This window comes from Mesorhizobium sp. BR1-1-2, from assembly GCF_020165435.1.
In the GTDB taxonomy this organism is placed as follows: Bacteria; Pseudomonadota; Alphaproteobacteria; order Rhizobiales; family Rhizobiaceae; genus Mesorhizobium.
Map to the genome: position 1 here is coordinate 57,065 of NZ_JAIUID010000008.1, position 57,671 is coordinate 114,735.

Annotated in this window: 50 protein-coding genes (1 of these 50 cut by a window edge); 27 read left to right on the top strand and 23 right to left on the bottom strand. The window is 65.0% G+C overall.

All coding sequences use genetic code 11. The features are described 5' to 3' along the window. The 7 genes from LB551_RS19325 to LB551_RS19355 all read left to right on the top strand — a co-directional run. Window position 1 carries a 1-nt sliver of a glycosyltransferase family 2 protein gene (locus tag LB551_RS19325; RefSeq protein WP_224660145.1) on the top strand. Its footprint begins 1,022 nt before the window's first position, so only 1 of the gene's 1,023 nt is visible here; the start codon falls outside the window, past its left edge; only part of the stop codon is in view: it crosses the left edge, with 1 base visible at window position 1. A gap of 223 nt (window positions 2-224) precedes the next feature. Beyond that, window positions 225-626, top strand: coding sequence for a hypothetical protein (locus LB551_RS19330; RefSeq protein WP_140497183.1), 402 nt, complete (start codon window positions 225-227; stop codon window positions 624-626). Between the two features lie 136 nt (window positions 627-762). Further along, entirely contained in the window at window positions 763-1,638 is an 876-nt protein-coding gene (locus LB551_RS19335; RefSeq protein WP_318012740.1) for a family 16 glycosylhydrolase, read from the top strand. A gap of 73 nt (window positions 1,639-1,711) precedes the next feature. After that, complete coding sequence (locus LB551_RS19340) at window positions 1,712-3,043, top strand: UDP-glucose dehydrogenase family protein (RefSeq protein WP_140880610.1); 1,332 nt, start codon at window positions 1,712-1,714, stop codon at window positions 3,041-3,043. Window positions 3,044-3,136: 93 nt separating this feature from the next. Continuing rightward, window positions 3,137-4,579, top strand: a complete 1,443-nt coding sequence (locus tag LB551_RS19345; RefSeq protein WP_224660146.1) for a GMC oxidoreductase — start codon at window positions 3,137-3,139, stop codon at window positions 4,577-4,579. 14 nt (window positions 4,580-4,593) lie between these two features. Next, the gene (locus tag LB551_RS19350) at window positions 4,594-5,040 is read left to right on the top strand and encodes a hypothetical protein (protein ID WP_224660147.1); all 447 of its coding nucleotides are present in this window, start codon (window positions 4,594-4,596) and stop codon (window positions 5,038-5,040) included. 68 nt (window positions 5,041-5,108) lie between these two features. After that, window positions 5,109-6,188 carry a glycosyltransferase gene (locus tag LB551_RS19355; protein ID WP_224660148.1) on the top strand — a complete coding sequence of 360 codons (1,080 nt, stop codon included), beginning with the start codon at window positions 5,109-5,111 and terminating at the stop codon, window positions 6,186-6,188. Between the two features lie 211 nt (window positions 6,189-6,399). Here the strand turns inward: LB551_RS19355 and LB551_RS19360 are convergent, their stop codons facing one another. Beyond that, on the bottom strand, window positions 6,400-7,422 hold the full coding sequence (locus tag LB551_RS19360) for a phosphoribosyltransferase family protein (protein ID WP_318012741.1): 1,023 nt from the start codon (window positions 7,420-7,422) through the stop codon (window positions 6,400-6,402). Between the two features lie 49 nt (window positions 7,423-7,471). Continuing rightward, complete coding sequence (locus LB551_RS19365; RefSeq protein ID WP_224660150.1) at window positions 7,472-8,968, bottom strand: lipopolysaccharide biosynthesis protein; 1,497 nt, start codon at window positions 8,966-8,968, stop codon at window positions 7,472-7,474. A gap of 189 nt (window positions 8,969-9,157) precedes the next feature. Here LB551_RS19365 and LB551_RS19370 point away from each other — a divergent pair, with 189 nt between their 5' ends. The 6 genes from LB551_RS19370 to LB551_RS19395 all read left to right on the top strand — a co-directional run bounded on the left by LB551_RS19370 (window position 9,158) and on the right by LB551_RS19395 (window position 16,833). Next, window positions 9,158-10,330: a glycosyltransferase gene (locus tag LB551_RS19370; protein WP_224660151.1), complete on the top strand. Its 1,173-nt coding sequence runs from the start codon at window positions 9,158-9,160 to the stop codon at window positions 10,328-10,330. A 15-nt stretch (window positions 10,331-10,345) separates the two neighbouring features. Then, complete coding sequence (locus LB551_RS19375; protein WP_224624791.1) at window positions 10,346-11,335, top strand: glycosyltransferase family 2 protein; 990 nt, start codon at window positions 10,346-10,348, stop codon at window positions 11,333-11,335. Then, complete coding sequence (locus LB551_RS19380; RefSeq protein ID WP_140550268.1) at window positions 11,335-12,285, top strand: glycosyltransferase; 951 nt, start codon at window positions 11,335-11,337, stop codon at window positions 12,283-12,285. Before LB551_RS19375 ends, LB551_RS19380 begins: the two co-directional genes overlap by 1 nt. Next, complete coding sequence (locus tag LB551_RS19385) at window positions 12,275-13,243, top strand: glycosyltransferase family 2 protein (RefSeq protein ID WP_224660152.1); 969 nt, start codon at window positions 12,275-12,277, stop codon at window positions 13,241-13,243. Before LB551_RS19380 ends, LB551_RS19385 begins: the two co-directional genes overlap by 11 nt. 74 nt (window positions 13,244-13,317) lie before the next feature. Next, window positions 13,318-14,214, top strand: coding sequence for a UTP--glucose-1-phosphate uridylyltransferase (locus LB551_RS19390; RefSeq protein WP_224660153.1), 897 nt, complete (start codon window positions 13,318-13,320; stop codon window positions 14,212-14,214). 237 nt (window positions 14,215-14,451) lie between these two features. Then, window positions 14,452-16,833 (top strand): polysaccharide biosynthesis tyrosine autokinase, encoded by a 2,382-nt coding sequence (locus LB551_RS19395; protein WP_140550265.1) that lies wholly within the window; start codon window positions 14,452-14,454, stop codon window positions 16,831-16,833. Window positions 16,834-16,923: 90 nt separating this feature from the next. On the opposite strand, the gene LB551_RS19400 is transcribed toward LB551_RS19395, so the two are convergent. The 4 genes from LB551_RS19400 to LB551_RS19415 form a co-directional block, all read right to left on the bottom strand. Then, complete coding sequence (locus LB551_RS19400) at window positions 16,924-17,289, bottom strand: VanZ family protein (protein ID WP_224660154.1); 366 nt, start codon at window positions 17,287-17,289, stop codon at window positions 16,924-16,926. 152 nt (window positions 17,290-17,441) lie between these two features. Next, window positions 17,442-18,524 carry an acyltransferase family protein gene (locus tag LB551_RS19405; protein ID WP_224660155.1) on the bottom strand — a complete coding sequence of 361 codons (1,083 nt, stop codon included), beginning with the start codon at window positions 18,522-18,524 and terminating at the stop codon, window positions 17,442-17,444. A gap of 188 nt (window positions 18,525-18,712) precedes the next feature. Continuing rightward, window positions 18,713-20,620 carry a propionyl-CoA synthetase gene (locus tag LB551_RS19410; protein WP_224660156.1) on the bottom strand — a complete coding sequence of 636 codons (1,908 nt, stop codon included), beginning with the start codon at window positions 20,618-20,620 and terminating at the stop codon, window positions 18,713-18,715. Window positions 20,621-20,860: 240 nt separating this feature from the next. Then, window positions 20,861-21,550, bottom strand: coding sequence for a PIG-L deacetylase family protein (locus LB551_RS19415; protein ID WP_224660157.1), 690 nt, complete (start codon window positions 21,548-21,550; stop codon window positions 20,861-20,863). A gap of 27 nt (window positions 21,551-21,577) precedes the next feature. On the opposite strand from LB551_RS19415, the gene LB551_RS19420 reads away from it, so the two are divergent. The 5 genes from LB551_RS19420 to nhaA all read left to right on the top strand — a co-directional run bounded on the left by LB551_RS19420 (window position 21,578) and on the right by nhaA (window position 28,573). Beyond that, window positions 21,578-22,468 (top strand): DMT family transporter, encoded by an 891-nt coding sequence (locus tag LB551_RS19420; RefSeq protein ID WP_224660158.1) that lies wholly within the window; start codon window positions 21,578-21,580, stop codon window positions 22,466-22,468. 47 nt (window positions 22,469-22,515) lie between these two features. Next, complete coding sequence (hrpB, locus tag LB551_RS19425; RefSeq protein WP_224660159.1) at window positions 22,516-24,978, top strand: ATP-dependent helicase HrpB; 2,463 nt, start codon at window positions 22,516-22,518, stop codon at window positions 24,976-24,978. Window positions 24,979-25,136: 158 nt separating this feature from the next. Beyond that, window positions 25,137-26,468 carry an ActS/PrrB/RegB family redox-sensitive histidine kinase gene (locus tag LB551_RS19430; protein WP_140550259.1) on the top strand — a complete coding sequence of 444 codons (1,332 nt, stop codon included), beginning with the start codon at window positions 25,137-25,139 and terminating at the stop codon, window positions 26,466-26,468. A gap of 63 nt (window positions 26,469-26,531) precedes the next feature. Continuing rightward, window positions 26,532-27,095 (top strand): ActR/PrrA/RegA family redox response regulator transcription factor, encoded by a 564-nt coding sequence (locus LB551_RS19435; RefSeq protein ID WP_140497143.1) that lies wholly within the window; start codon window positions 26,532-26,534, stop codon window positions 27,093-27,095. 290 nt (window positions 27,096-27,385) lie between these two features. Next, on the top strand, window positions 27,386-28,573 hold the full coding sequence (gene nhaA, locus LB551_RS19440) for a Na+/H+ antiporter NhaA (protein WP_224660160.1): 1,188 nt from the start codon (window positions 27,386-27,388) through the stop codon (window positions 28,571-28,573). Window positions 28,574-28,600: 27 nt separating this feature from the next. Here nhaA and LB551_RS19445 read toward each other — a convergent pair whose 3' ends face one another. The 5 genes from LB551_RS19445 to cueR form a co-directional block, all read right to left on the bottom strand. Then, window positions 28,601-29,635, bottom strand: a complete 1,035-nt coding sequence (locus LB551_RS19445) for an RNA polymerase subunit sigma-70 (protein WP_224660161.1) — start codon at window positions 29,633-29,635, stop codon at window positions 28,601-28,603. 42 nt (window positions 29,636-29,677) lie between these two features. Beyond that, window positions 29,678-30,424, bottom strand: a complete 747-nt coding sequence (locus tag LB551_RS19450; RefSeq protein ID WP_224660162.1) for an SDR family NAD(P)-dependent oxidoreductase — start codon at window positions 30,422-30,424, stop codon at window positions 29,678-29,680. Window positions 30,425-30,602: 178 nt separating this feature from the next. Beyond that, entirely contained in the window at window positions 30,603-31,103 is a 501-nt protein-coding gene (locus tag LB551_RS19455) for an MmcB family DNA repair protein (RefSeq protein WP_224660248.1), read from the bottom strand. Window positions 31,104-31,142: 39 nt separating this feature from the next. Further along, a complete protein-coding gene (locus LB551_RS19460; protein ID WP_224660163.1) occupies window positions 31,143-31,562 on the bottom strand; it encodes an OsmC family protein in 420 nt (139 codons plus the stop codon). Between the two features lie 52 nt (window positions 31,563-31,614). Next, window positions 31,615-32,034 (bottom strand): Cu(I)-responsive transcriptional regulator, encoded by a 420-nt coding sequence (cueR, locus tag LB551_RS19465; RefSeq protein WP_224660164.1) that lies wholly within the window; start codon window positions 32,032-32,034, stop codon window positions 31,615-31,617. 225 nt (window positions 32,035-32,259) lie between these two features. Here cueR and LB551_RS19470 point away from each other — a divergent pair, with 225 nt between their 5' ends. Beyond that, window positions 32,260-32,877 (top strand): L,D-transpeptidase, encoded by a 618-nt coding sequence (locus LB551_RS19470; RefSeq protein ID WP_140550252.1) that lies wholly within the window; start codon window positions 32,260-32,262, stop codon window positions 32,875-32,877. Window positions 32,878-33,076: 199 nt separating this feature from the next. Here LB551_RS19470 and LB551_RS19475 read toward each other — a convergent pair whose 3' ends face one another. The 3 genes from LB551_RS19475 to trpS all read right to left on the bottom strand — a co-directional run bounded on the left by LB551_RS19475 (window position 33,077) and on the right by trpS (window position 35,455). Then, window positions 33,077-33,646: a NifU family protein gene (locus LB551_RS19475; RefSeq protein ID WP_140497133.1), complete on the bottom strand. Its 570-nt coding sequence runs from the start codon at window positions 33,644-33,646 to the stop codon at window positions 33,077-33,079. Between the two features lie 146 nt (window positions 33,647-33,792). Continuing rightward, the gene (locus LB551_RS19480; protein ID WP_140497131.1) at window positions 33,793-34,284 is read right to left on the bottom strand and encodes a universal stress protein; all 492 of its coding nucleotides are present in this window, start codon (window positions 34,282-34,284) and stop codon (window positions 33,793-33,795) included. Between the two features lie 103 nt (window positions 34,285-34,387). Next, window positions 34,388-35,455, bottom strand: a complete 1,068-nt coding sequence (gene trpS, locus LB551_RS19485) for a tryptophan--tRNA ligase (RefSeq protein WP_224660165.1) — start codon at window positions 35,453-35,455, stop codon at window positions 34,388-34,390. A 232-nt stretch (window positions 35,456-35,687) separates the two neighbouring features. On the opposite strand from trpS, the gene LB551_RS19490 reads away from it, so the two are divergent. Then, window positions 35,688-35,933: a type II toxin-antitoxin system VapB family antitoxin gene (locus tag LB551_RS19490; RefSeq protein ID WP_140550250.1), complete on the top strand. Its 246-nt coding sequence runs from the start codon at window positions 35,688-35,690 to the stop codon at window positions 35,931-35,933. Further along, complete coding sequence (locus LB551_RS19495) at window positions 35,933-36,337, top strand: type II toxin-antitoxin system VapC family toxin (RefSeq protein WP_140550249.1); 405 nt, start codon at window positions 35,933-35,935, stop codon at window positions 36,335-36,337. The genes LB551_RS19490 and LB551_RS19495 overlap by 1 nt, the downstream gene beginning before the upstream one ends. Here the strand turns inward: LB551_RS19495 and murJ are convergent. Together murJ and LB551_RS19505 are read right to left on the bottom strand one after the other, a co-directional pair. Beyond that, window positions 36,312-37,910, bottom strand: a complete 1,599-nt coding sequence (gene murJ / locus LB551_RS19500; protein WP_224660166.1) for a murein biosynthesis integral membrane protein MurJ — start codon at window positions 37,908-37,910, stop codon at window positions 36,312-36,314. The two genes, LB551_RS19495 and murJ, sit on opposite strands and share 26 nt — an antisense overlap. A 46-nt stretch (window positions 37,911-37,956) precedes the next feature. After that, window positions 37,957-40,758, bottom strand: coding sequence for a [protein-PII] uridylyltransferase (locus LB551_RS19505; protein ID WP_224660167.1), 2,802 nt, complete (start codon window positions 40,756-40,758; stop codon window positions 37,957-37,959). A 186-nt stretch (window positions 40,759-40,944) separates the two neighbouring features. Here LB551_RS19505 and LB551_RS19510 point away from each other — a divergent pair, with 186 nt between their 5' ends. The 3 genes from LB551_RS19510 (at window position 40,945) to LB551_RS19520 (ending at window position 44,810) form a co-directional block, all read left to right on the top strand. Beyond that, entirely contained in the window at window positions 40,945-43,449 is a 2,505-nt protein-coding gene (locus LB551_RS19510) for a heavy metal translocating P-type ATPase (protein ID WP_224660168.1), read from the top strand. 43 nt (window positions 43,450-43,492) lie between these two features. Continuing rightward, window positions 43,493-43,885 (top strand): DUF305 domain-containing protein, encoded by a 393-nt coding sequence (locus LB551_RS19515; RefSeq protein ID WP_224660169.1) that lies wholly within the window; start codon window positions 43,493-43,495, stop codon window positions 43,883-43,885. A gap of 79 nt (window positions 43,886-43,964) precedes the next feature. Beyond that, window positions 43,965-44,810: an aldo/keto reductase gene (locus tag LB551_RS19520; RefSeq protein ID WP_224660170.1), complete on the top strand. Its 846-nt coding sequence runs from the start codon at window positions 43,965-43,967 to the stop codon at window positions 44,808-44,810. A gap of 62 nt (window positions 44,811-44,872) precedes the next feature. Here the strand turns inward: LB551_RS19520 and mutS are convergent, their stop codons facing one another. Continuing rightward, complete coding sequence (mutS, locus tag LB551_RS19525; protein ID WP_224660171.1) at window positions 44,873-47,635, bottom strand: DNA mismatch repair protein MutS; 2,763 nt, start codon at window positions 47,633-47,635, stop codon at window positions 44,873-44,875. A gap of 217 nt (window positions 47,636-47,852) precedes the next feature. Here mutS and LB551_RS19530 point away from each other — a divergent pair, with 217 nt between their 5' ends. Further along, the gene (locus tag LB551_RS19530) at window positions 47,853-50,132 is read left to right on the top strand and encodes an NADP-dependent malic enzyme (protein WP_140497115.1); all 2,280 of its coding nucleotides are present in this window, start codon (window positions 47,853-47,855) and stop codon (window positions 50,130-50,132) included. 50 nt (window positions 50,133-50,182) lie between these two features. Here LB551_RS19530 and LB551_RS19535 read toward each other — a convergent pair whose 3' ends face one another. Further along, window positions 50,183-50,884, bottom strand: a complete 702-nt coding sequence (locus LB551_RS19535; protein WP_224660172.1) for a hypothetical protein — start codon at window positions 50,882-50,884, stop codon at window positions 50,183-50,185. 520 nt (window positions 50,885-51,404) lie between these two features. Next, entirely contained in the window at window positions 51,405-52,397 is a 993-nt protein-coding gene (locus LB551_RS19540; RefSeq protein WP_224660173.1) for an adenosine kinase, read from the bottom strand. Window positions 52,398-52,612: 215 nt separating this feature from the next. Here LB551_RS19540 and LB551_RS19545 point away from each other — a divergent pair, with 215 nt between their 5' ends. After that, on the top strand, window positions 52,613-53,497 hold the full coding sequence (locus LB551_RS19545) for an EamA family transporter (RefSeq protein WP_224660174.1): 885 nt from the start codon (window positions 52,613-52,615) through the stop codon (window positions 53,495-53,497). A 315-nt stretch (window positions 53,498-53,812) separates the two neighbouring features. Beyond that, a complete protein-coding gene (locus tag LB551_RS19550; RefSeq protein ID WP_224660175.1) occupies window positions 53,813-54,526 on the top strand; it encodes a sulfate transporter family protein in 714 nt (237 codons plus the stop codon). Between the two features lie 11 nt (window positions 54,527-54,537). On the opposite strand, the gene LB551_RS19555 is transcribed toward LB551_RS19550, so the two are convergent. The 4 genes from LB551_RS19555 to dut form a co-directional block, all read right to left on the bottom strand. Beyond that, entirely contained in the window at window positions 54,538-55,536 is a 999-nt protein-coding gene (locus LB551_RS19555) for a proline racemase family protein (protein ID WP_224660176.1), read from the bottom strand. Window positions 55,537-55,549: 13 nt separating this feature from the next. Beyond that, window positions 55,550-56,350: an isocitrate lyase/phosphoenolpyruvate mutase family protein gene (locus tag LB551_RS19560; RefSeq protein WP_140550236.1), complete on the bottom strand. Its 801-nt coding sequence runs from the start codon at window positions 56,348-56,350 to the stop codon at window positions 55,550-55,552. A 149-nt stretch (window positions 56,351-56,499) separates the two neighbouring features. Then, window positions 56,500-57,159 (bottom strand): HAD family hydrolase, encoded by a 660-nt coding sequence (locus tag LB551_RS19565; protein WP_224660177.1) that lies wholly within the window; start codon window positions 57,157-57,159, stop codon window positions 56,500-56,502. Then, on the bottom strand, window positions 57,159-57,644 hold the full coding sequence (dut, locus tag LB551_RS19570) for a dUTP diphosphatase (RefSeq protein ID WP_224660178.1): 486 nt from the start codon (window positions 57,642-57,644) through the stop codon (window positions 57,159-57,161). The genes LB551_RS19565 and dut overlap by 1 nt, the downstream gene beginning before the upstream one ends. Between the last annotated feature and the right edge of the window lie 27 nt (window positions 57,645-57,671).

Genomic DNA, 57,671 nt, shown 5'->3' on the forward strand with positions numbered 1-57,671 from the left:
AATGCGGTCGTCCGGCCGCGCTCTTGCCAGCGCGTCGCGCAAACCATTTCGGGCGGATTTATGAGTTTACGAATTGGGTGGTTGCCTACGCGGCCCGGGGATGGCAGTCTATGTTGCGGTGCAGCAATTAGGATGGCCAACGAGCTGGCCTCCGATCGGACTGCCCGATATTGAACCGGTAAGGGGCCCGGCCGACGGTCGGACCACCACAGGACTTTGAACGCATGGCCTCGATATTCGGCTTCAGATCAAGGAATCCGGCCCGCGACCGGCAGACCGACATTTCGCGTCTCGATCGCCTGGCGAAGCTGTTCGAGCAGATCGCGGCGGAGATCGAGGCGGAGCGAAACGGGCTGGAGAATCGTTACAAGGCGACCGCCACGAACGCCGCCTTTCTGGTCGAGGCCATGGAGAACGGCTCGGCGTCTGCGCGCCGTTCCGCCGAGGTCGATGAATTGACGACGTCGATCCTGAATTGCGAGCGCCGCATCGCGGCGTTGTCACGCCAGAACGGCATGGTGCGTGAGCTTCGTCATTCGCTGGATATGGTTTTCGATGAGGACGGGTCGTCCGATATGACGGCCAGCCAGAGGCTCGCCAAACCGGCGGGCGCCGGCAGAGGGTGAAGGCTGAAGGGTGGATTTGGCGCGAGGCGGGAAGGCAGCTTGGGGAGGGGCTGACGGCAGAAGGAAAGCGCCGTTTGGCAATCGCTCGAATGTCTACTTTGGGTTGGGGATGCACAGCACAAAGGTTGAGTTTCGTATGAATGCGGATCCGAGAACCACGTCCACCGTCGCAGTCCGCGGCATGTCGTCAACGCGCCAGGCCAGGCAAGCCCGCCCGGGCGGTTCCACCGGACGCAGAACTGCCCTGGTCGCGCTGGTCGCTCTCGCTGGCTTGTTCGCCGGGGCGGCGCCATCATGGTCGCAGGATCTGAAGTCGGCGCCCTCATTCGTCGATGATTTCACCAGCTTCAACCGCCAGCGCTGGTATGTCTCCGATGGCTGGACGAATGGCGGCCATCAGAATTGCACCTGGGCGAAGGGGCAGGTCAGCCTAGCGGACGGCGTGCTGTCGCTCGGTTTCGAGAAGCAGAAGACGAAGGACCGCGACTACGCTTGCGGCGAAATCCAGACCAAGCAGCGGTTCGGTTACGGCACCTACGAGGCGCGCATGAAGACCGATACCGGTCCCGGCCTCAACGCGGCTTTCTTTTCCTATATCGGCCCGTCGGACAAGCAGCCCTGGGACGAGATCGACTTCGAGATCCTGACCAAGGACACGTCCAAGGTTCAGGTCAATGCCTACATCGCCGGCAAGGGCAAGAACGAGAAGCTGGTCGACGTGCCGGGCGGCACGGAAAAGGCCTTCAACGACTACGCCTTCGTCTGGCAGAAGGACAGTTTGCGCTGGTACGTCAACGGCCAGCTGGTGAACACCATCACCGATCCGGCAAAGCTGCCCAGCCATGCGCAGAAGATCTTCTTCAGCCTCTGGGGCAGCGATACGATGACCGGATGGTTGGGCGCATTCGCCGATCCCGGCCGCAAGCTCTCGCTGCAGATCGAGCGCGTCGCCTTCACCGCGCAGGGCGACCCCTGCCAGTTTCCGGAATCGCTGGCATGCAGCGTAAAGTAGAACCTATTGGAAAAGTCGATTTGAAACGGTTGGGCCGACCACGGTCCGCCGCCCTGGACAGGAACGAAACAGAATGAATCTGACGGTGTTTGGTATCGGCTATGTCGGTCTCGTGCAGGCCGCGGTGCTTGCCGAAGTCGGCCACCAGGTTGTCTGCGTCGACGTCGACGCAGGCAAGGTCGAGCGGCTCAACCAGGGTCTCGTCCCGATTTTCGAGCCGGGCCTCGAAAGCATCGTCAGGGAGAACCACGCCGCCGGCCGCATCAAGTTCACCACCGACGCGGCGGCCGCCGTCAAGCATGGCGAGATCCAGATGATCGCGGTCGGCACGCCTCCCGGCGAGGATGGCTCGGCCGATCTCAAATATGTGCTGGCGGTCGCCGAGACGATCGGCCGGGAAATGGATGCGCCCAAGATCGTCGTCGGCAAGTCGACCGTGCCGGTCGGCACCTGCGAGAAGATCAAGGCCAGGATCGCCGAAACGCTGAAGAAAAGAGGCCGCGAGGACCTGACCTTCGACGTCGCTTCCAATCCGGAATTCCTCAAGGAAGGGTCGGCCGTCGCCGATTGCATGAAGCCGGACCGCATCATCGTCGGCACATCGAGCGAGGGCACAGAGGCGGTGATGCGCGAGCTTTACGCGCCCTTCAACCGCAACCACGAGAAGATGATCGTGATGGACGTGCGCAGCGCCGAATTCACCAAATACGCGGCCAATTGCATGCTCGCCACCAAGATCAGCTTCATGAACGAAATGGCGAACCTGGCCGAACAGCTCGGCGCCGACATCGAGGAGGTGCGCAAGGGCATCGGCAGCGATCCGCGCATCGGCTACCACTTCATCTATCCGGGCCTCGGCTATGGCGGCTCCTGCTTTCCCAAGGACGTGCGCGCCCTCATCAAGACCGCCGAAGGCGTCAAGTTCGACGCCAAGCTGCTGCGCGCGGTCGAGGAGCGCAACAACGAGCAGAAATCCGTGCTGTTCGACAAGGTGAACCGCTATTTCAAGGGCAACCTCAAGGGCAAGACCTTCGCGCTCTGGGGCCTGGCCTTCAAACCCAACACCGACGACATGCGCGAGGCGCCGGCGCGTGTGCTGATGGAGGCGCTCTGGAACGCCGGCGCGACCGTGCAGGCCTATGATCCCGAGGCGATGCAGGAATGCCAGGCCATCTATGGGCTGCGCGACGACCTGCTTCTGTGCGGCACCAAGGAAGCGGCGCTGCGCGGCGCCGATGCGCTGCTGATCGCCACCGAGTGGAAGAGTTTTCGCGCGCCGTCCTTCGACGCGCTGAAGGACGCGCTGACCACGCCGATCATCTTTGACGGCCGCAACCTCTATGATCCCAAGGTCATCGCCCGCCATGGCATCGAATATCACTCGATCGGCAGGATGGCGGCATGAGACCGGGTTTGGGCAATCCAATGTGGGATCGCCGCGACCGGCCGGTTTGCTTGCGATGACGAACGCACAAGACCCGGAAAGGAGTTGCGGCTGATGGTGCTGGACGTAAAGCCGGAGCAGATCACCAGGGACCACTTTGACGTTGTCGCGATCGGTTCCGGTTTCGGTTCGGCCTTCTTCCTGCACGAATTCACGAAGCGGCGTAAGGCGCGCATCCTGCTCCTGGAATGGGGCCGGCACAACACGCATGAATGGCAGCTCAAGCAGAACGTCAACACCGACATCGAGGACGAGTCGACCTACAAGACCAATTCCGACAAGCCGTGGAACTACACGATCGGGCTGGGCGGCGGCACCAATTGCTGGTTCGCGCAGACGCCGAGATTCCATCCCAACGACTTCAGGCTGAAAAGCACTTACGGCATCGGCAATGACTGGCCGATCAGCTATGACGACGTCGAGCCGTTCTATTGCGACGCCGAAGACATCATGTCGATCTCGGGCGATCCCGACATGGCGGCGCTGCTGCCGCGCTCGAGGCCGTTTCCGCAGCCGCCGCACCGCATGTCGACGCCCGACCGGATGATGAAGGCGGCGCAGCCCGGCCAGCATTTCGTCATGCCGACGGCGCGCGCCCGGGTGCCGACCGCGCAGCGCACCTCGTGCTGCGCCAACCTCAGATGCTGGCTCTGCCCGGTCGACGCCAAATTCACCGCCAATAACGGCCTGATGCATGTCTTCGAACATCCCGACGTTTCGGTCTGCCTCGGTTCGGAAGTGCGCCGGCTCGACCATGCCGGCGGGGCGGTCCGCTCGGTCACCTTCGTCCACGCCGGCAAGGAATATCAGGTCAGCGGCGACCTCTTCGTTCTCGGCGCCAATGCCATCCAGAGCGCGGCGATCATGCTGCGCTCCGGTCTGGGAGGCGAATTCGTCGGCCGCGGCCTGCATGAATCCTATGGCTGGAATTTCGAGGTCTATCTCGACGGTGTCGACAATTTCGACGGCAGCACCATCACCACCGGCTTGAATTTCGGCCTCTATGACGGTCCGCACCGGTCCGAGCACGCCGCCGCGCTGGTCTATTTCGAGAACCGCTGGCAACACGGCATGCGCGCCGAGAAGGGGCGGTTGCGCCAGGCGCTGCCGCTTGTCGTGGTGACCGAGAACCTGCTCGACCATGAGAATTTCGTCACGCTCGACGAGGACGACAACGCCTTCGTCAGCTTCAAGGCGCCGTCGGACTACGCGGTCAAGGGCATGGCGCGGGCGCTGGAGAAACTGCCCGGGCTGCTTGCCCCGCTGCCGGTCGAACAGCTTTTCGATCGCGGCATCCGGCCAACCGAATCGCATGTCCAGGGTACGCTCCGGATGGGAACGGGCCCGGCCGATTCGGTCGTCGACAGCGACATGACCCATCACCAGCTCAGGAACCTGGTCGTGGTCGGCACCAGCACCTATCCGAGCTGTTCGTGCGCCAATCCAAGCCTGACCGCGGCAGCGCTGTCCCTGCGGGCGGCGAGCCGGATGGCGTGAAAGGAGCAAACCGGATGATAGAGATCTCGCGACGCTCCGCACTGGCCGTCCTGGCGGGCGGGTTGGTATCGACGGGCATTGCCTACGCGGCCGTGTCCTCGTTTTCGGATGAGGATCTGGTGCGCGTCACGCTCGAGAGATATCTCGGCAAGCTCAACATGCGCATCGAGCATTTGCAGCAGTTCGTCCTGGCGTTCCGCGACAGGAACCCGTGGATATTCCCGAGCGAGAAACTCAGCGACGCCGTCACCTTGCTCGAGGAGACAAGGCTGGGCAAGGCCCGCGCCTTGCTGCCGGAGCAGAAGAAGCAGGATCTCCTGCATTTCGACCGCTGGCTGATCGCCGAATTCCACATGCTGACCGACTACGCCTGGCGCAGTTCGCCGGGCGATCCGATCCGGTTCACCGGATGGCAGCCATGCACCAATCCGTTCGCCAATCTCGAGCAACAGAATGCCTGAAGCGGCGGTGCCGGAGCAAGCTCTCGGACCACATTGAACGAAACGCGAAAGAACCAGGAGCCAGGATCATGAAAGTTCTTTTTGCAGGCGGCAACGGATACACGCCCGAATTCAGCGGCGGCGTCCAGTCGAGCACCCATCATCTGGCCGAGCAGTTGATCGAGCACGGCCATGAGGCGGCCGTACTGGCCGCCCTGTTCGGCGACGGCGTCTTCGGCTTCAAGGCGCGCGCCAAGATGAAGCTGCTGCGTCAGCCGGCGGTCATCGACAGTTTTCCCGGCTATCCGGTGGTGCGGGCCTGGTTTCCCTGGAAGGCGGCCGAGTTTGCCGTCCGCAGATTGAGGCCAGACGTGGCCGTCGTCCAGTGCCACAAGTCGGTTCCGGTGGGCAGGGCGCTGCAGGCCGAAGGCGTGCCGCTGGTCGTCTATCTCAGGAACGTCGAGTTCCATGAGTTGGGCGGCGATCTGCGCGAGCTGCATTCGGCGCTCTACATCGCCAATTCGCAATTCACCGCGCGCGCCTACAAACAGAAATTCGGCATCGACGCGGCGGTGCTGCCGCCGACCATCAATGCTGCCCTCTACAGCACGCCGACCACGGGCCAGTTCGTCACCTTGATCAATCCGTACGAGGAGAAAGGCTTCGAGCTCGCCGTGCGCATCGCCGGCGCCTGCCCCGAGATTCCGTTCCTGTTCGTGGAGAGCTGGAAGCTCGCCGACGATCATCGCGCCCGCATCGAGCAAACCATCGCCCCGTTCTCCAACATCAGGCTGGAGAACCGCACCGGCGATATGAAGACCGTCTATGGCCGCACCAGGATCCTGCTTGCGCCCAGCAAATGGGAAGAGGCCTGGGGCCGTGTGGCTTCGGAAGCCCATTGCAGCGGCATTCCCGTCATCGGCTCGCGGCGCGGCGGCCTGCCCGAAGCGATCGGCCCGGGCGGCGTGGTGCTGGATTACGATGCGCCGCTCGCCGACTGGATCGCGGCCGTCAGGCTGCTGTGGAACGACCGTCGGGAATATGACCGGCTCTCGGCCACGGCGCGCAGCTTCTCCGAGCGTCCGGAGCTCGATCCGGACCGCCAATTCCTCACCTTCTTTTCCATACTGGACAAGGCCACACAGCAGCGTTCGCGACAGGCGGCGTAGCCAAGGCTCAGGCTGGTGCCGACCCCGGCAGTCTCGTGATAGGAATTTTTTCTTGACAGGGTGAAGGCAGCTATGGTAGATTTTCAGTCATGGTGCTGAGTTGCGCCGGAAACCCGCCGCACAGGCGGGTTTTTCGTTTGATACCTCTCGACCGACGCGCCGGCGAACACTCCGAAGGAACCCGTTAATCTGGATTCGCAGCCTTGGCGGATCAGGCCAGGCGCTTGACCCGGCTTTTCAGCGTCTCGTAGCCGCGGGCGCCGAGCAGGGCCCGGGCAAGGGCCTTGGCGGCGCCCTTTCGGCCTTCCTGTGACTTGGCCTGTCGCAACCTGGCCGGCAGGTTGCGCGCCGCCTGGCCGAGCGCCGGGAGCGACAGCGCGTTGGGAAAGCTGACCATGTGCGTTTCGACGCACAGCACCGGTTTGCCCGACAGCTCGGTGATCCTCAGCGCCTGCTCGTGCTCGCTCTCGATGAACAGGATGGCATCGGATTTGCGGTAGAATTCGGCCTTGAAACTGCCATGCGCGCCAAGCCGCTGGCGCTCCGCCTTGCTCGGCAGGTCGAGCATGACCAGATGATCGTACTCGATCTCGTGCTTGGCCAGCCACGCCTCGGTCAGCGCGCGGTATTTCTCCAGCCGGCTGGTCACCAGCCAGCCGATCTTGCGGGTCGCGGTATGGAGCGGTCGCGCTTCGCTAAGGAATTTCTCGTAGGCCGGACCGTCGTCGTTTTCGGCCTCGGTCGGATCGAGGCACAGCACCCCGTCTATGTCGACGCAGCATTGCGCAAGGAATTTGTGATGCATGAAGTTCCACTGGAACATGCGCGGATGCGGCACGACCTCGAAGACGACATCGGTCTCGGCATGCTGCGGCTCAAGCCCGAACACGGCGGCAAAGGTGTAGTCAGCCTCGATGCCGGCACCCTCTATGCGGGCGCGGGCGTCGCGCATGGCGTTGCCGCCGGAGACGCTGTCGTCGATCACCAGCACCTTGCGCATTTCCGCGACCTTGCGGTCGAGCACCGCACGGCGCTTGGTGATGCCCGAGGTGTAGACGCGACCCTCGAGGAAGGAGTCCAGGTCGGTCATCGGTATGTTCGCCGCGAGGCTGACCAGCGTCGCCGCCAGCACGCCGCTTCTGGGGACGCCGACCACCAGGTCGATGTCGCGCGGCAACCGGTGAAGGTTGCTGACGATCGCGTCGTTCATGTCTGAGATCGATCGGTAATGCATGGATCAGGCCTGATGCTCGGGTGAACGGTAAGGGTCGAAAGCGCCGAAATTATTGCGCCTCACGCGGTGCTGCCGCCGGCGGCCTTGCCGGCAGCATTTTCAAGGCCTCGCGCAAGGCTTCACGGCCGGCTGCGAAGGCCAGCGCGATAACGATGGTGATGAGATAGGCAAGGATGGCGCCGCTGGCCAAGGCGACGACATGCTGCTGCGGCAGCAGCGGCTTCGCCAACCAGACCGCCGCCAGCGCCACATGCGCGCCGAGCACGAACGGCGTCGCCGCGCGAAGCACGTGGCTTGCCCGCAGCGGCCCGCTCCTGCCGACATAAAGCCACAGGAAAGGCGTGCGCAGATATTCGCTGACGGCATAGGCGATCGCCACGCCGAGCGCGCCATAAGGCAGGCCCAGCACGAAAGCGAGCACCGACGTCACCGCCGTGATGATGCCCCAGCGCATGAAGTCGCCGGAACGGCCCTGGCTGACGAACAGCCATCCGGCCGGATTGTTGAGCGGCTGCAGCAGCCCGGCGAAGCCCAGCGCCAGGAAAATGCCGGCGCTCGCACGCCACTGCTCGCCGAGCACGAACGGAATGAGTATGTCCGACATGGCTGTGGCGAAAGCGACGCCGGGAAGCGCCACCAGCAGGATCAGCGGCATGACGCGAAGATAGGCGCTGCGGTAGCGGTCGGGCTCGTCCTTCAGCCTGGAAAGAGCCGGCACCATCACCTTCGACAGCGGGTTCGTGATCTGGCTCAGCGGGAACAGGAGCAGCTTGTAGGCACGGTCATAGAGGCCAAGCTGCGCCTCGCCCCAGTATTTTCCGATCAGCACGTTGTCGAGATTGCGGGCGAAGAAGTTGGCGAAGTTGAAGCCGGTTATGCCGGCGCCGAAATTGATCAACTCGCTGATTCCGGCGACCTTGCGTGGCAGGCTGGGCCGCCAGCGCGAACTGGCCCAGTAGCACAGCGTCGGCAGCACGGCTCCGGTCAACGTGCCGGCGAAAAGCGCCCAGTAGGAGCGGTCGATGAAGGTCCAGGCGATCGACACGGCAAGACCAGCCACGGCGCCTGCGACATCGATTATGGCCAGGCGGCCGAACTGCATGCGGCGGGTCAGGAGCGCCAGATGCTGCGCACCGAGGCCGTAGGCCATGATCTGCAGGCCCAGCGCCGCCACCAGGCCAGCCACACGTGGCTCGCCGTAGAAGGCGGCGACCAGCGGTGCCGCGCCGGCAAGCACGCAGGCCAGGATCGCGCTGACGGCGACATTGATCCAGAACAGGTAGTTCACCTCGTCGTGCCGTATGCCCGATTTCTGGATGGTCGCCTGGGTGAGGCCGAAATCCTGGAACAGCGCGATGAAGGCCAGCACCGGCGCGCACATCGCCACGACGCCGAAATCCTGCGGCAACAGGAGACGCGACAAAACGATGACGGAAATGATCTGCGTGGCGACCCGCACGGACTGCGACAAGGCCGTCACGACCGCGCCACGCCCGACCGATTTGCGCAGCGAGCCTTCTGGCGGATCGAATGGATTGGCTTCCAAATTCAGGATTCCTGATTCTTGTGCAGGTTCCGCCCAGGAACCATGCAACCGCCGCCGCGGCCAAATTACGGCATTTATTTTGCAGTGCAACAAAAAACGTGGATTTTGCTACGCTGCACCAAAAATGTTGCGATGCAGCAAGACCTGTACTAGGTTCCCCGTGGGTGGGCCAACAGCGGTCGAGTTTTCATGCTGAATGTCTTGTACCTTGTGCATGACGTTTCCGACCCGGCAGTGCGCCGGCGGATTACAATGCTCAGGGCAGGTGGCGCCCAGGTCACGCTCGCAGGCTTCCGCCGCACGGCAAATCCCATTGCCGACGTCGAGGGATTGCGGCCGCTGGATCTCGGCGCGACGCGTGACGGGCGATTCGCCCAGCGTCTGACGGCGGTCGCCAAGGCGGCGGTTTCGATCGGCGCCAGGCTGCGCGGCATGCCGAGGCCCGATCTCATCATCGCGCGCAACCTGGAGATGCTGGCGCTCGCCCGCCGCGCCAACACGGCATTCGGCGCCGAGGTGCCGATTGTCTATGAATGCCTCGACATCCATCGCCTGATGCTTCGCAGCGATGCGGTCGGCAGGGCGCTGCGTGCCACGGAACGTTACCTTGCCAGGGACGTAAAGCTTCTGGTGACCAGCTCGCCCGCGTTCACCGCCAATTATTTCGAGCCGTTCGGCCAGGTGACGGCGCCGGTCGAACTGGTCGAAAACAAATATTTCGAGGCAGCAGCGATCCTGCCAGCCCAGCATGAGATGGCCGAGGCGCCTGCCGCACCACCCTGGCGCATCGGCTGGTTCGGGGCATTGCGCTGCCGCCGCTCGCTCGAACTCCTGGCCGATTTCTCGCGCCGCGCCGAAGGCCGGTTCGAGATCGTGCTGCGCGGCCGCCCGGCGTTGACCGAATTCCCGGATTTCCACGCCTTCGTCGAGGCGGAGCCCTGGCTTTCGTTTCGCGGACCCTATCGCAACCCGGAGGACATGGCGGCGATCTACCGGGACGTTCATTTCTCCTGGGCGATCGATTTCTTCGAGGCGGGCCAGAATTCCGAATGGCTGCTGCCCAACCGACTCTATGAAGGCTGCCGTTTCGGCGCGGTGCCGATCTCGATGGCCAACACGGAAACCGGGCGGTTCCTCGGCCGGCAGGGCATCGGCATTCTGTTGCCCGAAGCCTCACCCGACGCGCTCGAAGCCGCCATCGGCAAGATGGAGGAGCGCCGCTTCAGCACGCTGAAGGAGCGCGTTCTGTCGCGCAACCCCAGGATATGGAGCTATGATCGCAGCGATTGCCGCGCGCTGGTCGAGAAGCTCCGCAGCCTGGCCGCAATACGCGAACCCTTCGCGGCCGAGGCTTTGGCCTAGGATGGAGATCGCCCGATGATGCAAGCGCTCCCCTCCAGCCTGATCGTGATTCCCTGCCTCAACGAGGCAGCCCATATCGGTGTGCTGCTCGACCAGCTCGGCCCCGCGGCGGCGAGGCTCGGCGCCAGGATCGTCGTTGCCGATGGCGGCAGCACCGATGGTACCCCGGCCATTGTCGGCGAGCGCGCGAAAGAGGATCCCCGCATCGTCCTTCTCCACAATGAAAAGCGCATCCAGAGCGCGGCGATCAATCTTGCCGTCGCCAGATTCGGCGACGGAGCCGAATATCTGATCCGTATCGATGCCCATGGCGGCTACCCCGCCGACTATTGCGACCGGCTGGTCGAGGAAGCGCTGGCCACGGGCGCCGATTCGGTCGTGGTCTCGATGCTGACCAGCGGCAGCGGCACCGTGCAGAAGGCGGCAGCGGCGGCGCAGAACTCAAAGCTCGGCACCGGCGGCTCCAAGCACCGGCATCTGTCCGCCGGAGAATGGGTCGATCACGGCCATCATGCGCTGATGCGGATTTCTGCCTTCCAGGCCGTCGGTGGCTATGATGAGACGTTCAGCCATAATGAGGACGCCGAGCTCGATTACCGGCTGAGGCAGGCCGGCTACAGGATCTGGATGAGTGGCAGGACGCAGATGGTCTACTATCCGCGCGCGTCGCTCAGCGGCCTCTACTTCCAGTATCTCGGCTACGGCCGCGGTCGCGCCAAGAATGTCCTGAAGCACCGCGTCATCCCGAAGGTCCGGCAGATGGTGCCGCTGCTGGTATTGCCGGTGGTGATGCTCGCGGCCTTTTCCTTCGTGCACTGGCTGGCGGCGGTGCCGCTTTTGATCTGGGCGTCGGTGTGCCTCGGCTATGGCCTGTGGACGGCGGTAAGCCAGCGCAATGCCGATATCGCGCTTGCCGGCGTCTCGGCGATGGTCATGCATTTCGGCTGGTCCGTCGGTTTCTGGCTACAGCTTCTCGGCCTCGGCGCACGACGCGGGGTCGCGTGATGGCGATTCCAGGCACGAACCGCCGCATCGATATCGGCGTGTGCACGTTCCGCCGGCCGGAACTGGCCGACACGCTGCGCTCGCTCGATGCCATGGACAGGCCGGCCGGTTTCGATGTCCGTGTCATCGTCGCCGATAATGACGACACGCCGAGCGCCAGGGATCTGGTGACGGCGCTGGCGCGCGAACTGTCGCTGCCGATCAGCTATCACCACTGCCCTGCGCGCAACATCTCGATCGCTCGCAACGCCTGCCTTGACGCCAGCACGTCGGATTTCGTCGCCTTCATCGACGACGACGAGACGGCTTCGCCGCGCTGGCTTGCCGAGCTCGTCGCAACGGCCCAGGCAAGTGGCGCCGCCGCCGTGCTGGGCCCGGTCAAGGCGCGCTACGGCGCCGACGCGCCGGACTGGATGCGGCGTGGCGACTTCCATTCGACCTTGCCGGTCTGGGTGCGCGGCGAAATCCGCACCGGCTACACCTGCAACGTGCTGCTCGACATGGATTCGGACAGCCTGCGCGGGCGCCGCTTCAGCCTGGCACGTGGCCAGACCGGCGGCGAGGACACCGAGTTCTTCGACCAGATGCACAAGACGGGCGGTCGAATCGCCTTTTCTCCGGAAGCTTGGGTGGACGAGATCGTGCCGCGGACCAGGGCCGCGTTCGACTGGCTTGGCCGCCGCCGCTTCCGCGTCGGGCAGACGCATGGCCATCTCCTGGGGCGCAATGCGAGCGGCATTGGCCTGGTCAAACAGGTTGGCATTGCCGCGGCAAAGGCAGCCTATTGCTTCGCCGCGGCGTTTCCCTTCCTTGGAAGCCCCGTGCGGCGGAACCGCAGCGTGCTGCGCGGCATTATGCATGTCGGCGTCGTCAGCGGCCTTGTCGGCATCCGCGAGATCCGCCTCTACGGCCAGCCCTCGCCACAGGAAGGAGGCAAGCGTGCAGCCTGACGTCAGCTTCGTCCCGGACGTTTCCTTCGTCATTGCAGCCTACAACGCCGAGGCGACCCTCGACCGGGCGATCGCCAGCGCCATCGCGCAAAAGGGTGTCAGCGTCGAGGTCGTCGTCGTCGACGACAAGTCGCGCGACGCGACGCTCGACGTGGCAAGGGCCTATCCGCAGGACAGCGTGCGCGTCGTGGCGCTTGCGCACAACAGGGGCCCCGGCGGCGCCAGGAATGCCGGCCTCGAGGCTGCCCGAGGCCGCTGGATCGCGGTCCTCGACTCCGACGACGCGGTCTATCCCGGCCGCATCGCCGCCATGATCGCGCGGGCTGAAAGGGCGGGCGCGCAAATCGCCGTCGACAACCTCCAGGTCGTCCGCGAGGACGGCGTGACCGACGATGCGATGTTTCCGACATGCTATCTGGAGGAATTGGGCGAGATCTCGCTGGCCAGCTATATCGCCGGCAACGTCGTCTTCGAATCGAAGTTCAATCTCGGCTATCTCAAGCCGATCTTCGAGCGCCACTTCCTGGAAGAAAACCGACTTCGCTACGACGAGGACCTGATCATCGGCGAAGATTACATATTCCTGGCCAACGCCCTCGCCATGGGCGGCAGGTGCGTGGTCGAGCCTGACATCGGCTATGCCTATCACATCCGCAGCGGCTCCATTTCGCGCGTGCTCGAGCCTCATCACGTCGAGGCGATGCGCAAGGCCGATGCAATTTTCGCTCAAAGCCATCAGATGGACGCGGCCGCGCAAGCGGCGTTCGCCCGGCGCAGCCGCAGCCTGCGCAAGGCAGCCTCCTTCCTGTCGATGGTCCAGCACATCAAGGCGCGGTCTCCGCTCAAGGCGATCCGGACGGCGCTCAGCGACCCGGCGGCGGTCAAGCATATGGGCATGCCGATCGCCGTGCGGTTGCGACGAGTAGCGGCACAATTTGCCGTGGGGGCGGGGAGGTGAAGATGCAGGCACAGGGAGGGATTTTTCCTGGCCTGCGAATGGACTGAAATCGATCTCCTCAGAAGGAATTTGCGATGAAGAAAATCAGGAAGGCCGTGATACCGGTGGCGGGGCTTGGAACGCGGTTCCTGCCGGCGACCAAGTCGATGCCGAAGGAAATGCTTCCCGTCGTCGACCGGCCGGTCGTGCAATACGCCGTCGATGAGGCCTTCGAGGCCGGCATCGAGCACATCGTGTTCGTGACCGGCCGCAACAAGGCGGTCATCGAGGATTATTTCGACTTGCATCCGGAATTGATCGGAACGCTGGAGCAGAGCGGCAAAAAGGCGCAATTGCAGTCGCTGGAAAGCCTGCTGCCGGTGGCCGGCGCCACCAGCTTCATCCGCCAGCAATCCCCGCAGGGCCTTGGCCACGCCGTCTGGTGCGCGCGGGAGGTCATCGGCAACGAGCCCTTCGCCCTGCTTTTGCCTGATATGGTCTCGTTCGGCGGCCGCGGCTGCCTGGCCGAGGTCGCCGACCTCTATGCCGAAACCGGCGGCAACGTCATTGCGGTCGAGCGCTGTGACCCGACCGAGACCAACAAATATGGCATTGTCGGCCGCGGCGCCGACATTGGCGGCGGTTTCGAGGTGACGGCGATGGTCGAAAAACCGGCGCCGGCCACTGCGCCGTCGAACTTCTACATCAATGGCCGCTATATCCTGCAGCCCGAAATCTTCGCCCTGCTCGGCAACCAGCAGCGCGGCGCCGGCAACGAGATCCAGCTGACCGACGCCATGGTGCGCCTGGCGCAGGAGCAGTCGTTCTTTGCCCAGCCCTTCAAGGGCCGCATGTACGACTGCGGCTCGAAGGAGGGCTTCATCCAGGCCAACATCGCGTTCGCCTTGGCGCGCGACGACATGAAGGGTCCGGTTTTCGAGATGCTTCAGGAGTTCGTCCGGTCGCATGAACGACAGGAAGAAGCCGCATAATGCCCATGTTTCGGGAGCATTGTCGGACGGCTGACGGTTCGATGCCCGGAAGGCCCTGTGGCGTCCGGCATGGAACTTGCGTTGCTTTTTGGCAATGCTCCCGATCTTCGAAGTGCCTGGGAGCCAAGGCATGATCCCGGAAAGCGCAAGGCGGTTTTCGGAAAAGATCATGTTCAAACAGTGAGATAGAGCCCATCCCGATGATTGGGATGGACGGGCTCTGGAATTGGACCGAAGATGAACTATGCCAACTTTCCTCTCGACAAGAGGATGCCATTGCCGAATTCGGAAGCAGGAGACGGCGAAGACTTCATCGATGTCGAGCGGCTGCTTGGCATGGCTGCGCGGCAGGCCAAGGTGGTTGTCCTGGGCGCGGTCATTGGTCTTGTCATGGGCCTGCTCTATCTGCAGACCACGCCGCCCAAATACCAGTCGGTCTCGAGCGTGCTGATCGATGAGGGGCTGAACAAGATCGTCGACGACATTTCGGCGGCGTCGACGACCATGCAGACCGATTCGGCCATCCTGAGCCAGATCGAAATCCTGACCTCGACGCGGCTTGCCGCCGTGGTCGTCGACAAGCTGAAGCTCGACCGCAACGACGCGTTCATGAACCCGCCCCAGTCGGCGCTCGCCCAAGGCATCGGCCTGATCCGCGGGCTGATCCAGTATGTTCGCCCCAGTCCTCCCATGCCGGGCGTCGGCGACGTCACCAAGCTCGACCCCGCCACCCGCGATGCGCTGATCGCGACCTCACGTCGCGACTACGCGATCCTCAAATTGCAGAACGAGGTGCAGGCGGAGCGCGTCGGGCGAAGCTATGTCATCGCGCTCGGCTACCAGGCCACGGACCCGGCACTGGCGACCGCGATCACCAAGGCCTATGCCGATGCCTATCTCGCCGACCAGCTCGACGCCTCCTTCGATGCCACCGAGCGCGCCGCGGTCTGGCTGCAGGGCCGGCTGACGGAACTGCGCGAAAGCTCGCAGGCGGCATCGTTAGCGGTCGAGAAATTCAGGGCCGAGCACGGACTGTCCGCCAACAGCGACGGCCAGCTGATGAGCGCCAAGCAGCTTGCCGACCTCAACGCCCAGCTTATCGTGGCGCAGGCAGATACGGCCCGGGCCAGCGCCCGCTACCAGCAGTACAAGTCCATCGTCGAAAGCGGTTCGGAGAACGCCTTCAAGGATGCCGCCATATCGAGCGACCAGCCGAGCAGCTCGGTCATCGCGGCGCTCAAGACGCGCTATCTCGCCGTCGCCAAGCGGCAGCAGGATGTCGAGGCCAATTTCGGGCCGCAGCATCCGCAGGCGGTGGCGCTCGCCAAGGAGAAGGCCGACATATCGGCGCAGATATTCGGCGAGCTGAAGCAGCTGACCGAAAGCTATCGCAACGAATATGAAGTGGCGCTGGCGCGCGAGACCGCGCTCAGGGCCAATGTCGCAGCGGCGCAAGGCAAGAGCGCCATCGACAACCAGTCGCAGGTCAAGCTGCGTGAACTCGACCAGAAGGCGACGGCGCTCTCCACGCTCTATCAGACATTCCTCGGCCGCTATGAGGAAGCCGCCCAGCAGCAATCCTTCCCGGTCGGCAAGATCCGCATCATCTCGGATGCATCGATGCCGCTCAGCGCCTCCAGCCCGCGCACGATCGTGGTGCTGGCGCTCTCGCTTGTGCTGGGCACGTTGATGGGTGCCGGGTTCGGCGGCCTCAACGAATTCAACGAACGTTTCTTCAGGACCGGCGAGGATGTCCGCGACCGCGTCGGCCTCAAATTTCTCGGTTACCTGCCTGTCATCGGCGGCAAGACCGCCAGGGAGGAAAAGCAGGTCGATCCGGATCTCAAAACCGCCAAATCGCCGGCCGCCGTCGAGAAGCGCGCGCGCATGCGGGTCAGCGTCGATGCTCCGGCGTCGATGTTCTCCGAGACGCTGCGCAGCGCAAAGATCGCCTTCGACGTCGTCATGGAAGGGCAGGGCAGCCGCGTCATCGGCGTCATCTCGGTCCTTCCCGGCGAAGGCAAGTCGACTGTCGCGGCCAATCTGGCCGGACTGCTTGCCGCCAACGGCGCCAGGACGCTGCTGATCGACGGCGACCTGCGCAATCCGGGCTTGAGCCGTAGCCTCGGCATGGAGGCCGAGCAGGGACTGATGGAAGCGGTGGTGAGCGGCCAGACCTGGCAGTCGGTCGGCAAGATCGACCGGCAGACGAAGCTCGCGATCATTCCGGCCGTGCTGCGCGGCAATTTCTCGCACACCAGTGAGCTTCTCTCCTCGGCCGGCATGCGGCGCTTCATCGACAACGCCAAGGAGACCTTCGAGTACATCGTCGTCGATCTGCCGCCGCTGGGGCCGGTGGTCGACGCCAAGGCCTTCGCGCCGCTTGTCGACGGCTTCGTGCTGGTCACCGAATGGGGCCGCACCCCGCGCGCAATGGTGAGGTCGATGCTCGAATCCGAACCCTATGTCGCCAACAAGATCGTCGGCGCGGTGCTGAACAAGGTCGATCTCAAGAAGCTCGCCAAATACGGCTCGTTCGGAGCGTCCGAAAAATTCTTCGGCCAGTACTCGAGCTATTATCTCGACAAGACCGAAGTGCGCAGCAAGACAACGGTCTGACATCGGCCGTGGCGATTGCGTGCCTGAGTGACGACGCAGGTCATCGCCTTGTGGCCGCGGCGCGCTACAGTGGGACTCTAAACCCGGGCATCATTCGGCAGGCAACGTCAGCCTGCGCGGCCAATAGCGGCTGGCCACCAAAAGGCTGAGATGGACGACAACTATTCCGAGGATGCCTGCCAAAGCCTTCAGCGAGCCATCTGAAAGGCGCGCATGGCGACCGGGTTCGAGGAGTTGCATCAGCTCCAGCGCAGCGGCTACGACAACGACGATAGTGACAGTTCCAGCCAGGCGGTTTGGAAAGCCGAGACCCATTGCCACGCCGAACAGAACATAGGCGAGGGCGCGTTCGAAATCTGGGTCACCCAGGTGAGGCCGCATCTGGATTGGCGACAGCGTCGCGAAGACAATGACGGCGAGCAAAGCAAGGGCGGCAATGCGAGAGATAAGGGTCATGGCCGTTCGTAAAGCGAACAAGCCGGCGAAACAAGTACGGGCATTCAAGCAGCCGCACCCGATCCAAAGACGCCATCGTAGCCCGTGACGATGCACTTCGATGAAGCCGCGTTGCTGCCGCCGGACGGCGCGGCCATTGCGATAGTCCGCTTCTACGCGGCCTTGAGCCGGTAGCGGAACACCGTGTGGTCGAGCAGCAGCCGGATGCGTGGTTCGGCTTCGGTCGCCACCAGCCAGCTTGCCGCGATCATGGTCGCGCCGACCGTTGCCATCGACAGGAGATAGGGAAATCCCGCGCGGACCATCGCGCCGAGCATCGCCGCGCCGATGACGTCGTGGATCAGATAGAGCGGGTAGGTCATCAGGCCGATCCGGCGCCAGCCGCTCCAGCTGAGGTCGAGCCGCAGCGACCACGCCATCAGGGCGATGGCGACCAGGAAGACGAGGATCGGCGGCGCATAGGGCATCGCGGCGCCGACCTTGGCGCTGTGGACGTCGACCGAGCTGGCGATTTGCAGCAGGCTCCCGCCCAGGAACAGCATGCAGAAGCCCAGGCGCGAGGCCGTAACCGCCTTGAACCGCATCAGCCAGATAAGCACGCCGACGGCGAAGAAAGAGCCATGGTGCACCAGGACGAGCTGCAGCCAGCGCGTCTCGGCAAGGTCGGACCAGCCGAGCGGATAATAGAGGCACCAGAACAGCGTGCTGACGAGGCCGATCACGACCGCCACCGTCTCCATCAGGTGAAAGCGGCCGAGCCGCAACAGGATCCAGACGACAGCGTAGAAGGCGATCTCGATGCCGAGCGTCCAGTAGACGCTGTCCACCCAGGGACCGTAGGGGGCGAAAAGGCCGGTGCGGACGAGCCTGACCACGGCATCGGTCGGCCAGCTCAGACCGGTGAGCAGCAGCACCGCCGCGGTGACCGGCGCGCAGATCCAGACCGCCGGGGCCAGCCTTTTCACCCTTGCCTCGAAAAACCGCAGCGGCGTCGAATTCTCGGCGCTGAAGGCGATGACGAAACCGCTGATGACGAAGAATATCTGCACGCCGACCCAGCCGGAGCCGACGAAGGCCATTTCGGGATGGGGCGGGATGCCGCCGGTCGCGCGCGCCGAAACGCCGTCAGGGAATGCCCATACCCAGAAGCCATAGTGATAGAACATCACCATGACGGCGGCCAGGAAACGCAATATGTCGACGCCGCCGAATGTGATTTTTGTCTGCTGAGCCATGCGACCTCGTCGATGGCCCCCCACTCCGACTGTAGGGCGCAGTGCTGCATTGCACAATAAAAGATTGCGCGCCGCAGGTAAGACGTCTGCTCCGGGCAGCTTCACTCAATCGGATAGGCGCCCCCTCCGGCTCGACGAAGCCGAGACAGAGAGGGGGCCGGCGCTGCCATCCGTGATTGAACAGCCTGTTAAACCCCGATCCCGCGCGCTCTCATCGCCGCCGTGATCTCGTCGAGGATGGCCGGGTCGTCGATCGTCGCCGGCATGGTCCAGTCTTCCTTGTCGGCGATCTTCTGCATGGTGCCGCGCAGGATCTTTCCCGACCGCGTCTTCGGCAACCGCTTGATCGTCACCACCGTCCTGAAGGCGGCGACCGGGCCGATGCGTTCGCGCACCAACCCCACCACTTCGCTCTCGATCAGGCCGCTCTCGCGCGAGACACCCGCGTTGAGCACCACGAAGCCGAGCGGAACCTGGCCCTTCATCGCGTCGGCGATGCCGACGACGGCGCATTCCGCGACATCGGGGTGCGTTGCCAGCACCTCTTCCATGGCGCCGGTCGACAGCCGGTGGCCGGCGACATTGATGATGTCGTCGGTGCGGGCCATCACGTAGAGGTAGCCGTCCTCGTCGATCATGCCGGCGTCCGCCGTCTTGTAGAAACCGGGGAATTCGTCGAGATAGGCCTGGCGGAAGCGGGCGTCGGCGTTCCACAGCGTCGGCAGGCAGCCCGCCGGCAGCGGCAGCTTGACCACGACATTGCCGAGCGTGCCGCGCGGCACCTCGTGGCCTGCATCGTCGAGCACGCGGATGTCGTAGCCGGGCATCGGCACGCCGGGTGAGCCGTATTTCACCGGCAGCAGGCCGAGCCCCGCGGGGTTGATCGTCATTGGCGAGCCGGTCTCGGTCTGCCACCAATGGTCGATGACCGGCACGTTCAGTTTCTGCTCCGCCCATTTGATGGTTTCGGGGTCGGCGCGCTCGCCCGCGAGGAACAGCGTGCGGAATTTCGACAGGTCGTATCTGCCGACGAATTCGCCCTTGGGATCCTGCCCCTTGATGGCGCGGAACGCCGTCGGCGCGGTGAACAGGGCGACCACGCCATGCTGCGCGATCACCCGCCAGTAGGTGCCGGCATCGGGCGTGCCGACCGGCTTGCCTTCGAACAGCACGCTGGTGCAGCCATGCAGCAGCGGCCCATAGACGATGTAGGAATGGCCGACCACCCAGCCGACATCGGACGCCGCCCAGAACACTTCGCCCGGCTTGACGCCGAACTCGTTTTCCATCGTCCATTCGAGCGCCACCATGTGGCCGCCATTGTCGCGAACGATGCCCTTGGGCTGGCCGGTCGTGCCTGACGTGTAGATGATGTAGAGCGGGTCGGTGGCCAGCACCGGAACGCAGTCGACATTGGCGCCGGCCGCCCGCTCGCGCGCGACCGCGTCCGCATAGTCGATGTCGTAGTTTTCCCTGAGCTCGCAGCGCAGCTGGTCGCGCTGCAGGATCAGGCAGGCGTCAGGCTTGTGGCGGGATATCTCGATCGCCTTGTCGAGCAGCGGCTTGTAGGCGACGACGCGGCCGGGTTCCAGGCCGCAGGAGGCCGAGATGATCAGCTTCGGCCTGGCGTCGTCGATGCGGGTGGCCAACTCATGCGAGGCAAAACCACCGAAGACGACCGAATGCACGGCGCCGATGCGGGCGCAGGCAAGCATGGCGATGGCCGCTTCCGCCACCATCGGCATGTAGATGATGACGCGGTCGCCCTTGCCGACGCCACGGTTCTTCAGCACCGAGGTCAGCGCCACCACTTCGCGTTTGAGCTCGGCATAGGTGAATGTCTTCACGGTGCCGGTGATGGCGCTGTCATGGATCAGCGCGATCTGGTCGGCGCGCCCGCCGGCGACATGCCGGTCGAGGGCATTGTAGCAGGTGTTGCAGGTGGCGCCGGTAAACCAGCGGCCATAGACGCCAGCTTCCGCATCGAACACCTTGTCGTAAGGCGTGTACCAATCGATGGCGCCAGCCGCGTCCGCCCAGAACTTTTCCGGATCGCGTTTCCAGCCCTCATAGACCTCGTGATAGCGTGAAGCCATCCGTTTCCTCCCCAGGAAAGATTTGCCGTCCAGGCAATAGCCTATGCTGTTTTTTCCGGCGATGTCTTCCCTCAATTCGTCTGATCCGGTCCGGTCCTGGCCGCAAAGGTGCGACATCGTGGCCTTCCGGGAAGAAACGTCCGGCCGGGCGTTCCCATGTGGCCATGTGCACCGGCGCGTCCCCCAGCCGGCGGTCTCGTCGTCGGGCACGGTCAGCGTGTCGAGGAGCCGTCTCCCGGCTCAGTCGACCCTTTTTGTGCTCACCATCACCGGACGGATCGGCGGCGCCGGCGGCAGCAGCTCGCGAATGTCTGCAAACGGAAACATGGGCTCGAAGCGGAAGGCTTCCGCCTGTGATCCTGGCGCGCCGTTGCACTGGCCGGCGCGGAAATAATTCTGCGTGCGGGCGATCTCGACGAAGCGCTCCGGATCCTGCGATTGGTGCAGGCGGATCGCCTTGGCCTTGATCTCGGCCTGGGCTGATATGTCGACATAGTGGGTCGGGGAGAATCCGGTGCCGCCCATCGTGTCGGCATGCAGAACCGGCACGGCGAACGAGGCCGCGATGCGCACGGCGTCCGACAGCGCGCGGTGGTCGGCGTGATAGTCGTTGGGCGCATGGGTGATCACCAGATCCGGTCCGGTTTCGCCAATCAGCGTCTTCAGCGCGCCGATCAGCGCGGCATCCGCCACCAGCCCGCCGTCGGGAAAGTCGAGGAAGCGCGGCGCCGCCCCGAGCAGCGCGGCCGCGGCCGTTGCCTCCTCGCGACGGACACGGGCGAGAACCGTGGGATCGCTCTTGCCGCCCCTGGCACCATCCGTGGCTACGGCAAAAGTCAGTTCTGCGCCTTGCGCCGCATAGGCCGCCATCGTACCGAACATGAATATCTCGATGTCGTCAGGATGCGCGCCGAGCGCCAGTATCTTCAACGCTTCTCTCCCCGGAAATGGAAAAACGTGACGAACGGAATCCTGCTCGCCCTGATCGCCTATGCAAGCTATTCGGGCAGCGATGCCGTTGTCAAAAGCCTGGGCGGGCAGTTCACGGTGTTCGAGATCGGTTTCTTCTCGATATTGTTTGCCGGCTGTTTTCTCTTCTTCACCCGGCCGGCGGACGAGCGTTGGCGTGATTTCTGGCGCACCAAACGTCCCTGGGCGGTGCAGGCGCGCGCCTGGGCCGGCATCGCCTCGGGCGTGCTCAGCGTCTATGCCTTCACCACCATTCCGCTGGCGGAAGTCTACGCGCTCGTCTTCCTGGCGCCGCTCTGCGTCACCATCCTCTCCACGGTCGTCCTCAAGGAAAAGGTCGGTCCGTGGCGGTGGCTGGCGGTGGTCGCCGGCTTTGCCGGCGTCATGCTGGTGGTGCGACCGGGTTTTCGCGAACTCAGTCTTGGACACCTCGCCGCTTTCGGTGTTGCCTTCCTCGCTGCGGCGAGCGTTATCCTGATGCGCTCGCTGGCAAAGCAGGAAAAGCGCACGACCATGCTCGGCGTGCTGATCGGCTACGGCCTGTTGTTCAACGGCATCGGCATCGGCGCCACCTCGTTCACGCTTCCCGACGCAAAACAGCTTGCATGGCTGATGATAGCCGGCGCCTTCACCGCTTGCGGGCAATTGCTGCAGCTATTGGCCGTCAAATACGCGCCCGCCAACCGGATCGCGCCGACGCATTACTCGCAGATGGTCTGGGCGGTCATCCTCGGTGCGCTGTTCTTCCGGGAATACCCTGACTGGCTGTCGCTGGTCGGCCTGGCGGTTGTCGGTGGGTCCGGCCTGCTCACCATGGTGCGCGAGGAAGTGCGGCTGGGCACGGTGCGCTGGAACCCGTTTTCGCGCACCCGGCTTTGATCCGACGCCGGTTGCATGGCGACCACGAGCGCTGATATGCGGGCGCGATGACGACAAAACCCTTGCCGGGGCTTCCGGTATCCGCCGTGCTGCCGGCGCTGGGCGAGGCGCTCGGCTCCGGCAACAGCGCCGTTCTGGTGGCGCCGCCAGGCGCCGGCAAGACGACGCTGGTGCCGCTGGCGCTGCTCGATGCGCCATGGCTGGGTGCCGGCAAGATCGTGTTGCTGGAGCCGCGCCGGCTCGCCGCCCGCGCCGCCGCCCGCCGTATGGCCGAATTGCTTGATGAGGAGCCCGGCGCCACCGTCGGCTACGCCATGCGCATGGAGAACCGCACTTCGGCCCGGACAAAAATACTGGTCGTCACCGAAGGTGTGCTGGCGCGGATGATCCTTGACGATCCCGAACTGCCCGGAATCTCGGCCGTGATCTTCGACGAATTCCACGAGCGCTCGCTCGACGGCGATTTCGGCCTCGCATTGGCGCTCGACGTGCAAGGCGCGCTGCGGCCGGACCTGCGTCTGCTGGTCATGTCGGCGACGCTGGACGGCGCCCGTGTCGCGAAGCTGCTGTCCGGCGCGCCGGTGATCGAAAGCGAAGGCCGCGCTTTCCCGGTCGACATCCGCTACGACGAACGGCCGCCCGGCACCGCAATCGAAGATGCCATGGCCAAGGCGATCCGCTCCGCTCTTGCCGACGAGAGCGGCAGCGTGCTTGCGTTCCTGCCCGGCCAGCGCGAGATCGAGCGCACCGCCGAGCGGCTGGCCGGCAAGGTCGGCGCCGACACAGATATCGTGCCGCTCTACGGCATGCTCGACGGCAAGGCGCAGGACGCGGCGATCAGGCCGGCGCCGGCGGGCCGCCGCAAGGTGGTGCTGGCCACTTCGATCGCCGAGACCTCGATCACCATCGACGGCGTCCGCGTGGTCATCGATTCCGGCCTGTCGCGCCTGCCGCGCTACGAGCCGGCGAGCGGCCTGACCCGGCTGGAAACCGTGCGCGTCAGCAAGGCGTCCGCCGACCAGCGCGCCGGCCGTGCCGGGCGCACGCAGGCCGGCGTCGCCATCCGTCTGTGGCGCGCGGAACAGATGGCGTCGCTTCCCGCCTTCACCCCGCCGGAAATCTTAGAGGCCGATCTTTCCGGCCTGCTGCTCGACTGCGCCGCCTTCGGCGTCGCCGATCCGACGAGCCTCGCCTTCCTCGATCCGCCGCCGGCCCCGGCGCTCAACGAGGCAAGGGCGCTGCTGCGCGCGCTTCATGCCATCGACGAGCCAGGACGGCTGACGGACGCGGGCGCCGCGATGCGCAAGCTCGCCCTGCCGGTGCGGCTGGCGCATATGGTCGCCGAGGCAGCCAGCGGCGGCCATGCCGGCGAGGCGGCCATGCTCGCGGTTTTGCTGACCGAACGCGGGCTGGGCGGTGACGGCGCCGATCTCGAACGGCGGCTGATGCGCTTTCGCCAGGAAAGATCGCCGCGCGCCACCGCCGCGCGGCAGCTCGCAGAACGCCTGGCGAGGCAACTGGGCGGAGCGAAAAACAGCGAAGCCGTTTCCGCTGGTCCTCTCCTCATCCATGCCTGGCCCGACCGTGTCGCCAAGGCGCGGGGCGAGCGCGGTCGTTTCGTGCTGGCCAACGGCTCCGGCGCCATGCTCGACGCCGCCGATCCGCTGGCCGGCGAGGCGTTTCTGGTTGTCGCCGATTTGCAGGGAAAGGCGCAGAATGCGCGCATCGCGGCGGCGGCGGCGATTAGCGAGGACGATATCCGCGCCGTGCTGGCCGACCGGATCGAGACACGCAGGCAAGCCAGCTTCGATCGCGAGCGCCGCGCCGTGCGCGTGCGCGAAACCGTGCGTCTCGGCACCATCACGTTGGCCGAGCGCATGCTGCCTCCGCCAAGCGGCAGCGAGGCCGACCGCGCCATGCTTGACGCCTTGCGCGAACATGGACTTTCGCTGCTGAGCTGGAGCAAGGAGGCGCAGACGCTGCGCCAGCGTCTGTCCTGGCTGCACCGCGGCCTTGGGGCGCCATGGCCCGATATGTCCGATACGGCACTTGTCGAACGCCTCGATGATTGGCTCCTGCCATTTTTGTCCGGTGCGGCATCCTTCGCGGCCATCGATCCGGGCGTTGTCTCGGCCGGGCTGACGGCGCTTGTGCCGCACGATTTGCAGCGCCGGATCGACGCGCTTGCGCCGACCCATTTCGACGTGCCGTCCGGCAGCCGCGTGCCGATCCGCTATGACGGGGAATGGCCCGTTCTGGCCGTCCGCGTCCAGGAACTGTTCGGCCTCGACCGGCACCCTGCAATCGCCGGCGGCACCGTGCCGCTGACGCTCGAACTGCTGTCGCCCGCGCACCGGCCGATCCAGACGACGCGCGACCTGCCCGGCTTTTGGCGCGGCTCCTGGGCCGATGTGCGCGCCGACATGCGCGGCCGCTACCCCAAGCACGTATGGCCGGAAAATCCGCTGCTCGCCGCCGCCACCAGCCGCGCCAAGCCGCGCGGGACGTAGTTGCTTGGCAATTGGCGCAAACGCCATCACTCGTCATCCTCGGGTCTCCGCGTCCGCTTCGCTTCCGCTCCGCCCGTGGATGACGAAGTCGGGCAAGCTCCAACCGTCCAGCCCCTGGTGCAGCGCTACTAGCGCTCGCCGTCCCCCGGCTGTATTTCATGGCCATGATCAACGTATTGCGTTCTCCCGATTTCCAGCAGAGCCAGAGACTGCGCCTCAACACGCTGATCCGGCTGCGCTGGCTTGCCATTGTCGGCCAGAGCGTGACGGTGCTTTTTGTCGCCTACGGCCTGAAATTCCCGCTGCCGGTCAGCCTGTGCTTTGCCCTGATCGCCTGTTCGGCCTGGATGAACCTGTTCCTCGCCTTCCGGTTCCCGGCCGCGCACCGGCTCTCGCCGTTCGCGGCCTTCTGCATCCTGATCTTCGACAGCCTCCAGCTTGCCGGCCTGCTCTACATGACCGGCGGCCTAACCAATCCGTTCTCGCTGCTGATGACCGTGCCCGTGGTGATTTCGGCGACGTCGCTGCCCTTGCGCCTGACCGCGGTGCTCGGGGGGCTGGTGATGACGGCGGCGACCTTGCTGGTCTTTTTCCACTTGCCATTGCCTTGGCATGAAGGCGCGCCGTTGGCGATGCCCTTCATCTATGTTGCCGGCATGTGGATGGCGGTGCTGTCTTCGATCGCCTTCACCGCCATTTACGCCTTCCGCGTGGCCGCGGAAGCCCGGCTCCTGGCCAATGCGCTCGCCGCCACCGAACTGGTGCTCCAGCGCGAGCAGCATCTTTCGGCGCTCGACGGGCTGGCCGCCGCCGCCGCGCATGAGCTCGGCACACCGCTCGCCACCATCACGCTTGTCGCCAAGGAGATGGAGAAGGCGCTCGGCAAGGACGCGAAATACGGGGAGGACGTCACACTGCTGCGCTCCCAGAGCGAGCGTTGCCGCGAGATACTCAAGCGCCTGACCAGCCTGTCGTCCGAGGGCGAGGCGCATCTGTCCCGCCTGCCGCTGACCTCGCTGGTCGAGGAGGTCACCGCGCCGCACCGCGACTTCGGCATCTCGATCAAGCTCAGGCCGGGCGAGCGCAGCGGCCCCGAGCCGGTCGGGCGCCGCAATCCCGGCGTCATCTACGGCCTTGGCAATTTGGTGGAGAACGCCGTCGATTTCGCCCGCGAGAGCGTCACCGTGCGCTGGAGCTGGGACGAGGCCACCGTCACCTTCTCGATCATCGATGACGGTCCCGGCTTTCCACCTGAGATCATCGATCGCATCGGCGAACCCTATATGTCGACACGCCAGGGCACGGAGGCCGGCGGCGGGCTGGGGCTGGGCCTGTTCATCGCCAAGACATTGCTCGAACGATCGGGCGCCACGCTCGACTTTCGCAATTCGAGCGGACTGGGCGAGGGCGCCATGGTGCGGATTTCATGGCCGAGAAATGTTTTCCTGAACCCGGAATCTGCGCCCGCGACGATGTTTGACACCGCGTAAATTGGACAATCGCCACGCAAAACTATATCTGCGTAAAATTAAGGCAGCAGGAATTTCAAGACGATGACAGGCGATGAAAACAGTGGCGCAATGGTTGAGGGCGAGGACACCTCGCTTCTGATCGTCGATGACGACAAACCGTTCCTGACCCGTCTGGCCCGCGCCATGGAAACCAGGGGGTTCGTGGTCGAAACGGCCGAGAGCGTCGAGGAGGCGGTCGGCAAGGCACGCGCCAATCCGCCCGCCTACGCGGTGGTCGACATGCGCCTTGGCGACGGCAACGGCCTCGACGTCGTGGCCGCCATCCGTGAAAAGCGCGAGGATTCCCGCGCCATCATCCTGACCGGGTATGGCAACATCGCCACCGCGGTGACGGCGGTGAAGCTCGGCGCCGTTGACTATCTGTCGAAGCCGGCCGACGCCGACGACGTCTTTGCCGCGCTAACCCGCACGGCCGGCGAGCGCGCCGCACCCCCGGAAAATCCGATGTCGGCCGACCGCGTGCGCTGGGAGCACATCCAGCGTGTCTACGAAATGTGCGAGCGCAACGTCTCCGAGACCGCGCGCCGCCTCAACATGCATCGCCGCACCCTGCAGCGCATCCTGGCCAAGCGCGCGCCGCGCTAGGAGTGTCGGACGAGGGGGCAATTCCTTCGGACCGGTTTTCTCATCATGGCGGAGCATACCAATTGTCGAACTCGGCGCCGCCCCTCATTGCCCTGCCGGGCATTTCTCCCCGTATGGTGCCGGGGAGAAAGAGGCTGGCCGCAGCGCTGGCGCCCATTCCGTAACGCCGGTGATTGGCGAAACCGGTGATGACAGCGTCCCTCTCCCCGCCACTATACGGGGAGAGGATGCCGGCAGGCAGGTGAGGAGAATGGGCAAGTTCGAAATTGGCGGCATGACGGAAGGGTGACATGCGGGACTTGAAACAGCGGCCGGTTTCCGTCTTGCGCGAATTTCTCGACAGCGAGGCGGCCGGCGGTATCATGCTGATGATAGCGGCGGCCTTGGCCTTGATCGTCGCCAACTCACCGCTCTCCGGAACCTATTTTGCCGTCCTCCACGCCTATCTCGGCCCGCTCAGCGTGTCGCATTGGGTCAATGACGGGCTGATGGCGGTATTCTTCCTGCTCGTCGGCCTGGAGATCAAGCGCGAGATGCTGGACGGCCAGCTCTCGACCTGGCCGCGCAGGGTGCTGCCCGGCATCGCGGCGGCCGGCGGCATGGTGGTGCCGGCGCTGGCCTATGTCGCCATCAACCGTGACAATGCGGGCGCGCTGTCCGGCTGGGCGATCCCGACCGCCACCGACATCGCCTTCGCCCTCGGCGTGCTGTCGCTGCTCGGCAGCCGGGTGCCGGCCTCACTGAAGATCTTCCTCACCGCGCTTGCCATCATCGACGATCTCGGCGCGGTCGTCATCATCGCGATCTTCTACACGGGCGGCCTGTCGCTTGCCTATTTGGGCGCCGCCTTCGCGGTCATCGCCGCGCTTGTCGCGCTCAACCGCATGCGGGTGATGAGCCTCGTGCCCTACCTCGTGCTCGGTGCGATCCTGTGGGTGCTGGTGCTGAAGTCGGGCGTGCATGCCACGCTTGCCGGCGTGGCGCTGGCGCTGACCATTCCGCTCGAACGCACCGCCGCCATCGAACACGATCTCGACCACTCGCCGCTGCACCGGCTCGAGCACGGCCTGCACGCAATAGTGCCCTTCGTCGTCATTCCTATCTTCGGCTTTGCCAATGCCGGCGTTTCGCTGGCGGGGCTCAGCCTCGGTGCGCTGTTCGAGCCGCTGACGCTCGGCGTCGCCGCCGGCCTCGTCGTCGGCAAGCTGGTCGGCGTGTTCGGCTCCTCCGCGCTCGCCATCCGCTTCGGCCTCGCCGACCTGCCGGCCAATGCCGGCTGGCTGCACATGATCGGCATCTCGCTGCTGTGCGGCATCGGCTTCACCATGAGCCTGTTCATCGGCCTGCTCGCCTTCGCCAGCGACGTGGCGCTGCAGGACGCCGTCAAGGTCGGCATTCTCGCCGGCTCCCTGGTCGCGGCGCTGCTCGGAGCGGCGGTCCTTCTGCTCGCGCCTGCGGCGGGCGAGGCGGGCGAATGAGGCTGTCTGGACAACGCGTGGGGCGTTTCAGGCTGGCGGCAGACCGAAACCGGCAAACAAGGTTGGGCCGAGGGGCGGCACATAGATCGCCAGGGAGGCGATCGTGCCCTCGGCCGGCTCGATGACATGCAGCGAATGCGATCGCCACACGCGGTCCTGACGGCTCAACGCGTAGACCCCGACAGCCGGCTGGCCATTGGCTTTGGTGGCCACCGCACGATAGCCGGCGAAATTGCCCCAGACGGTCTCGAAGAAAGCCCGGATCGCCTCGCGCCCCCGATACCATTCCCGCCATGGCGGCATGTGGTAGATGGCGTCCTCCTTCAGGAGTTCGATAAGGCCGTCGAGGTTGGCGGCCTGCCACGCCCGCATGTAGCGTTCCAGCAGCAGTGCCTCTTGCTGGTCGGGCCGCGACCGCTGCGAGGGACGTCCCTGAGGATATCGCTCGCCAAGCGTCGCACGGGCCCGCTGGAGGGCGCTGTTGATCGAGGCGGTCGATCCGCCCAGTAATTGCGCCGTCTCGACGGCCGACCATCCGAGCACGTCGCAAAGCAGCAGGGCTGCCCGTTGCCTGGGCGGCAGAAGCTGGATCGCCGCGAGGAAGGCTAGCTGCACGGCTTCGCGCGCCTCGTAGCGCGCCTCCGGGCCGGGCCTGTCGTCAGCGAGGTCCGGAAGCTCGGCGTCCGGATAAGGCTGCAGCCAGGTGAGTTCGGCGGCCGGCCCGCCGGTCGCCGGTCCGTTGGAAGGCGGTCGTTCGGGTTGCTGGATAATGCGATACGCCGACGACCGTGCCTTGATGGCGTTGAGGCAGCTGTTGGTGGCGATCGTGTAGAGCCAGCCGCGAAGCGAGCCTCGTCCGTCGAATTGCGACCTTGCGCGCCACGCCCGCAGGAAGGTGTCCTGGACGAGGTCGTCCGCTTCATGAAGCGAGCCCATCATCCGGTAGCAGTGGAGCTTGATCTCGCGGCGGTGGGCCGCGGTCAGGCGCTCGAAGGCCAGTCGATCGAGGATTGGCTGGCCTGGCCGGCCCAATGGCTCAGAAACGCCACCAGCGTCTGTCATGCGGAGCCTGCGATGCTGAAGTCGTCCGCCATTCTGCGCGCCTCATGCCGCCGCCGCAAGTCCGCTGCCGCTCACCACGAAGGAGCTGCCTTGCGTTTTTGCGGTCGCAAGCGCCACCACCGCCCGTCCGACATCGGCCGGTGTCTGCATGTCGGTCATGCTCGCCAGGAAGTCCGCCGGGCGGATGCCCATATAGGCCGCGATGCTATCGATGCCGCGATCGCCGACGCCGGTGCCCGGCATGATGCGGGCCGGCGAAAGGGCCATGAAGCGCAGGCCGAGGCTCAGCCGGTCCGATTCCTTCTGGCTGTGGCCGGCCAGGAAGATTTGCATGCGCTTTGCGCCGGCATAGCCGCCAGAGTTGGGCGGCCCTCCGCTTTGGGCGGCACCACTGGAAATCAGGATCACCCGGCTCCCCGGCTTCAGCCGGCCCTGGAGCGCGGCCTTGCAGAACAGGAACGACGCCTTGACGTCCGTTTCCCAGTTCGCCGAGAAAATTTCCCAGCTCTGTTCCTGCACCGGCGCCGATGGGGCAAGCGCGCCCGCCGAGATCACCAGCACGTCTGGCTCGAGAGCGGCGAACACAGCATCGGGGGCGGTCTCCTTGGTCGCGTCGAGCGCCAGGGTCTTCACGCCTGATGCCTCCCAGGAGAGCACTTTCAGGGCCGCGGCGCCGCGGGCGACGGCAAGCACGCTCGCCTCTTCGCCCAGCGCGGCCTCCACGATTGAGCGGCCGACACCACGGCTGCCTCCAATGACGACGACATTCTGATCTCGCAACGATCCCATGGATCACCTCTCTGTCCGGCCGCTGGACTATCCGAGCGCCTATTGATGAGGACAGCCGAGGTGAGCGGAAATCATCGGTGCGAAGAAAAAATTTGTCTCAAGCGGTCGGCAGGTGCCAAAAGCCGCCCATGTCGGGCTGGTGACGGGGACAGGCTTTTGTCGCCGCCGCGGCGCATTCCTACTCGCTCTCCCCCTCCAGCGCCGGCACGGCCACCCCGGCGAGCTCCGCCGCCAGCAGCCGCGCGGCGCCGGCCCGGGCGATGCGCAGCATCAGCGCCTTGCGCGTCGCCGCCGCCATGCGGTGCTCCGGCGCATCGCGCAAAATCTCGGCGCCATAGCCGTCGGAGAGGATGAAGCCGCATTCTTCGGGAAAGATCTCCGCCGGCACGCCGGGATGGGTGGCGAAGAAGAAGCGGTCGGAGTGCAGCCGGTAGTCGGGCCATTTGCGGTCGACGCGAAAATCCTCGATCGAGGATTTGATCTCGATGATCCAGATGTCGCCCTGGCGGGTCAGCGCGACAAGGTCGGCGCGGCGGCCGGTGGCCAGCGACAGTTCAGGCAGCACATGCGCGCCCATTTCGCGGAGCAGCCGCTGCACGCCGCGCCGCACCAGCATGGCGCGTTCGGACTGGCGGCCGTCGATCAGGGGGTTGAGGGGAATCGGTGAGATGATTGGCATGGCGGCACCATGCCAGATTTTGTTCATGGTTTGAACCCGTTATGAGCGACCAGGCCCCGTCGTTTCGATCGTAACCGGCACGCCCTGGCGCAACGAGTTGCTGACTGTCGAAACCACGCTGGCACGATCAACGATCCTTTGGGGGTCGGACCCGTCTAACGTCTCGCAGGAAACCGTCATCCTTGCCGCGGTCGCCAGCAGGGGCTTGCCGTCGAGGTCGAGCCTCACCGAGACCGCGATCCTGCCGAGTTTCACGCCGATCTCGTCGGCGACATAGCGAAGGTCGTTGCAGAAGCAGCCGCCAATCGCCAGCGCCAGCAACTGGCCGCCATTGAAGCCCAGGCCCATGCCGCCGGCCTTGCCCTCGGGCCGGTCGACGACGATCGTGTGGCCGCCGGCCCAGCCCATGGCGGCTTCGGTACCTTCGACATTGTGCAGTTCGACAGTCATCGAGACCATCGGCATCCTCCCCCAAGTAGCCGACAGGCAACTGGCTTGGCCGGCACGGATCCTATGCGGCCGTGATGGCTTTGTCGCCGAGCGGCGCGGTTCCCGCAATGTCGTCGATGATCGGGCAGTCCGGCCGCTCGTCGCCATGGCAGGCCTGGACGAGCTTCTGCAGGGTCGATCGCATCGATTGCAGCTCGCGCACCTTCTCCTCGATCGCTTTGACATGGGCGGTGGCGATCTCGCGCACGTCGTGGCTGGCGCGGCTACGGTCCTGGTAGAGCGCCATCAACTGGCGGCAATCGTCGATGGAAAAGCCGAGGTTGCGGGCGCGGCGCAGGAAGGTCAGCCGATGGATGTCGTCGCCCGAATAGTCGCGATAGCCGTTGCCGGCACGCGCAGGCGCGATCAGGCCGATTTCCTCGTAATAGCGGATGGTCTTGGCTGGCAGACCGGAGCGCTGGGCGGCGTCGCCGACATTCATGGGCTGTTCCTCGATTCCCCGCAGGCCCGAAAGTCAGGGCCATTGAATTTCCTTCACAATCCGGTGAAGGCTGTTGCCGAAATGCCGCAGTTGCTGGCTTACCGGCAGGTGAGGTCTTGCATATAAGCATCGCGTACTTGGCAAGCAAAGCAAATGCCAGCATGAATGATGGCAAGAAAGCGGCCGACTCGTGCCGCGGACGTTTGGCGGGGCACGGATCACCTCATGCGCATGAAGTCGCTTGCAGTCATTGCCGCACTGGCGCTGTCCACGGCACTCGCCGGTTGCAGCACCATTGGCGGGCAGATATTCTCCAACGACTACGGCGCGGTGACCGATTCCGGCTACCAGCTGCCCCGTATCCCGATCGAAAAGGTGCCCGCGAAGTATCACCGCCAGGAGGTGAACTACGACACCAAGGAAAAGCCGGGCACCATCATCGTCGATACGCAGAACAAGTTCCTCTACTTCGTCGAGGGTGACGGCCGGGCAATTCGCTACGGCATCGGCGTCGGCCGCGAGGGCTTCGAGTGGCATGGCACCGCCCGTGTCGCCATCAAACGCGAATGGCCGACCTGGACGCCGCCGTCGCAGATGATCAAGCGCCAGCCGGAACTCGCCAAGTTCGCCGGCGGCATGGAGCCGGGCCTGAAGAACCCGCTCGGCGCGCGCGCTCTTTACCTGTTCAACAAGGGCGGCGACATGGGCTATCGCCTGCATGGCAGCCCGGAATGGAACTCGATCGGCAAGGCGATGTCGTCGGGCTGCATCCGGCTGATGAATCAGGACATCATCGACCTTTACGATCGCGCCGAGGTCGGCGCCAAGGTCATCGTTCTCTGACCGTGACCGCGAGGTTCATGGTCAAAACCGTTCGTACGCGGACCGTCTAGGCAACAACGGACGTCCCCAGCAGAAAACCGGGCAATTCGGCCCGGTTTTTTGTTGGTGAGGAGAGGTTGCCGCAGGCAACCAAAAGCCGACGATTTGGTTTTTAGAACGACGAATGCCCGGAGCCATAGCGTAGGGCTGCGCCTTAGAATCAGGCGACCTGTTCGACCTGCTGGACCTCGGGAACGAAGTGGCGGAGCAGGTTCTGGATGCCGTGCTTCAGCGTCGCCGTCGATGACGGGCAGCCGGCGCAGGCGCCCTTCATGTGCAGGAACACGGTGCCGTTCTCGAAGCCGCGGAAGGTGATGTCGCCGCCATCCTGGGCCACTGCCGGGCGCACCCGCGTGTCGAGCAGCTCCTTGATGGTGATGACGAGTTCCTCGTCGGCCTTGTCGTAGAACTCGCCGGTCTGGCTGGTCTCCGCGGCCGGGCCGGCATTGGCCATGACAGGCGCGCCGGACATGAAATGCTCCATGATGGCGCCCAGAATCGCCGGCTTCAGATGCTGCCAGTCGGGCCCGTCCTTGGTCACGGTGATGAAGTCGTAGCCGAAGAAGACGCCCGTGACGCCCGGTATTTCGAACAGCCGGCCGGCCAGCGGCGAGGCCGTCGCCGCACTGTCGGCATCGCGGAAATCGGCGGTGCCTTCCAAAAGCACTTCCTTGCCGGGCAGGAATTTCAGCGTCGCCGGGTTTGGCGTCGATTCGGTCTGGATGAACATGGCCGTCTCCGTGCCCGTCTCGGGCAGATAGTTTGGAATAATTCTAAATAAGCTCTATCGGCTGGACATTCAAGCGAAACGCGTCGCCCGAACGGCTGGCTGACGGAATGTTTTTGCTGGCTGGGGATCGAAATCCCTGGCGGGCTTCAAGCGAGGCTGTCGATTTCCTCGTCCGAAAGGTTTTGCGGCACCACGGTCACCGGGATAGGGAAGGCCGCGCCCTTGCCGGCCACCGCGCCGACCAGCGGCCCCGGCCCTTCCTTGCCGGCGCCGGCCGCCAGCACCAGGATGGCGATATCCTGGTCTTCCTCGATCAGCTTGTGGATCTCTTCGGTGGGCTTGCCCTCGCGCACCACCATCTCCGGTTCGATGCCGAGCTTCTGGCGCACCTTGTTGGCATAGCTGTCGAGCGCGGTGCGTGCGGTGGCGGTCGCCTCCTCGCGCATGATCTTCTCGACGCCCAGCCAGTGCTGGAAATCGTCCGGTTCGATGACATAGAGCAGAACCAGCACGCCGCTGGTGCTCAGCGCCCGCTTCGAGGCGTAGGCGACGGCGCGCTCGCATTCGGGCGTGTCGTCGATGATCGCCAGGAACTTGCGGCGATGTCCGGCTTCGCGGCTGAGGCGTTTGGAGACCATGTCTATTTACTCGATGTCATTTCGGCCGCAATCTGCCACCGCGGCTGACCGGCGGCAAGCCGCCGGTCTTTGGCCGGTACGGTGCGGGGCATAACGATGCGGATCAGTCCTGCAGCAGCCCGATGATGTCGCGCACAGTCTTCATCGTCGCTTCGGCCAGCACGCCGGCGCGCTCGCCGCCGTCCCTCAGCACCGCGTCGACATAGGCGCGGTCATCGGAAATGCGGCGCATTTCGGCGGCGACCGGCGCCAGTTTTTCGACCGCCAGATCGGCCAGTGCCGGCTTGAACACCGAAAACTGCTGGCCGCCGAACTCCTTCAGCACCGCCTCTTTCGATATGTCGGCAAGGCCCGCATAGATGCCGACCAGGTTTTCCGCTTCCGGCCGGGTGGCGAGGCCGTCCACTTCGCTCGGCAAGGCTTCCGGATCGGTCTTGGCCTTGCGGATCTTCTTGGAGATGGCGTCGGCATCGTCGGTCAGATTGATGCGCGACAGATCCGACGGGTCCGACTTCGACATCTTCTTGGAGCCGTCGCGCAGGCTCATGATGCGCGCCGCCGGCCCGCCGATGACCGGCTCGGTGATCGGGAAATAGCCGTTCACCGTCTCCTCGCCTATCCTCATCTCGACGCCGACGCCAAGACCGGCGATGCGGTCCGAGAAGTCGTTGTTGAATTTCTGGGCGATGTCGCGCGTCAGTTCCAGATGCTGCTTCTGGTCCTCGCCGACCGGCACATGGGTGGCGCGGTAGAGCAGGATGTCGGCTGCCATCAGCGAGGGATAGGCAAGCAGTCCGAGCGAGGCGTTCTCGCGGTCCTTGCCGGCCTTGTCCTTGAACTGCGTCATCTTGTTCATCCAGCCGATGCGCGCCACGCAGTTAAAGATCCAGGCGAGCTCGGCGTGCTGCATCACCCGCGACTGGTTGAAGACGATGTGCTTCTTGGGATCGATGCCCGAGGCCAGGAATGCCGCGGTGATGGAACGCGTCTGGTCCCTGAGATCGTCGTAAACCAGCTGGGCCGTCAGCGAATGCAGGTCCACGACGCAGTAGATGCAGTCGGACGTGTCCTGCAGGGCGACGAATTTCTTGATGGCGCCGAGATAGTTGCCGAGATGCAGATTGCCGGTCGGCTGCACGCCGGAGAAGACGAGTGGCTTGAAGGGGGACATGGTTTCCTCGTGGCTTGTGGAGGGCCGTATAAGCGTGATTCCGAAAAGTTGCAGACTTTTCGGAGCCAAACACGCGGCTGGAAACCGCGCGCGGCGAAAGTCTTGCGACGGCGCGCTTATGGACGAGAGCGCGGAGAGGATCAAGAGCCCTCCCCAGGGCGTAAGGCCTCTTGTGGTGTTGATATGTTGATGTAGGTTGCTACATAAGTTGTTCTATATCGAGTTGGGTGTGATGACGATCAACATCAATAACAAGGAGGCAGACAGCCTGACGCGCGCCTTCGCCAGAGTCGAAGGCGTTGGCATTACCGAGGCGATCGTCATCGCCATGCGTGAAGCCCTGGAGCGCCGCCGCAACCGGGAGACGCCATTGGAGACGGCAGCACGGCTTCGTGCCGAGTTCGGAATCGAACTGAGCGATCAAGCCCGCAATCCGCTGCCTCGCTCAGTCTACGACGAAATGTCCGGCGAAGACTGATGTTTGTCGACGCAGCCGCTATCGTCGCGATGCTGAGCGATGAGGCCGAAGCTCAGCGCTGCGCGCAGGCAGTCGTGAAAGCGTCGGCTCCTTTCACGTCGGCAATCGCGGTCTGGGAAGCCGCAATGGCGCTTTCGCGATCGGAAAAGCTGGGTATACCGGTCGAATTGAGTGTACAGATAGTTAGTCGGTTTCTTGACGAACGGGCCATCGCCTTGCGCGACCTCCCGCCCGCCTCTGAGGCAACATCTCTGTCCGTTGGGGCTGCGTCGCGGTTTCGGAACAACGCCATCAGACTGAACTTGGCGGACTGTTTTCACTATGCCTGCGCGCGCTACTACGCCGTTCCGATGCTCTCGACGGCCGACGAATTCCGGCTTACGGATCTGGAGACTGTTCCTTAGGCACTGGCGATCCCTTGCGCTTCACATTGCGGCGGATCATGCCGAAATCGGCGCCGCCGGTGGCAAAGGCCGTGGCGAAGTAGAGCAGCGCCCCGCCGGCCACCAGCCCCAGCAGCGTCGTCGCCTTGACGACCAGCGGCGAGCCTGGGCCGAGCCTGGCGGCCAGCCAGTGTTCGGCGAAATAGAGGGCGACGCCCATCACCGCCGCCGCGAGCACCAGGCGCGGAATGCGCTTCAAGAGCGGCACGTCGCGGCCCCAATGGCCGCGCCGGATCAGCACTCCGAGCAGCATCAGCGCGTTGACCCAGCCGGCTACCGCCGAGGCCACGGCGATGCCGGGCGCGCCCATCCTCGGAAACAGCGTCAGCGCGGTGGCGACGTTCACCGCCACCGAGATGGCGGCGAAGATCATCGGCGTGCGCGTGTCCTCGCGGGCGAAATAGCCCGGGGTGAACGCCTTGATCAGCACGAAGGCCGGCAGGCCGAGCCCGAAGATCGCCAGGATCGCCGCCACGACAGGCGTCGAATGGTTGGCGGCGAACGCGCCGCGCTCATAGACCAGCCGCACGATCGGCTCAGACATGACCCAGAGCGCCACCGCAGCCGGCAAGGTCATGAACAAGGTGAATTCGACCGAGCGGTTCTGCAGATTGGCGGCCTCGATCAGATTGCCCGACTTCAGCGCACGCGACAGTTCCGGCAACAGCACGATCGCAACCGCGACGCCGACCACGCCGAGCGGCAGCTGGTAGACGCGGTCGGCATAGGCGAGCGAGGACACGGCGCTATCCTGCGCCGACGCGATCGCGGTGCCGATCAGCTGGTTGATCTGGGTGATGCCGCCGGTGATCGCCGCCGGCAGCGCCAGGATCAGGAGCCGCTTCACGTTCGGCGTCATCTTCGGCCGGCGGAAGCCGATCGAGATGCCGGCGTTGCGCACCGCCACCCAAACGATGGCGAGCTGCACGAGGCCCGCCGCCAGAACGCCCCAGGACAGGCTGAAGCCGACGGCGTGCGCATCCAGCCCATGATACCAGGCGTAGCCAAGCACGCTGATCAGGATGATGTTGAGGAAGGCTGGCGCGATAGCCGCAGCGAAATAGCGGCGCAGCGAATTCAGCATGCCCGCCATCATGGCGGCCAGCGACATGCAGATGAGATAGGGGAACATGATCGTCGCCAGCGTGACGGTCGTCTCGAACTTGCCCGGCGTGTCGGCGAAACCCGGCGCTACCAGGTAGCGCACGATCAGCGGCATCGCCAGTTCCATGGCGATGGTCAGCGCCAGCAGCGCCGTGAACAGCACCCCGAACACTTCCTCTGAAAAGCGCTTGGCGCCGTCGGTGCCGTGCGTCTCGATTTCCTTGGCGAACAGCGGCACGAAGGCGGCGTTGAAGGCGCCTTCGGCGAACAGCCGGCGAAAGGTGTTGGGAAACTGGAAGGCGGCGTTGAAGGCGTCGGCCACCGGTCCGGTGCCCAGTGCTGCCGCCATCAGCATCTCGCGGCCGAAACCGAGCGCGCGGCTCATCAGCGTGCCGGAAGCGACCGTTGCGAATTTCTTGACGAGACTCATGCGTTTGGAGACTGCCTGCGCGATTGGGACAAAGTGATGGTGGCGCTCACTCGGCGGCCGCCTTGGTCCTGCTGCCGCGTTCGGAGGCCGTGCCCTCGAGCGTCGCCGTCAGCCTGTTGCGGATGGTGGTGGTGCGTGACGGGCTGTCGATCTTCTGGCCGGTAAGATCGGTGACGTAGAACGTGTCGATCACCTTTTCGCCGAAGGTGGTGATGTGGGCCGACGCGATGTCGAGCGACAGGTCGGAGAGTGTTCCGGTGATCTCCGACAACAGGCCCGGCCGGTCCAGCCCTTCGACCTCGATCACCGAAAATCGGTTCGACAGCGTGTTGCGGATCTCGGCGCGCGGCGCGATCCGGAAGACCTTGGCGCCGCGCTTGGGCTTGGTGCGCTTCTCGATCATCTCCGGCAGCCAGCTCTTGCCCGACAGCACGTCCTCGATCAGCCGCCCGACGCGCTCGGCACGCCGGCGCTCGTCCTCGTCGCGGTCGAACTCCCTCGAGATCAGGATCGTGTCCAGCGCGCGGCCGTCCGAGGTGGTGAAGATCTGCGCGTCGACAATATTGCCGCCGGCCGCCGCACAGGCGCCGGCGATCACCGACAGCAGGCGCGGATGGTCCTGCGCCAGCACGGTGATCTCGGTCACCGCCTCGAACTGGTGCGTCTTGACCATGGTGGCGAGCTTGTTGCCGGACGCATCCGCCTCGCGGATGAATTCGGCGTGGCGAAGCTGGTCCGGCAGGTCGACGGTCAGGAGGTAATTCTCATAGTGCAGGCCGACATAGCGTTTGCGGATCTTGTCGGGCCAGCCGGCGAGCGCTTCGGCCAGGCGCTCGCGCGCCGCGGAAGTGCGCTGGGCGCGCGACACTTCCGAGAAGCCGCCGGTGAGCAGCAGTTCGGTCTCGTAGTACAGCGTGCGCAGCAACTGGCCCTTCCAGCCGTTCCAGACTCCCGGTCCGACACCCCTGATGTCGCAGACGGTGAGGATGAGAAGCAGCTTCAGCCGCTCGACGGACTGCACGATCGAGGCGAAGTCCTCGATCGTCTTGCGATCGTTGAGATCGCGCGTCTGCGCCGTCATCGACATCACCAGATGGTTCTCGACCAGCCAGGCCACCGTTTCCGTGTCCGCGGTCGAAAGTCCCATATGCGGGCAGATGCGCCGGGCGATCCGGGCGCCGGCTTCCGAATGGTCCTCCGGCCTGCCCTTGGCGATGTCGTGCAGCAGCACGGCGACGTAGAGCGCCTCGCGGCTCTTTCTCAGTCCCGGCATCAGCGAATGCGACAGCGGATGCACCTTCTCGCCGTCGCCGCGCTCGATCTCGGCCAGCACGCCGATGCAGCGGATCAGATGCTCGTCGACCGTGTAGTGATGGTACATCGAGAACTGCATCATGGCGACGATCTTGCCGAAATCGGGGATCAGCCGGCCGAGCAGCCCCGCCTCGTTCATGCGGCGCAAATTGAGCTCGGCATTGCGGTCCGAGGTCAGGATGTCGAGGAACAGCCGGTTGGCCTCCTCGTCGCGCCGCAGCGACTTGTTGACCAGGCCGAGCGAGCGGGTGAGCAGCTTCAGCGCGTCGGGGTGGAATTCCAGCCCGTGCTTGTCGGCGAACCAGAACAGCCGCAAGAGATTGACCGGATCGCGCTCGAACACCTGGTCGTCGGCGATGTTGATGCGGTGGTTGTCGACGATGAAATCCGACGTGCCGGCAAGCTTGCGCTTGCGGCGCTGGAAGGTGAGGAAGATGCGGTTGAAGCCCGGCACATGCTTGGCCTGCTCCTCTTCGAGCGCCGCGCAGAAGATACGGGTCAGGTCGCCGACATCCTTGGCGACGAGGAAATAGTGCTTCATGAAGCGCTCGACCGCCGACAGGCCGGGATGGGTGGTGTAGCCCAGCCGCTCCGCGATCTCGCGCTGGATATCGAAATGCAGCCGCTCCTCGGCCTTGCCGGTGAGGAAATGCATGTGGCAGCGCACGGCCCACAGGAAATCCTCGGCCTTCTGGAATTCGCGGTATTCGGCCTGCGTGAAGACGCCCTTCTCGACCAACTCCTCGCCGGTGCGCACGCGGTAGAAATACTTGCCGATCCAGAACAGCGTCTGCAGGTCGCGCAGGCCGCCCTTGCCGTCCTTGACGTTGGGCTCGACCAGATAGCGGCTTTCGCCGGCCTTGGCATGGCGCTCATCGCGTTCGGCGAGCTTGGCCTGCACATATTCCGGTCCGGTGGTGCGCACCACCTCATGGTCGAAGCGCAGCATCAGTTCGTCGTAAAGCTTCTGCTCACCCCACAGGAAGCGCGCCTCCAGGATCGAGGTGCGGATGGTGATGTCGGTGCGCGACAGCCTGAGGCATTCCTCGATGTTGCGGGTCGCGTGGCCGACCTTCAGCCCCAGGTCCCACAGCATGTAGAGCATGTATTCGACTGTCTGTTCGCCCCACGGCGTCTGCTTGTAGGGCAGCAGGAACAGAAGGTCGATGTCGGATCCCGGCGCCAGCGTGCCGCGCCCGTAGCCGCCGACCGCGACGACGGCCATGCGTTCGGCGACCGAGCGGTTCTTTACCCGATAGACATGGGTCGCGGCGAAATCGTAGAGCGCCCGGATCAGCTCATCCATCAGATGCGACAGCCGCTCGGCGCAGGCATTGCCGCCGCCATCCTGCTTCAGCATGGCCTCGGCGACCTTTCGGCCCGCGGCGAGCCGGCCCTTGAGAAGCTGGAGAACCCCGGCGCGGGCGGTCGATCCTGAGCCGTCCCCGGCCGTGGTCGCCGTCAGCGCGGTCATCTCGCGGCGCAAGGCGTCGCCGTCGATCAGTTCGTCGAGCTTCAAGGAGATTTTCGCCATGGTACCGGTTGGCCTTGCCTTTTGGGCGGCGTCTATAGCGCGTTTCCGCGGCTCTGGGTATGGGGGCGGTTGACGCGTTTCCATGGTGCGGGACACCCGCGACAATAAAATTCAAACCAGTCCTTGACCTTCCAGTTACTGGAAGGACTACCTCCGGCTCGAAGCAGTTTGATAGAGGCATTCGAAATGACGCATTCAGATCACGATCATCACGGGCATGGTGGTTGCTGTGCGGCAAAAGGTGCGGCCGTGGATGCCGGCGCCGTCACGCGCGATCCTGTCTGCGGCATGATCGTCGATCCAGCCGCCGGCAAGCCGACATCGCAGCATGCTGGCCGCCTCTATCATTTCTGCAGCGAAGGCTGTCGGACAAAGTTTCAGGCCGAGCCGGAAACATACCTGACCGCCATCGACCCCGTCTGCGGCATGAGCGTGGACCGTGCCACGGCAAAGCATTTTATCCGCCATGACGGCCAAGGCTTCTATTTCTGCTCTGCCGGCTGCAAGTCTAAATTCGAAGCGGCACCCCAAACCTATCTCGGCGACAGGCCGGCGCCCCGGGCGATGCCGAAGGGCACGCAATACACTTGTCCGATGCATCCCGAGATCATCCGTGACAAGCCCGGCTCCTGCCCGATCTGCGGCATGGCTCTCGAGCCGATGGGCGTTCCATCAGGCGATGAGGGGCCAAATCCCGAACTGGTCGATTTCACCAGGCGGTTCTGGGTCAGTGCGGTGCTCTCGGTGCCCCTTCTCATCGTCGCCATGGCGCCGATGATCGGTCTGTCCTTCGTGAACCTGATAGATGACCGGACAAAAGTCTGGATCGAACTGGCGCTCGCGAGCCCGGTGGTGCTTTGGGCCGCGTTTCCGTTCTTTCACCGCGGCTGGGATTCGATCCGCAACCGCAGCCCGAACATGTGGACGTTGATTTCGCTCGGCGTTGGTGCGGCCTATCTCTACAGCGTCGTCGCGACGCTGTTCCCGGACATTTTTCCGCATCAGTTCCGCGGTCATGGCGGGGCGGTGCCGGTCTATTTCGAAGCCGCCGCCGTCATCGTCGCGCTGGTCTTCCTCGGCCAGGTGCTGGAACTGCGCGCCCGCGAAAAGACCGGCTCGGCCATCCGCGCCTTGCTCGACCTTGCGCCCAAGAGCGCGCGACGCATTGCCGAAGACGGCACCGAGAGCGATGTGCCGCTGGACAGCGTCAAGGCCGGCGAGCGCCTGCGCATCCGGCCAGGCGATGCCGTGCCGGTCGACGGCACCGTGCTCGAAGGCCGCTCTTCCATCGACGAATCGATGATCACGGGCGAAGCCCTGCCGGTCGAGAAGGCCGAAGGTGATGCCCTCACCGGCGGCACGCTCAACAAGAACGGCTCGCTGATCATGCGCGCCGAGCGCATCGGCGCCGAGACCACGCTCTCGCGCATCGTCGAACTGGTCGCCAAGGCGCAGCGTTCACGCGCCCCGATACAAGGGCTGGCCGACCGCGTTTCCTTCTACTTTGTCCCGGCTGTCGTGCTGGTCGCCATCGCCGCGTTCGTCGCCTGGGCGGCCTTCGGCCCGGCGCCCAGCCTGATCTTCGCCATCATCTCGGCGGTCTCGGTGCTGATCATTGCCTGTCCCTGTGCGCTCGGCCTCGCCACGCCGATGTCGATCATGACCGCCACCGGACGCGGCGCCCACGCAGGCGTGCTGATCAAGGAGGCCGCCGCGCTCGAACGCTTCGCTTCAGTCGATACGCTGATCGTCGACAAGACGGGGACACTGACCGAAGGCCGGCCGAAACTGACGGACATCGTGACCGCCGATGGGTTTTCGGAGGAGGAATTGCTGGGCCTCGCCGCGAGCCTGGAAAAGGGCTCGGAGCATCCCCTGGCCGAGGCTATCGTCGAAGGCGCCGCGACCCGTGGTGTAAGCATCGCCGAAGCCAGCGGCTTCGAGGCGGTCACCGGCAAGGGTGTTTCCGGTGCCGTTTCGGGCAGGAATGTAGCGCTCGGCAACGCCGCGATGATGCGTGATCTCGGCGTCGACGTGTCCGCCGTTTCGGCGGCGGCAGAGACGCTGCAAGGCGATGGCAAGACGGCGATGTTCGTCGTCGTGGACAGGAAATTGGCCGGCATCGTCGCCGTCGCCGATCCGGTGAAGGCGACCACCGCCGAGGCGATCAAGGCCCTGCACGGCAGCGGCTTGAGGATCATCATGGCGACCGGCGACAATGAGCGCACGGCAAATGCGATCGCCAGGAGTCTCGGCATCGACGAGGTCCGCGCCGGCCTGTTGCCGGAACAGAAGGGCGCGCTGGTCGAGGAACTACGCGGCAAAGGCGCCGGCGTCGCCATGGCCGGCGACGGCGTTAACGACGCACCGGCCTTGGCCAGCGCCGATGTCGGCATCGCCATGGGCACCGGCGCCGACGTCGCGGTCGAAAGCGCCGGCATCACTTTGATCAAGGGCGACCTCAACGGCATCGTGCGTGCCCGCACACTGGCCCAGGCGACCATCCGCAACATCAGGCAGAACCTGTTCTTCGCCTTCCTCTACAATTTGCTTGGCGTGCCGGTCGCGGCCGGCGTGCTCTATCCGCTGACCGGCACGCTTTTGTCGCCGATGCTGGCGGCGGCGGCGATGAGCTTGTCGTCGGTCTCGGTCATCGCCAATGCGTTGCGGCTGAGGACATTGAAACTTTGAGCCAATCACCCAAATACGAAACCCAATCAACAGGAGACCATCAATGACCTTGGCCAAGAGAATCGTGCTGCTGCTGATGGCGGCTGGAATGCTGGTCGCCGTCTTCCTCGAAAGCGTTCCCGCACAGAGCGAAGAGATGAAGCACGACATGGCCGGCATGGCGACGGGGGCGGAAGGCCCATCGACCGCAGGCTACAAAGCGGCGATGGACAAGATGCACGCCGACATGATGGCCTCCAAATACACCGGCAATGCCGACGTCGATTTCGTCCGCGGCATGATCCCGCACCACCAGGGCGCCATCGACATGGCCAAGGTCGAACTCGCCAACGGCAAGGACCCAGAGATCCGCAAGCTGGCTGAGGCCGTCATCGCGGCGCAGGAAGCCGAGATCAAGCAGATGCAGGACTGGCTCGCCGCCCATCCGGTGAAGTAAGCTTTCGCCGCTCGGGCGAGAACCTCTCTGGATTTCTCGCCCGGCCTGTGATGCGATCTGGTCTCAACTGGAGCCTGCCATGCCGTCGAGCGTCAGAACCACCACGCTGCCCTCCGGCGAAGCCGTTCCCGTTCTCGGCCAGGGCACCTGGAAGATGGGCGAGGATTCGCGCCGCCGCACCGAGGAGGTGAATGCCCTCAAGCTTGGCCTCGATCTCGGTGTCAGGCTGATCGACACCGCCGAAATGTACGCCAGCGGCGGTGCCGAGGAGGTGGTGGCCGAAGCCATCGCCGGGCAGCGCGCCGAGGTCTTCCTGGTCTCGAAGGTGCTGCCCTCCAACGCCTCGCGCGCCGGTGTGCAGCGCGCCTGCGAGAACAGCTTGAAGCGCCTCGCCACCGACCGCATCGACCTCTACCTCCTGCATTGGCCGGGCAGCGTGCCCCTGGCCGAAACCGTCGAAGCCTTCGAGGCGCTGAAGAAGTCCGGCAAGATTCGTCATTGGGGCGTCAGCAATTTCGACACCGGGGAGATGGAAGAGCTGGTCGGCCTGCCCGACGGCGGTAACGTCCAGACCAACCAGGTGCTCTACAATCTGGTCCGGCGCGGCCTTGAGTTCGATCTGGCGCCCTGGAGCCGGCAACGCGGCATCCCCTTGATGGCCTATTCGCCGGTCGAGCAGGGCGCCTTGGCGCGCAATGCCAGTTTAGATGCGGTCGCTGCCCGCCACGGGGCGACCGCGGCACAAATCGCACTGGCCTGGGTGATGCATCAGGAAGGCGTCATCGCCATTCCCAAGGCCAGCAGCCAGGAGCATGTCCGCCAGAATGTCGCGGCGCTCGAGATCAAGCTGACGCGCGAGGACCTCGCCGAGCTCGACCGCGCCTTCCCGCCGCCGGGCCGCAAACGCGGGCTGGAGATGATTTGAAGCTGCCAATCTCCCCCACGAGGGGGGAGATTGGCAATTCAGGCGCCGCCCAGATTGCAAAGCTACGTCCCCAGCAATCCTTTCAACCGGTAAAGCGCCTCCAGCGCTTCCCTGGGCGTCATCTCGTCGGGGCTGATCGCGCTGAGTGCCTCATTGAGCGCATCGCTCTTGACCGCCTTCGGCGCTTCCCGTTTCACCGCCACGGAAAACAGCGGCAGGTCGTCCACCAGGCGGTTGGTCTTGCCCGAAACCTCGCCTTCCTCGAGCTGGTGCAGCACTTCCTTGGCACGGTCAACCACCGCCTCGGGGAGTCCGGCGAGCCGCGCCACCTGCACGCCGTAGGAGCGGTCGGCCGCGCCCTTGCCGACCTCGTGCAGGAAGACGACGTCGTTCTCCCACTCCTTGACCCGCATGGTGACGTTGTGGAGCCGCGCCAGCTTGCCGGCAAGCGAGGTCATCTCGTGGAAATGCGTGGCGAAGATCGCCCGGCAGCGGTTCTTCTCGTGCAGATATTCCACAGCCGCCCAGGCGATCGACAGGCCGTCGAAGGTTGCGGTGCCGCGGCCGATCTCGTCGAGGATCACCAGCGCGCGTTCGCCGGCCTGGTTGAGGATCGCCGCCGTCTCGACCATCTCGACCATGAAGGTCGATCGGCCGCGTGCAAGATCGTCCGAGGCCCCGACGCGGGAAAAGAGGCGGTCGACGACGCCGATATGGGCCGATGTCGCCGGGACGAAAGAGCCGGTCTGGGCCAGGATGGCGATCAGCGCGTTCTGCCGCAGGAATGTCGATTTACCGCCCATATTGGGACCGGTCAGCAGCCAGATCGCGCCGTTCCTGGCGCTGCCCTCCGGCGACAGGTCGCAGTCATTGGCCACGAACGGTCCTGCGCCCGAGCGCCGCAGCGCCTGTTCGACCACGGGATGGCGCCCACCCGAAATCTCGAAGGCAAGGCTGGCATCGACCAGCGGCCGGCACCAGGCCTCGCTCTCGGATAGAAGCGCGAGCGCCGCCGACACGTCCAGCACGGCGAGAGCATCGGCGCCGGCGCGGATCTTCTCCGCTTCGCCGACCGCTTCCGCCGTCAGCGCATCGAAGGCGGCAAGCTCGATGCTCAGCGCCCGGTCGGCGGCATTGGCGATCTTCGTTTCCAGCTCCGCCAGCTCCGTGGTGGTGAAGCGCATGGCGTTGGCCATGGTCTGGCGATGGATGAAGCGCGCCTTGGCGCCGTCGCTGCCGGTCATCACGGCGTGGTGGTTGGCGGTCACCTCGATATAGTAGCCGAGCACATTGTTGTGCCGGATCTTCAGCGACCGGATGCCGGTCTCCTCGATCAGCGAACGCTCCAGCCCGGCGATCACTTTTCGCGACTCGTCGCGCAGCGCCCGCATCTCGTCGAGCTCCGGGTGGTAGCCGCCACGGACGAAGCCGCCGTCGCGCTTGAGCAGCGGCAGTTCCTCGCCAAGCGCTTGCGTCAGATGCCCGGCAAGCGCTTGCGGCAGCGCCCGGATCGCTGCGAGCGCCGCCGCCAATTCGTGGGGGAGGGCGGTCGCGGCAAATATCTCCGCGATCGCGCCGGCCGCCTCGAAGCCGGCGCGCAGCGCGCCGAGGTCGCGCGGGCCGCCGCGGTTGAGCGCCAGCCGCGACAGCGCGCGCGGCATGTCGGCGACGCTCTTCAGGCTCGCCCGCACCGCCTGGCAAAGCCGCGTCTCGGAACGGAAGAACGACACCGAATCCAGCCGCGCGGCGATTGCCGCCGGGTCGGTCAGCGGCGCCATCAGCCGGTCGGCGAGCAGCCTGGCGCCGCCGCCGGTCACCGTGCGGTCGATTGCCTTGAACAATGAGCCTTCACGGCTACCCGACAGCGTGCGCAGCAGTTCCAGGTTGCCGCGCGTCGCCGGGTCGATGAACAAAGTCGAGCCGGCCTCCTCGCGCTCGGGACGCGACAGCGGCGGCCGCTCGGCCTTCTGCGTCTTTTCGACGTAGGCGATGGCGCCCGAGATCGCCGACAGCTCGGCACGCGAAAACGCACCAAAGCTGTCCGGCGTCGCCACCGCGAAGAAGCGGGCAATGCGCCCGGCGGCCGAGGCCGAATCGAACAGGCTCGGCGGCTGCGGGTTGGCGACGCGGCCGAGCACGTCGAATACCGGTCGCAATTCGGGATCGTGGAACACCGGCTCGGCGACGATCAGTTCGCGCGGATCGACACGGAAGATGTCGGCGAGCAGCCGGTCGGCGGTGGTGTCGGTGACCCGGAAAGCCCCGGTCGAGATGTCGATCCAGGCCAGGGCAAAGCTTCCTTGGTTCCCGGTCGCGCCGCCGCGCTCCCCGCCTCTTGGATCGCCGCCGCCCTTCACTCGTCCCAGCGCCATCAGGAAGCTCGATTCCGACGGCGCCAGCAATTTGTCCTCGGTGATGGTGCCAGGCGTCACCAGCCGCACCACATCGCGGCGCACCACCGATTTGGAGCCGCGCTTCTTGGCTTCGGCCGGATCCTCGATCTGCTCGCAGACGGCGACGCGGAAACCCTGCGCGATCAGTTTCTGCAGATAGTCATCCGCCGCATGCACCGGCACGCCGCACATCGGGATGTCGTGGCCCTGATGCTTGCCGCGCTTGGTCAGCACGATGCCGAGCGCCCGGCTCGCCTTCTCCGCATCCTCGAAGAACAGCTCGTAGAAATCGCCCATCCGGTAGAACAGCAGCGAATCCGGGTTCGCCGCCTTGATCTCGATGAACTGCTCCATCATCGGGGTCACGCCGCCAGCGGCTGCCGGCGTGATCGCCTCGGGAGCGTCCGGTTCGTTTTGAATGTGCATGTTCATGCGCTCACGCTAGCAGATGTGGCGGCGGGGTTTAATGCCGGCCATTGGAAAAGCAGGGGAAGAACGGAGATCAACCACCATTGAACGCCATGCGTCCTTCCGACGCCAGTTCGGCAACGCTTGGCGGTTTACACGCGGCGGCGCGTGGTCTTAATTCGGAATCACACAAGGCACCCGCCTCAAGGAGGTGCCGCATGGCGAGGAAATCAAAAGCATCATGGCAAGGAAAACCGAAAACAGCGGTCCGTCCGTCAGCGCGCAGGAAGCGCTCGAATTCCACGCCATGGGGCGGCCCGGCAAGCTCGAGATCGTCGCCACCAAGCCGATGGCCACGCAGCGCGATTTGAGCCTCGCCTATTCGCCCGGCGTCGCCGTGCCGGTGCTGGCCATCGCCGAGGATCCCAGCCGCGCCTTCGACTACACGTCGCGCGGCAACATGGTCGCCGTCATCTCCAACGGCACCGCCATCCTGGGCTTGGGCAATCTCGGCGCGCTGGCCTCCAAGCCGGTCATGGAGGGCAAAGCGGTGCTGTTCAAGCGCTTCGCCGACGTCGATTCCATCGATCTCGAGGTCGACACCGAGGACGCCGACGAGTTCATCAACTGCGTGCGCTTCCTTGGGCCCTCCTTCGGCGGCATCAACCTGGAGGACATCAAGGCGCCGGAATGCTTCATCATCGAGCAGCGGCTGCGCGAGCTGATGGACATTCCGGTCTTCCACGACGACCAGCACGGCACCGCCATCATCTCGGCCGCCGGCCTGATCAACGCGCTGGAGATCACCGGCCGCGACATGAAGACCACCAGGATGGTCTGCAACGGCGCCGGTGCGGCCGGCATCGCCTGTATCGAGCTGATGAAGGCGATGGGCTTTGCGCCCGAGAACATCATCCTGTGCGACACCAAGGGCGTGGTCTTCCAGGGCCGCACGGAAGGCATGAACCAGTGGAAGTCGGCGCACGCGGTCAAGACCGACGCGCGGTCGCTGGCCGAGGCGCTGGATGGCGCCGACGTCTTCCTCGGCCTTTCCGCCAAGGGCGCGCTGACCACCGCCATGGTGCGTTCTATGGCCAAGAACCCGATCATCTTCGCCATGGCCAACCCCGATCCCGAGATCACGCCCGAGGAAGTGGCGGAGATCCGCACCGACGCCATCATGGCGACCGGGCGTTCGGATTATCCCAATCAGGTCAACAACGTGCTCGGCTTCCCCTATATCTTCCGCGGCGCGCTGGATGTGCGAGCCACCACCATCAATGACGACATGAAGATCGCCGCCGCGCGTGCGCTTGCCGACCTGGCACGCAAGGACGTGCCCGACGACGTCGCCGCGGCCTACCAGGGCAACCGGCCGAAATTCGGCCCCAACTACATCATCCCGGTGCCGTTCGATCCGCGCCTGATCTCGGCCATTCCGCTGGCCGTCGCCAGGGCGGCGATGGATTCTGGCGTCGCCCGCAAGCCGATCCTCGATCTCGACCGCTACGCGCAGGAGCTGTCGGCCCGCCGTGATCCGATCGCCTCGACCTTGCAGCGCATCTACGACCGCGTGCGCCGCCAGCCCAAGCGCATCGTCTTCGCCGAGGGCGAGGAGGAGCAGGTGATGCGCGCCGCCGTCTCCTATGTGAACCAGCGGCTCGGCACCGCCATCCTGCTCGGCCGTGACGACGTCATCAAGGAGAACGCCAGGCACGCCGGCATCGACCTCGACAAGCAGGGCCTGGAGATCATCAATGCGCGCCTGTCGCGCCGCAATTCGGTCTATACCGATTATCTCTACGAGCGCATGCAGCGCAAAGGCTTCCTGTTCCGCGACTGCCAGCGCCTGATCAACAACGACCGCAACCATTTCGCCGCCTGCATGGTGGCGCTGGGCGATGCCGACGGCATCGTCACGGGCGTCACCCGCAACTATTCCACCGCGCTCGACGATGTCAGGCGCGTCATCGACGCCAAGCCCGGCCACCGCGTCATCGGCGTGTCGATCGTTTTGGCGCGCGGCCGCACCGTGATCGTCGCCGACACAGCCGTGCACGACATGCCGAACGCCGAGCAGATCGCCGACATCGCCGAGGAGGCGGCAGGCTTTGCCCGCCGCATGGGCTATGAGCCGAGGCTCGCCATGCTCGCCTATTCCACCTTCGGCCATCCCCACGGCGAGCGCTCCGAGCGCATCCAGGAAGCCGTGCGCATCCTCGACAAGCGCCGCGTCGATTTCGAGTATGACGGCGAGATGGCCGCCGACGTCGCGCTCAACGCCCGTGCCATGGCGCAATACCCGTTCATGAGGCTGACCGGCCCGGCCAATGTGCTGATCATGCCGGCCTTCCACTCGGCCTCGATCTCGACCAAGATGCTGCAGGAACTCGGCGGCTCGACGGTTATCGGCCCGCTGCTGGTCGGGCTGAACAAGCCGGTGCAGATCGTCTCGCTGAACGCCAAGGACAGCGATATCGTCAACATGGCGGCGATCGCGGCCTACACGGCGGGGACCTGAGGAAGGGGTTCGCGCGTCGGACGCGAAAGCAGCGGCGGATCTGATCGCGCTTAACCCGCGGAAAACACCCGCGCCGCCTCGATGACCTCCTCAACCTGATCTTGCCGCAGCAGGTCGATGGGAATGCGCTCGTCGAGCAGCGCCGAGGGGCGGGTCAGCCACAGCCACGCCAGCCTAGGATTGCTGATCAACGACAGCACGTCTCGAATACCCGCCACCGGCCTGCCATCGACGAACTGCGCCAGCGGGAAGACGTGCTTGCGGCCGCCCTTGCGCAAGGCGACCACCTCGCCCCGCCTTTGCCAGCGGTGCAGGGTCGAACGGGCGATGCGCAGGTGTTCCTCCAGATAGGTCGAACCGGCGACCCGCCCGGCCCAGTCTTCGATCAGCATCGATTCGAGGTCGTCGGACTGGGTGCGCGGAAGCGGGGAGGCGGGGCCGCCGAGATCCGCCGACGGGTTTGGGGCGCCCGCGGTGCCGGCTTCGCTGCGGCGCGCGGCTTCCGCGGCCAGCGCACGCACGAATTTCGACGCCAGCCCCGGAAGGTCGGCACGGATGGCATCGATGGCGCGCTGGTGCTTCGGCGACAGCAAGGTGACGGCGGACGCTATGCTGCCGGCGATCTTGCCAACCGAGACGATGGTGGGTTTGTTGATGGCCTCGTCATAGTGGGCGAGCGCCCGCTCGACCTTCTCCGCGACCATGTCGGCGAAGTCGTCTTGTTTAAGACCGGTTACGTGAAATCTGTTCATGCATCTGTCTTCTGGCCGCGAGCGCTCCTCCCCGATCGGGGCCCGTTGCTGAATTTCTAATGTGGAAAGCGGAAATCGCGGCGGCAACAAATCCGGCCGCCCGACAGCTTGCTGTCTTGCATCTTGGCACCCCAACTGGCTGAGGGCGCCCAAATGTCAGTCAAGGACGCCCAGATTGCGTGTAGGTGCGATGTGTGACAGCCGCGCGACGGTCAAGCTGCGATCTCCCCCCTCGTGGGGGAGATGCCCGGCAGGGCAGAGGGGGGCGCGAAGGATCGCTACGTAGCGGTGGTTCCCTTCCGCGTGCCCATACTCTTCGAACTGGCGCCCCGACATGGACAGTACGTTCATGCCGTTCATTTTGGGCTTGGCGGCAGTGTAGAACCCTGGAGATGCCGGCGGGACAGCGCCCCCCTCTGGCTTGCCGGCGTTCGTCGTTCGGAAAGCCAAGCAATTGGCTTTCCGCCCACTTCGCGGACCACTCTCAACCCCCACGACGGGGGAGATCGGCAGGTTTACCCTACAGCAATCCCGCCAGCTCGGCCTCTTTGCGCAGATTCTGCCTTGGCCTCGGCCCGATCTGCTGGATCACCAGTCCGGCTGCCAGTGAGCCGAGGTCGCCGCAGGTCTTGAGGTCGCGGCCTTGCGTATAGCCGTGCAGGAAACCGGCGGCGTAGAGGTCGCCGGCGCCCGTCGTATCGACCAGCCCCTTGATGGCGGTCGCCTGGATGACCACGGTCTCGTCGCCGCGCACGATGACCGAGCCTTTTTCCGAGCGCGTCACGGCGGCTATTCTGCAGTCCTTGCGGATCTGGGCCAGCGCCTCGTCGAAGGACGAGGTCTGGTAGAGCGACTTGATCTCATGGCTGTTGGCGAAGACGATGTCGACGGTGCCCGAGCGCATCAGCTCGAGGAACTCGTCGCGGTAGCGGTCGACGCAGAACGAATCCGACAAGGTCATCGACACTTCGCGGCCCGCCGCGTGCGCCAGCTTGGCCGTCTGCCGGATCGCCTCCTTGGCGCGCGGCGGATCCCACAGATAGCCCTCGAAATAGGTGACCTTGGCGCCCGACGCCTTGTCTGCCTCGACATCCTCCGGCCCGAGCTCGACGCAGGCGCCGAGATAGGTGTTCATCGAGCGCTCGCCGTCGGGGGTGACGAAGATCATCGAGCGCGCCGTCGGCGGCTCGCCCTGAAGCGGCTTGGTGTCGAAGGCGACGCCCTGCGCGTGGATGTCGTGGGCATAGATTTCGCCCAAAGCATCGTTGGAAACCTTGCCGAAGAAGGCGGCGCGGCCGCCAAAACTGGCGACGCCGGCGGCGGTGTTGCCGGCGCTGCCGCCGGACGCCTCGATCGCCGGGCCCATGCGGCTGTAGAGCAGCTCGGCGCGCCTCGTGTCGATGAGGTTCATCGCGCCCTTGATGATGCCGTTGGTCTCCAGGAATTCTTCTTCGCACTGGGCGATGATGTCGACAATCGCGTTGCCGATGCAAAGCACGTCATAGTCCGGCATCAATGTCTCCGCCAAAATCCGCGCCGGCCTCTTGCCATGCCCGCGCGGGTCTACAGCATGACCCTGAAAATTGGCAACGGATTTTCTGTCGTTGCCGCTACGGTCAGGCGCTACGACAATTCGACCGTGGCCGAAGCATTTCATCGCGGCTTTGCCTAAGAAGGGCCTTTCGATCCCTGCCCGAAGGCGGCAAGCCCATGCCTGCAAGAAACGACATGAACACCGATCTGGCGCTGCTCGCCGTCCTGGCGGTGCTTTGGGGCGCCTCCTACACCTTCATCAAGATCGGCGTAGAGACGATCCCGCCGGTGACGTTCATCGCCGCCCGTACCTTGATCGCCGGCGGCATCCTGTTCGCCATCATCCGCTGGCGCGGGCTTGCCATGCCGGGCGATGCGGCGAGCTGGCGGCGTTTTGCCTTCCAGGCGTGCCTCAACAGCGTCATCCCGTTCACTCTGATCGCCGCCGCCGAGCGCTCGGTGGATGCCGGCCTCGCCACTATTCTCAACGCGACGTCGCCTATCTTCACCTTCCTGTTGACCGCGCTGATCACCCGCCATGAACCGGTGAGGCTGCGCAAACTGATCGGCGTCGGCGCCGGCATTGCCGGCATCTGCCTCATCGTGGGCACACAGGCGCTGGGCGGTCTCGGCCATGAACTTTGGGCGCAGCTTGCCATCGTCCTTGCAACGGTCTGCTATGCGGGGGCGGCGATCTTCGGCCGTGGCTTCAAGGGCCTCGACCCGATGCTGCCCGCCGCCGGCTCGATGCTCTGCGGCGCCGTCATCCTGGTGCCGCTCAGCCTTCTGGTCGACCAGCCCTGGACACTCGCGCCGTCGATGGCGTCGATCCTGGCCTTGCTCGGCCTGTCCGTGTTTTCGACCGCGCTGGCCTTCGTCATCTATTTCCGCCTGATTCACACGCTGGGCTCGGTCGGCACGACGTCACAGGCCTATCTGCGAGTGCCGATCGGCGTCGGCATCGGCGCCGTCTTCCTCGGCGAAAGCCTGGGTTCGACGGCTTGGCTCGGCATGGCCTTCGTCGTCGCCGGCGTCGCGGCCATGACCATTCCCACCCGCAAGCCGGCGCTCGCACAATAGGCAGACAGGGCAATCGCCTTCAAGCGCCTTCAATTGCCGAAGTTGGCACCGCCTCTCACCTGTCTGCCGGCATCTTCTGTCATCGCCGGTTTCGCCAAGCCGCAACGTTGCAATGTAGGCGCCGGCGTGCGGCCAGCCCTTCTCCCGTCACTATACGGAGAGAAGTGCCCGGCAGGGCGATGAGGGGGCGCCGACGCTCGGAAGAGGGTGGATGCGGAGAATTCGAGCCTCAAGCGATTGCCATGGCAACAGAGGCTTGTGACGGGTGGACCTGCTGCCTATCCTCCCGGCGTTCGAAGTGAGGTTGGAAGCACCGTGATCTCCAGCGCCGCCCGCGCCGCCGCCGGCCAGTTGTTCTCGCCCGAATTCCGCGCCGTCTTCCTCAAGACGCTAGGCCTGACTGTGCTTGCGCTGGTCGCCTTGTGGTTCGGGCTGACCAGCCTCGTCGAGTGGCTGGCGCTGCCGTGGCTGCACACGCTGTTTCCCGGCCTGCCGTCCTGGGCCGGTTGGCTGGGGGGCATCATCGCGGCCATCGCGCTTGCCTTCGGCATGGCGCTGCTCATAGCGCCGGTGACGGCCGTCGTCGCCGGCCTTTTCCTCGACGACATCGCCGACGTGGTCGAGCGTACCGATTATCCCGGCGATCCGCCCGGCCGCGCCATGCCGGCGCTGCGCTCGCTGGTGCTGGCGATAAAGTTCTTCGGCATCGTCGTTCTGGGCAACATCGTCGCCCTGCTGCTTCTGCTGGTGCCGGGCGTCAACATCGCCGCCTTCTTCATCGTCAACGGCTACCTGCTCGGGCGCGAATTCTTCGAATTCGCCGCCATGCGTTTTCGCCCGGAACAAGAGGCCAGGGCCTTGCGCCGAAGCCATGCCGGGACGGTCTTTCTCGCCGGCCTGGTCATCGCGACCTTCCTTGCCGTGCCGGTGCTCAACCTGGTGACGCCGCTCTTCGCCGCAGCCATGATGGTGCATCTGCACAAGGCGATCTCGGCCCGGCCCGATCGGCGGAGCAAGCCGTCCCGTTGATGCGCCAATCCCTACCGCAGCAGAAAGCCGCGCCCCAGTTCGTCGTCGGGCTCGACGATGAATTCCGCCCGGCCGCAATAGTAGGCGCGGCCGCCGACGCGGGCGATGATCGCTTCATGCGGTCCGGCTTCCGCCGTCCGCGCCACCGCGCCGGAAAAGCGCGAGCCGGCGATGCTCTCGAAGGTGCGCGTCAGGCCTGTTGCGATCTCGCCTTTGGCATGCATCGCCGCCAGCCGCGCGGTCACGCCGGAACCGGTCGGCGACCGGTCGACCTGCGCCTCGGCGAAGACACAGACGTTTTTCGTCGGCTCATCCGAAAACGCGTCCCGCCCATCCGTCAAAATGGTGCCGTAGAGGAAGGCGAGGTCGGTATGGTCGGGATGCGACAAGGGGAACCCGCTCTTCAGCCTTTCGGTCAGCGCCGTCGCCGCGTCGACGAAATCGCGCACCCGGTCGCGGCCGAATTCGAGCCCGAACTGGTGACAGTCGGCCAGTGCATAGAAGGCGCCGCCATAGGCGATGTCGAAGCCTATCGCGCCGTAGCCGGGCAACTCGATCTTGCGGTCGCGTGCGAACAGGAAAGCCGGCACGCTTTCGAACGACACAGCACCGGCCTTGCCGTCGCGCACCTCGACCGAAGCGACGACCATGCCGCAGGGCGCCTCGATGTTGACCATCGTCACCGGTTCCTGCTTGGTCACCAGCCCTTCGTCGACGGCATAGCGGCCGAGCGCGACGATGGCGTGGCCGCACATGGTCGAATAGCCCTCATTGTGCATGAACAGCACGGCAAGGTCGGCGCCCGGCAAATCGGGCTCGACCAGCAGCGCGCCATACATGTCGTAATGGCCGCGTGGCTCGAACATCAGGATTTTCCGGAGATGATCGAGATGGTCGCGCACATAGGCGCGCTTCTCCAGGATCGTGCCCTTCGGGATATCGGGATAGCCCCCGGTGACGATCCTCAGCGGCTCGCCGCCGGTGTGCATGTCGACGACGGTCAGCGTCATGTGTTCCGCCCGCTTATCCCGATTTGCCAAACAGCGCCTGCAACTTGCCGAAGGGCATGGCGGCGCGGGTGAAGCCGAACGTGCCGTCCTGCTGGATCTCGCGCGCCGCCGTTTCCAGCATGCCATAAGCGAAATTGGTCAACCACGGCCCAAGCGAAACGCGCTTTGCCCCGGCCTTGGTTAGATCGGCGATGGTGAAGTCGGGCCTTGCCATGACGTTGACCGGCTTGCTCACCGCCGAGCAGAGCGTGCGCACCATCTCGACGTCACCGATGCCCGGCGCGTAGAGCACGTCGGCTCCCGCCTTCTCGAATGCCTGCAGCCGCTTGATCGTGTCGTCGAGGTCGGACTTGCCCCAGAGGAAGTTCTCCGCCCGCGCGGTGAAGACGAAATCGCGTTTCAGCGCGCGGGCCGCTTCCGCCGCCGCCGCGACGCGTTCCACCGCGTGCGAAAAATCATAGATCGGCTTGTTCGGGTCGCCGGTGTGGTCCTCGATCGAGCAGCCGGCAAGGCCGGCGGCTTCAGCCGCGAAGATGGTTTCGGCGGCCTGCTCGGCGCTGTCGCCCTTGCCGCGTTCGAGATCGGCCGAAACCGGCAGCTCGGTTGCCGCTGTCACCTCGCGGCAGTGATGGATCATCTGATCGAAGGTCACCGCGCCGTCCGGCAGGCCGCGCGAGAAGGCGAAGCCGGCGCTGGTCGTGGCCAAGGCCTTGAAACCGAACGATCCAAGCAGCTTCGTCGTGCCGACATCCCAAGGATTGGGCATGACGAAGGTCGAGGCATGCAGGTCGCGAAAGATCTTGCCCTTGTCCATGGAAGCTCCCCCATCGTGCTGAGTGCGATGGCGGATTTTAGCTCGCCCGCCTTGCCCGGGCAAACGAATGCGGTTGGCTCAGAAGCGTTTCGCGTTCTCTGCTGACAATTCCTCCGGCGCGTCCCTGCAACCCGTCAAACCGGCGCCGATCAGTGGATCGGCACCAGTCCGGCCAGTGTGCGCATGTCGTCGAACAGGATGCCGCCGGCTCGCATCAAGCCGTCACGGTCGCTGTAGGGATCGCCATGATAGGAAAATACCCGCATGCCGGCGGCGATGCCGGCCTGCGTGCCGGCGACGCTGTCCTCGATGACGATGCAGTCAGCAGGCGCAAAGCCCATCGTCTTGGCCGCATGCAGGAACAGGTCCGGAAACGGCTTGCCGCGCACGACCATGGTCGAGGAAAACATCGCATGTTCGAACAGCGGCAGCAGACCGGTCTGGCCAAGCGTGATGTGCATCTTCGACACCCTGGCCGAGGTGGCCACGCAATAGGCGATGCCGGCCGCCCGGACAGCCTCGACGAACTCCCGGACATAGGGAATCGCCTCGACCCCATGGGCGAACAGGTCCGGCAGCCCTGCATTCCAGCGCTCGACGAAGTCGGCGCCGAGCCTGACGCTGGTCTCTTCTTCGATCTGCTTCTGCACCGAGACCATGCTGCGGCCGGAGAAGTTCTTGCGGCAATATTCGAAGCTGGTGGGATAACCGGCTTCGCTCAGCCATTCGGCCAGGCGCCGGTTGGCCAGGTTCTCGGTATCGACCAGAATCCCGTCGCAGTCGAAGATGACGAGTTTCGGTATGTTCATCAGGCCGTGCCGGTCGAGCCGAACCCGCCCGAACCGCGTGCCGTGCCGCCGGCCAGGGCGCGCTCTTCGACGCCCGCCTGCATCACCGCGGCGAACACGATCTGGGCAATGCGCATGCCGCGCGTCACCGCGAAATCCTCGTCGCCGAGATTGACCAGCAGCACCTTCACCTCGCCGCGATAGTCGCTGTCGATCGTGCCCGGCGTGTTGAGGACGGTCAGCCCGTGTTTGAAGGCAAGGCCGGAGCGCGGCCGCACCTGGCCTTCCATGCCTTCGGGGATTTCCAGGATCAGTCCGGTCGGCACCAGAGCGCGTTTTCCTGGCAGGATCAGCAGCGGCCGATCGTCTGGCACCGCCGCGCGCAGGTCCATGCCGGCCGCGCCGGTGCTTTCATAGGCAGGGAGGGGAAGGCCGTCGGCGTGCGGCAACCTGACGAAGCCGACGGTCGGACCGATGACGGAGGAATTTTGGATGGCTGCGCGCATAAAATCGATCCTATCGGCGCGATTGCC

Coding starts and splice junctions, on each gene's coding strand:
- LB551_RS19445 (WP_224660161.1), bottom strand. CDS start 29,635: ATGACAGACGCTGGTGGCGTTTCTGAGCCATTGGGCCGGCCAGGCCAG.
- LB551_RS19410 (WP_224660156.1), bottom strand. CDS start 20,620: ATGGCTTCACGCTATCACGAGGTCTATGAGGGCTGGAAACGCGATCCG.
- nhaA (WP_224660160.1), top strand. CDS start 27,386: ATGCGGGACTTGAAACAGCGGCCGGTTTCCGTCTTGCGCGAATTTCTC.
- LB551_RS19460 (WP_224660163.1), bottom strand. CDS start 31,562: ATGGTCTCGATGACTGTCGAACTGCACAATGTCGAAGGTACCGAAGCC.
- LB551_RS19455 (WP_224660248.1), bottom strand. CDS start 31,103: ATGCCAATCATCTCACCGATTCCCCTCAACCCCCTGATCGACGGCCGC.
- murJ (WP_224660166.1), bottom strand. CDS start 37,910: ATGAGTCTCGTCAAGAAATTCGCAACGGTCGCTTCCGGCACGCTGATG.
- LB551_RS19510 (WP_224660168.1), top strand. CDS start 40,945: ATGACGCATTCAGATCACGATCATCACGGGCATGGTGGTTGCTGTGCG.
- LB551_RS19330 (WP_140497183.1), top strand. CDS start 225: ATGGCCTCGATATTCGGCTTCAGATCAAGGAATCCGGCCCGCGACCGG.
- LB551_RS19400 (WP_224660154.1), bottom strand. CDS start 17,289: ATGACCCTTATCTCTCGCATTGCCGCCCTTGCTTTGCTCGCCGTCATT.
- LB551_RS19475 (WP_140497133.1), bottom strand. CDS start 33,646: ATGTTCATCCAGACCGAATCGACGCCAAACCCGGCGACGCTGAAATTC.
- LB551_RS19555 (WP_224660176.1), bottom strand. CDS start 55,536: ATGACGCTGACCGTCGTCGACATGCACACCGGCGGCGAGCCGCTGAGG.
- LB551_RS19565 (WP_224660177.1), bottom strand. CDS start 57,159: ATGAACATACCGAAACTCGTCATCTTCGACTGCGACGGGATTCTGGTC.
- LB551_RS19350 (WP_224660147.1), top strand. CDS start 4,594: ATGATAGAGATCTCGCGACGCTCCGCACTGGCCGTCCTGGCGGGCGGG.
- LB551_RS19535 (WP_224660172.1), bottom strand. CDS start 50,884: ATGAACAGATTTCACGTAACCGGTCTTAAACAAGACGACTTCGCCGAC.
- mutS (WP_224660171.1), bottom strand. CDS start 47,635: ATGAACATGCACATTCAAAACGAACCGGACGCTCCCGAGGCGATCACG.
- LB551_RS19540 (WP_224660173.1), bottom strand. CDS start 52,397: ATGCCGGACTATGACGTGCTTTGCATCGGCAACGCGATTGTCGACATC.
- LB551_RS19405 (WP_224660155.1), bottom strand. CDS start 18,524: ATGGCTCAGCAGACAAAAATCACATTCGGCGGCGTCGACATATTGCGT.
- LB551_RS19375 (WP_224624791.1), top strand. CDS start 10,346: ATGATGCAAGCGCTCCCCTCCAGCCTGATCGTGATTCCCTGCCTCAAC.
- trpS (WP_224660165.1), bottom strand. CDS start 35,455: ATGTCCCCCTTCAAGCCACTCGTCTTCTCCGGCGTGCAGCCGACCGGC.
- LB551_RS19560 (WP_140550236.1), bottom strand. CDS start 56,350: ATGGACAAGGGCAAGATCTTTCGCGACCTGCATGCCTCGACCTTCGTC.
- LB551_RS19470 (WP_140550252.1), top strand. CDS start 32,260: ATGCGCATGAAGTCGCTTGCAGTCATTGCCGCACTGGCGCTGTCCACG.
- dut (WP_224660178.1), bottom strand. CDS start 57,644: ATGCGCGCAGCCATCCAAAATTCCTCCGTCATCGGTCCGACCGTCGGC.
- LB551_RS19380 (WP_140550268.1), top strand. CDS start 11,335: ATGGCGATTCCAGGCACGAACCGCCGCATCGATATCGGCGTGTGCACG.
- LB551_RS19520 (WP_224660170.1), top strand. CDS start 43,965: ATGCCGTCGAGCGTCAGAACCACCACGCTGCCCTCCGGCGAAGCCGTT.
- LB551_RS19355 (WP_224660148.1), top strand. CDS start 5,109: ATGAAAGTTCTTTTTGCAGGCGGCAACGGATACACGCCCGAATTCAGC.
- LB551_RS19340 (WP_140880610.1), top strand. CDS start 1,712: ATGAATCTGACGGTGTTTGGTATCGGCTATGTCGGTCTCGTGCAGGCC.
- LB551_RS19515 (WP_224660169.1), top strand. CDS start 43,493: ATGACCTTGGCCAAGAGAATCGTGCTGCTGCTGATGGCGGCTGGAATG.
- LB551_RS19530 (WP_140497115.1), top strand. CDS start 47,853: ATGGCAAGGAAAACCGAAAACAGCGGTCCGTCCGTCAGCGCGCAGGAA.
- hrpB (WP_224660159.1), top strand. CDS start 22,516: ATGACGACAAAACCCTTGCCGGGGCTTCCGGTATCCGCCGTGCTGCCG.
- LB551_RS19390 (WP_224660153.1), top strand. CDS start 13,318: ATGAAGAAAATCAGGAAGGCCGTGATACCGGTGGCGGGGCTTGGAACG.
- LB551_RS19430 (WP_140550259.1), top strand. CDS start 25,137: ATGGCCATGATCAACGTATTGCGTTCTCCCGATTTCCAGCAGAGCCAG.
- LB551_RS19395 (WP_140550265.1), top strand. CDS start 14,452: ATGAACTATGCCAACTTTCCTCTCGACAAGAGGATGCCATTGCCGAAT.
- LB551_RS19495 (WP_140550249.1), top strand. CDS start 35,933: ATGTTTGTCGACGCAGCCGCTATCGTCGCGATGCTGAGCGATGAGGCC.
- LB551_RS19505 (WP_224660167.1), bottom strand. CDS start 40,758: ATGGCGAAAATCTCCTTGAAGCTCGACGAACTGATCGACGGCGACGCC.
- LB551_RS19480 (WP_140497131.1), bottom strand. CDS start 34,284: ATGGTCTCCAAACGCCTCAGCCGCGAAGCCGGACATCGCCGCAAGTTC.
- LB551_RS19490 (WP_140550250.1), top strand. CDS start 35,688: ATGACGATCAACATCAATAACAAGGAGGCAGACAGCCTGACGCGCGCC.
- LB551_RS19370 (WP_224660151.1), top strand. CDS start 9,158: ATGCTGAATGTCTTGTACCTTGTGCATGACGTTTCCGACCCGGCAGTG.
- LB551_RS19360 (WP_318012741.1), bottom strand. CDS start 7,422: ATGCATTACCGATCGATCTCAGACATGAACGACGCGATCGTCAGCAAC.
- LB551_RS19450 (WP_224660162.1), bottom strand. CDS start 30,424: ATGGGATCGTTGCGAGATCAGAATGTCGTCGTCATTGGAGGCAGCCGT.
- LB551_RS19435 (WP_140497143.1), top strand. CDS start 26,532: ATGACAGGCGATGAAAACAGTGGCGCAATGGTTGAGGGCGAGGACACC.
- LB551_RS19345 (WP_224660146.1), top strand. CDS start 3,137: ATGGTGCTGGACGTAAAGCCGGAGCAGATCACCAGGGACCACTTTGAC.
- cueR (WP_224660164.1), bottom strand. CDS start 32,034: ATGAATGTCGGCGACGCCGCCCAGCGCTCCGGTCTGCCAGCCAAGACC.
- LB551_RS19335 (WP_318012740.1), top strand. CDS start 763: ATGAATGCGGATCCGAGAACCACGTCCACCGTCGCAGTCCGCGGCATG.
- LB551_RS19545 (WP_224660174.1), top strand. CDS start 52,613: ATGAACACCGATCTGGCGCTGCTCGCCGTCCTGGCGGTGCTTTGGGGC.